Origin of the sequence: Bradyrhizobium sp. 147, from assembly GCF_023073935.1 — a bacterium.
Lineage (GTDB): Bacteria > Pseudomonadota > Alphaproteobacteria > Rhizobiales > Xanthobacteraceae > Bradyrhizobium.
Genome location: NZ_JADPKL010000006.1, coordinates 1 through 57,671 on the forward strand (window position 1 = coordinate 1; position 57,671 = coordinate 57,671).

Genomic DNA, 57,671 nt, shown 5'->3' on the forward strand with positions numbered 1-57,671 from the left:
CAAATCGCCACCCGCGCCTCCAGCGCAACGGCTCCTCATCGCCTTCGCTAGACCTTCTATCCTCTGTCGCACAGCTATCGGCCGTGTGAGAAATGCGGGTTAGACCGGCTTGAGCGAACCTTTCTTGCCGTTCGGCAGCTCGATGCTGGTGCAGGTGCCGCCCTGCACGAACTTCCAGGCGTTGCCCTGGAAATCGACGGTGGATGTGCCCTGGCAGCTCGTGCCCGGCCCCGCCGCGCAATCGTTCTGGCCCTTGAGCGCGACGCCGAAGCATTTTTCCTTTCTGGCGGCGACGGCCGCATCGGCCTCCGCCTTGGTCAGCGGACCGGCGGCGGCGAGGGTGGCGAGGGCGGTTGACACCGCGCCGGCGAGAACGATCGACGTGACGACGTGCTTGGCAGACATCGGAGTTTCTCCTGTTCGAAATGGCATCGCCTGGCAGGCGAAAGCGCATAATCTCCTTCGCTCCGCGCGCAGCCCGCGTTACTGCGCAGCTGCTCACGAATCCGTGAGACCGCTTGGATCTGGCGCACGAAGGCGCGCTTGGGTCAGAATTAGCGGGCAATCGGCTGTTCAAATCCAATGCGGTTGGCAAAATCCGCCCAGCACGGGCATGATGCGGATATGAAAGCCATGCTGCTCAAGCCCGAACACTACACCCGCTCGCCGTGGAAAAACGGCGGCGGCGTTTTCACCGACATCGCGGATGCCCATCGCGCTGACGCACCAGTGAAGGATTGGGACAGTCTGCTCTGGCGCTTTGCCAGTACGCCTATCGTTACGCCCGGTCCGTTCTCCTACATGCCCGGCATCGACCGCCTCCAGATGGTTGTCGGCGGGCGCGGGCTGGTGCTGAAGTCGCCTGCGCAGGAATTCGATGAACGAGAACCTTTCACGACTGTGCGGTTCGCCGGGGAGCTCGAGATCGTGACCGAGCTCGAGGCCGGTCCGATCGAGGTCGTGAACCTGATGGCGCGGCGTGGTGCGGTCGAGATCGAGCTCGAAGCGCTCAGGCAGGCCGGCGATCGACCGTTGTTTGCCGGCACGCATCTGGTTTACGCGGTTCGGGGCGATTGCCGCATCCGTCTTGGCGGGGAGCGTTTCGCGATTTCCGATGGCGGCACGCTGAAGGTCGAACTCACCGAGCCATCGAGCCTCGCGCTCGCATCGGGTTTGGCGGTGTTGGGGTCGATCCGGATCGTCGGCTAGATGGCGCCTCCCCAAACGGCGGCTGCGCACAAACCGGGCAACTGGCCAGGTTGACGCCGTCGCGCCGGAGCAAGATATCTGCCCGATGCAGACCGCCGCTCAAAGGGGCAGAATATGGACGCGCCAGACATTCACGCCCCCGCCACGCAAACCGACAATGTCGTCGACTGGTTGACCAACGGCACGCGCGACGAGCGCTTCGTCGATAACATCTTCGCGCAGATGTGCGTCCGCCTCCAGCAGGCCGGCATCCCGCTCAAGCGGTCGACGCTTCACATCCTGATCCATCACCCACAATGGCTGGGAGCTCGGATGATGTGGTCCGACGGGATGCGCGAGGCGGAGATTGCACTTGTCGACTACGACGTTCGCGAGCGCTCCGAATACATCGGCAGCGCCGCCAACGAGATCCTTGAAGGCGCCGCCGAGGTGCGCGAGCGGCTGGAGCAGGATCGTTCGCTCGGCCGCAAGCACGCGCTCTACGACGAGATGCGGGCGCGAGGCCTGACCGATTATGTGGCCTGGCCGCTCTACCACACGCTCGGCAAGCGCCACCTCGTCACCTTCGCCACCGACCGTCCCGGCGGGTTCGACGATGCGCATATCGCCGGCCTGAAGAAGCTGCTGCCGGTGCTGGCGCTGGTCAGCGAGATCCGCGTCAAGAACCGCCTGGCGCGCACGCTGCTCGAGACCTATGTCGGCCACCATGCCGGCGAACTGATCCTGGCCGGCGCCACCAGGCGCGGTACCGGCACGACGGTGCGCGCCGCGATCATGATCTGCGATCTCAGAGATTTCACAAAAATCTCGGACAATTGGCCGCGCGATGACGTCATCGATCTCCTCAACGACTATTTCGACGCGATGTCCGAACCCATCGCACGGTATGGCGGCGAGATCCTAAAATTCATCGGCGACGGGCTGCTCGCCATCTTCCCGCTCAGCCAGCCCGACGCTTGCGCCAACCTGCTCCATGCCGTGGCCGAAGCCCGCAAGGCCATGGCCGCGTTGAACGAGCGGAACAGTGCGACCAGCCGCGCGCCGCTCAATTACGGCATCGGCGTCCATGTCGGCGACGTGATGTACGGCAATATCGGTTCAACCAGCCGACTCGATTTCACCGTGATCGGCCCCGCCGTCAACATGGCCTCGCGCTTGGAGGCGCTCACGAAGCAACTCGGACGAACGGTGCTGCTGTCGCGCGCCTTCGCCGAACTGGTGGAGAAGGAGTTCACGCTGGAGCATGTCGGCCAACACGAGGTGCGCGGCTTCAGCGACCCGATCGAACTGTTTGCGTATTAGGGGTGAGCGGCGAACCGCGCCGGCTGAATTGGACCCAGCGGCGGCTATTTGCGGTTCGCTCCGGTAGAGCCGGAGTTCGGCATGGCCTGCTGACCGCCCTGGGTTTGCCTGGGGTCGTTGTCCCCTGGCCGGGTCGTTGATGACTTGGCCGGCGCGCTCGCGCCGCCGCTGTTGTTATCCGATGACGTATTAAGGCCCGAGGCGCCGGCCCCGGTCGTGCCGCCTGTACCGGTAGAATCGATGCTCGACCCCGTCCTGGAGGCACCCGCGCCGCCTTGCGCAAGCGCGATGGATTGAGACGCGAGCGCCGCAATGAGCCCTGCGATGACGAGTGCTTTCATGTCCGCTCCTTCGAAGCCAGGCAGCCCCGGCCCGGCGGTCCGGGGGCGGGGGTCGAGCCGAGGCCGCCATTTGCCGGAATTTGTGGAACCCCGGCGGCAGGCCAATGCGCGGGAACGCGGGGCGTTCCTATTCCCGGTTGGCTGCGAAGCAATGCCGCTAGGCCGACCAGCGATCCTGCTCTTCCTGGTGAGCGTGCTCGTTCAGGCGGTCGGCGATTTGATCCGCAATCTGCTCCGACTCGGCCGAGGCGACGGGGTCGCCCTTGTGTGTCTTCAATTTGTCCTTGTCGGCTTCGATCGGGAAGTCGTCAGGGGTCAGTCCGGCTTCCTTGCTCATGGCGCGCCTCGTTGTGTCCAGAGTCCGGAAAACACGCGTGAAGGCTGATCGTTGCTATGAAGACAAGGGCCCCATTGACAGAGCAAAATCAGGCGCCGCCAACTGCCCGGATGACGGTCCCGCTCCCGCCGCAGGTGGCGCAGGGAGCGCCGTCAATGCGCCCCTTGCCGTGACAATCCGGACAAACATCTTCGCCGGTCCCGGTTGTTCCCCGCGGGGCTTCGTCACCGGGATTGAGCGTTGGCTGCGTCCCCGTCTTTGCGCTTTGCACGTCGAAAGCCTTCGCCTTGGTCATCTGCGCCTCCTCGAAAGGACTGCAACGCGCCTCGCCGTAGGAAGTGCCAATTGGTTGAGACCGTGCGAGCCGAGACCTCGGAATATCTCTCCCACCGGGAACAGCGCGATCGCATATGACAGCTGCGAGGGCACGGAACGTGCTCGGCCAGCATGGTTCGCCACGACCCGCTGAGCCGGCTCATCGCCATGTGGGTCCAAAGATTTGGCCGCAACCGAGGCCTCATCCTGAGCGCCTGCCGCCGGGACGACGTCGATTTCGGAGCCCGCCGAACCTGTGACGGCGAGCCCCGCCAGGGCGGCAGCGTCAGTCTATTCGGACATTGATTGTCTCTACGGCCGATCGCTCACGCGGCGTGCCGGCCGGTGATTGCTATTTTTCGACAGCCCCCGACCAGTCCTTGAAGCCGCCGACGTTGTAGACCTTCTCGTACCCCATATCCTTCAACAGCTTCCCGGCCAGGGCCGATCTGCCGCCAGACGCGCAGTAGAGAATGACGGTCTTGCTCTTGTCGAACGCCTTGTCGTGATACGGCGACTCCGGATCGGCGCGAAACTCCAGCATCCCGCGCGAGACATTCACGGCGCCCGCGATCTTGCCGCTGGCGGCAACTTCCGGGGCATCGCGAACGTCCACCACAAGCGTGTCGCCGTTCTTGATCATCTCGGCCGCTTGGTCCGAGGTGATCTTGGGGACTGCCGCGTTCGCGGCTTCCAGCATTTGCTTGACGCTTGTTGACATCTTTTCTCTCTCCCTTGCTGCCCTCGCATGAGGATAGCACATGGATTTGTGCTTCGCCTGCTCCTGACGGTGGGCGTCGGCCCCATGGATTCCACCGCGCCGAACGATGGCAAAGCCCTATTGCCGATGCAGGATTGTACGAATAGGCTCCGTCCCGAAAGCGCTCAACGGTCCTCGATCGGCCGCACATCCATGCCCAAATTCCTTCGCATCGGAGTCCTTCAGTCGAACGTATCCGGATACACCTCGAAGGCCTGGTGCATTCGGCGGGTCGGCTCGGCGGTCTTCCTGAAATGGGGCGCCGTGGAGGTCAATGGCGCCGGCGATGGGCGCAAGGTCTCCTGGTCGCGATCGCCGCAGGAGAAGACGATCCGTTGCGGCACGGCGCAGCGCGCGCAGGACTATGCCAAAGCAGCGATCGCCCGGCGCCGCAGCCATCGCTATGAGCCGCTGACCGGACCGATCGCGCTGCGGCGTCGGTCCGCCAACGCTGGCGCCGAGCTCAAGCAGGCGCTCGCCACAATTCTGATCGTCGATATCGTCGGCTCCACCGCGAAGGCTGCGAAGCTCGGCGATGCGCGTTGGACCAAGGTGATGGGCCATTATTACGCGGCCGTCCGCAAGGAGTTGAAGAGCTCGCGCGGCAAGGAAGTCGTGACCACCGGCGACGGCGTGCTGGCGACGTTCAAGAAGCCCGCCGCCGGCGTCAATTGCGCGACCGCGATTCAGAAAGCCGTGCGCACGCTGGGCCTCGAGATCAGGGTCGGCTTGCACGCCGGCGAATACACCATCAGCGGCGGCGAGATGGTCGGCCTCGCCTTCCACATCGGCACCCGCGTCGCCGCCAAGGCGCGCGCCGGGGAGGTTTTGGTGTCGAGCGCGGTGAAGGAGCTGATGAAGACGCAATCTGCGATCAGCTTGAAGGATCACGGCGTGCACCGGCTGAAGGGTGTACCGGAAAGGTGGAGGCTGTGGCGGGTGGAGGGGTGAAGGGACGTCTCGGCGGGGAGGCAGTTCGGCACTGTCACTGTAATTGCCGCTCGAGCGATAGAAATCAGGTCAGACGGATACGGAAGAGCACTGACTTGGTGGGCACCGAAATGCGAAACGGGCGACCAAGCGTGCGCTTTTGGTGGAGTGGCTCGGCGAGCACCGACAAGCTCATAATTTGGGTGATAGGCGCGGCGGGACCCGCCCCGGCAACCAGACCGTTATGAGCGGCCGGACGTGGGAGCGCGCAAAGGCCGAGCGCCGCGAGCGGGCGCCCGGCTAACGACCGTCGGACATGAGGAATGATCGCTCAGACTGGAATCGTCGCGGTTGCATTCTTGGCTGCCATGGCTGCAGGTCTCGCCACCGCCGCGATGGCATCCGCATTGAGCCGTACCAATTCGCCTGCGAGACGCGGCCCGTGGTCGGATTGCCGCTTCGCGACCTGGCAATCGCTGAGGCGATTCCGCCCGCCGGCCCATCCGAACCCGCGCAGTCCTCGGCGAAACGCCTCCAGGGTGCGCCAGCCAACGGTGCCCCAGGCATCCTGAGGGGCGCGCACACTCATTGGCAGTGCAATGATCGGCAGCGACCTGGGTTTGATCTTGATCAAGTTCAGCAGCGTCGCCGCCACGATCATCGTTAGGACGCCGCCGACGCTGAGCGTGATCTGCATCGCAAGCCCCTCCGATATGTCGAGCAAAGCCAGGAGACTGACGAGCGTAAGCAGAACGCCGAGGCAGAAGATTGGCAACGAGTTCTTGCCACAAAGGATGGCGCCGCGCATCACCGCAGTCCTCAATGCTTGTCGATTGGGTGGCACGAGCCATACCGCTACAACCGCAAGCGCCAAGAAATGCAATAGACGCAGCGGATCGAGATTCGATTTGTCGACCGGATAAGCCAACTTCGTCAGCCCCTGCGGTATCAACGCTTCCAGCGGCTTGATTCTCCAGCTCAATGCGATGACGAGGCTGAAGACCAGATAGAGAATGGCAGGCGCAAGCGCCATGCGTGACGTTAGCCAGGGGCGCACTCTTTCGCCTTCGATTATCACCCAGGCGCCAAGCACCACCAGCAGCTGCCAGGCCAGTGGATTGAAAGCCCAGTGGCCGTTCGGCCACGCCGGCAAGGACCAGCCGAACATATGCACCAGCGCATAAAGCGCCAGCGAGGCGCCAAGCGTCACGTTCGGCAGTCGGAGCAGCAACCACAACAACGGCGCGAACAAGAGGTGGAGAAGCACGAAGATCGGCAACACGTCGGTATTGACCGGGCGGTATTGCAGAATCGCCGCGTGCGCGAGCGTCGCGCCCGGCTGGTCCAGCAGAATGCGCGTATTGCTCTCGTCAGCAAGGGGTTCCACGCCAGCGATGTGGACTAGGATGGCGCAGGCGAGCGTGAGCAGCAGAAATGCGATATAAATGTCCCAGCTTCGCCGCAGCGTGCGGCGGATCACGCTGGTCCATCCCTCGCAGCTCCATACCTTGCCGTAGGCCAGTGCGCAGGTGACGCCCGAGACGAACATGAACACTTCCGCGGCATCGCTAAAGCCGTAGTTCCGCAGGGTCAGCCAGCTTCCAATGTTGTGGGGGACATGATCAAGAAAGATGCACCAGAGTGCGATGCCGCGGCAGGCGTCAATGCGCAGGTCGCGGCCGTTGGCTTTCAGTTCCGGCAGCGCGGCCGCCGATGGCTTCGGGGTGGCGGTTCGGTCATGCATCGGCTTGCCTCGTCCAGCGTGCGACACGCTTCAAGAGGAACGATCGACAGGAATCGAATCTGACAAAAAAGCGGCCTGCGGCGGGTTCGTGAAAGCGCAGCAGTCCCGCGTTGCTTCACACCGACCGGGCCACGACAGCAATTGAGACAATGGCCGCGCTGAGTAAAAAGCTGGTGGAGAAGCTGACTGTCGACATCATCGTTCAAGTGGCGCAGTGTGTAAACCGGTCGGAGGTCGGTACAGAGAGGTGCCTAGGTCCTATGACCAAGGTACCGGGCCGCGGCATCATTTGACGCCGGTCGGAATCGTGATGAGCAATTCATCGCTCGCGTGGACGAAGGCACCAGCGAACTTCGCGCTTCGCGGAGTCCGCTCTCCTTCGTTAGGATGTGTGCCGATTGCAACCATAGCACACAGCAGCCCTACGGCGCCTACTTTGAGTGCTGACGGCGAACCGCTGGACCAGAGATAGCAGATGGACGGTTTCGTAGCTGGGTGTATGATTTTTCATTGATCTCCGGGCGTCAGAAGACGGAGAGCATTTTTATGAAGGTACTTATTGTTGACGATCACACATTGATTCGCGAGGCGTTGCACGCTGTCCTGAAGGAATTGAAGCGAGAAGCCGTGATATTGGAAGCATCGAGCAGTCGAGAGGCCATGCACATCGTCGAAGAGCATCCCGATATCAGCCTCATTTTGCTCGATATCAATTTGCCTGACCGCGACGGCTTCTCTGTTCTCTGCGAACTGCGCCAGCGCTATGCGACGATTGCCATCGTCATTCTCTCGTCCTCCGATGATCAGGATACGGTCAGGCGCGCTTTCAAACTTGGCGCGCTGGGTTTCATCCCGAAGACCACGGAACGTGAAGTGATGCTCAACGCAATTGAGTTGGTGTTCTCCGGCGGAGTCTACATCCCCTCGAAGATTCTGGAGGAAACAGCGGGTCCGCGGTTCGCAGATAAACCCTTGGCTCGCGACTCGCTCAAGGGGCTCGGGTTGACCGACCGTCAGATCGACGTACTGGCGCTCCTGATGAAAGGAAAAAGCAACAAGGTCATTGCCAGGACGCTCAATATGGCGGTGCCGACGGTGAAGAATCACATCACGTTCGTTCTCAAGGCACTCGGCGTGGCGACGCGCACCGAGGCCGTCATAAAAGTCGGAAAAATGGGCTGGGAATGGCCGCCGAAATCCGAATCATGAAACTGCCCCGGTGCCTCTTTCACCATCATGATTCCTAAGGAGCTCATGCATGACAGCGCGGAGCCGCATAGGGTCGACGGGCTTGTGCAACAAAATGTATCCTCTGTCCCTAGCGTCCCGCAGAGGTTCAGCTGCGGTATCGCCGCTGATGAGAATGGCGGGAATTGACGAGCCAAACGCTGCATTGATTTGTTCAATAGCCCGGATTCCGGTCTTCCCGCTTGCGAGATGATAGTCCGAGATTATGAGATCGGGGCGTTGTTCGCGCTCGGCAAGCCGGACCAGTGCAGCTTCGTCGGATCCGGCGGCAAGAACCGAATATCCCCATTTGCTAAGCAATCCGCCCGTTCCCTCCTGCACGATCGGAGTATCGGCAATCACAAGAATTGCCTTGCCGTCGGCCGCCAAGGCGCCGGGGTAGGGTAAGTCGGCGGGCGCCGCGGACCTGACGCATTGATCGACTCTCGGAACCAGGATCGCAAATCGCGAACCTCGGCCCACCGTCGAAGCCAGCTCGATTTGATGGTTGAGAAGCAGGCGAAGCTTGTCGACAATCGCGAGGCCGAGGCCGAGTCCGCCGGACCGGTTCTGTTCTGAGCTAGGAACTTGAAAGAACTCGCCGAAGATATTCTGCTGTTGATCCTCGGGAATGCCGGGACCGGTGTCGCATACTTCGATACGCAACATCTCACCGCGCCGACGACATCCGACCAGGATCCCGCCCTGCAACGTATAGCGCACCGCATTTGATACAAGATTCAGCATAATGCGTTCGAGCAGCATCGCGTCGCTTCGCACCCAGGCGTCACTTGGCCTGACGCGTAGCCGCAGACCTTTCTTTTGCGTCGCCTGGTCAAACGCCGTCTCGATTTTTTGCAACAGGCGCCCGATCGGGAACTCGGTGATTTTGGGGGTAAGCATCCCGGCATCGAGCCTGGAAATGTCCAGGAGCGAACTGAACATTTCATCCATTTCCTTGCGGGTTGCGTCGACCCGTTCGATCGTTCTTGTCCTTTCCTCCGGCTTGAGCGGCGTGCGCAGCTGGGCGACGAACAAGCCCAACGCATGTAAAGGCTGCCGCAAATCATGGCTTGCCATGGCCAGAAAGCGCGATTTCGCTGCGTTGGCGAGCTCCAGTTCCTGCGTGCGCTCTGCGACCTTCTGCTCGAGTTCGACATGCGCGCGGCGCAGGTTTCCTTCCGCTTTCTTGCGGACTTCGACATCCGCGCTCAGCAGCAAGCTTGGAACGGTAATACTGATCAAGAACATCAACACCAGCAGGAATGACGCATTGCGATCTGGCGTCGCGAAGGGGCCGCCGCCCGTATGCGTTGCCCAAATCGTAATGCCCGCAAGCACGAGGGCAACCGTTGCGGTATCGCGTGGACCGCGACGCAGGGCCGCCCATAACATGGGCAGGATCGCTAGAAAACCGAGTGGATCTCGGCCGGGCGTCTGCTCGATCAGGGGGCTGAAAGCAATGAGGCCAACAGCCGCCGCTGTCGCGAGGACCCCGGCCGTTTCCAAAAAATCGTGCCGGTTGAAGGCATGATGTTGGTTTGATGCCCACAAAACGATAACGGGGGTAATGACCAGTGCGCCGGTCACGTCTCCCAGCCACCAGGTGATCCACGCGTCCGCGAAATTCTTCGGCGCGATGTACCCGAAGAGTGCCAGGCTGCTCAGTCCAATGCTGGCGCTGATCGGTGTCGCGATCACGACGCAGATCAGGGTAAATTTTGCAACAGAATCAGGCGTTGAAAACGTCTCACACCCGCCTGACCACCGCTTGATGAGATACGCGCCGGCAACCGCCTCGAGCGAGTTGCCTGTTGCAATCGCAAATGCGGTGGCAACGGAGCCGGCCGTCGTCGCATTGGCGATCATCGCCGCCGCAAAAATTGCGGGCCAAATTCGATATCCCCACAACAGCACCGCCGCCAGCGCGACACCTGTCGGCGGCCAAATTGGCGTTGCGCTGGGATGGATAGAGGCGAGGGCAAGGCCGCCCTTCGCCGAGACGAGATAGATCGCTCCGATCACGACCAGACCGCCGACATAGCTGAGGCCGCGGTATGCATCCATGTCGAAAGCTACTGATCGTTGATCGGACATGGTCGGCGTCCGGACTAGGCAATTGGATCGTTCACATGACTGACTGTTGATCTCTTGGCCGAAAATCAAAGATCGCCCGCTCGATACGGCAGATGCGCTCAGATCGAAATGATCACCGCACTCTGCTGGCGACCCAAGAGACGGCGCGTGCGATGGAGGAGCATCCGGCCGACTTGCGGTCAATCCGTGCGGATCGCCTCACTACTAATGGGAGACGAACAGCCGCCGTTGCGCCCGGAGAAGTTCGCGCCGTCTTTTGTTCGCCCGAGCTTTCGGGGGACGCATCGTACGACGAAGACAGGCTCTCCGAAAGGCCTGGATTTGGACCCGGACAAAGTCGCTGTGTGCGACCAGGGCCTATCTCTCGTTGGAGTCTCGGGGCCAAACCACTTGCACGATAGGTGCTGTGGCGGACGGGAAGCGCACGGAATAGAAGCATCACCATGACCGATGAGATGCTGAGTCCGTTTGCGTCGGCGATGGCGTTTGCGATGAGCGGCGCAATTCTCCGTGATCGAACGATCGCCAACTCGAACTCGTCTTTGAGGCGATCGTGTCCGCACCGTTGTAGTTCCTGGCGACCGGGGACTACACCATACGGCGGCGCTTACAGCGGTACGGAAGGGACAACGTTGTCGGCCGTTCGACGCAACAGACTTTCAACGTTGTTGCCCCGGTTCGTGCGATAGAGCCGCAGGTCTACACTCAAGAAGGAGAGCCCGCGCCGGATCCGGATCTGGAGCGGTAGTGGTCGCCGTTGTTCAAGCGGGGTGGGCGACTTCTATCGGCACCACGGGACCTGCTCGCAGACCTTCCGCAAGTATTACAATCGCTATCTGCAGAGCGGAGATGAAGCGGACCTGCTGCCGCGGCGGCTGCATCGGTGAAGCGAAATGGCGATCGCTCCAATGGAGCCAGCGGCGACGGCGTTGCGGGCGAGACCGATAGCATTGCTTGCCGCCGACGCTCCCGCAGCGAGCGATCGTCGAGGAGGCAGAGAGCGACCAAGAGCGAAGATCCAAATGTCGCGAGGAGGGCAAACTCTGGCGAAAGCTTTTGGACGGTGAGCGACAGTGTTGCGGAGAGTGCGGCGAGGCTGCACGCGCCTTGGAGGACAGTGCAGATGGTGATGCTAAGAACCGAGAGACCATGCCGTCGATGAATCGTGAAGGCAAGGATACTAAGTGCCATCGGAAAGGCTATGACAGTCCGGACCAGCTCGGACCGAGCCAACCTGATCGAGCAGCAATAGAGGCAACGAGCAGTCCTGCAAGCGCTGCTCGGAGCAGAACCGATTTGAGGCTCTCTTCACTTCGACCGCCAGAGGTTTCGATTTGGAATTCCCTAGCGATCCTGCGCCCGATGGCGTCCGCGTGGTTGGATAGCAGTTCGTCGATTGCAATTCGACAAACGGGGAGAATAGCTAATCGTTGTCATGGTGTTTAGGTCGCGGTAGTCGCTTTCGTGCCGCTGGAGCAGTCCGGCGGGTACGAGCACAAATGTTCTTTCCAACATCAGGCCGTGACGCGCGACCTGTCTCCGGACAGGCGTCCGCGCCGGCCGCGGTCCCGCTTTCGGCGTCAGAGAATGCTAGTCCTGGTTCAGGAGACCGCGACAAAAAGAGACTGGCCGTCGCGCTTGACGTGCAGGAGCACCGGCCTGTTCTCCCGCCGCGCGTTCGTCCACGCCTCGGCCATATCGGAGGGTTGATGGACCTCGCGGTTGTTGACCGTGGTGACCACGTCCCCCGGCTGGATCCCGCTCTCGGCAGCCGGGCTACCAGGCTCCACCTCTTCGACCATCAAGCCAGCCCCCAGCCGCTGCCGTGCCGCTTCTGGGATCGGCGCCAGATTCAATCCGAGTCGTTTGCCTGTCTTATCCGATTGCTGCAAATCGCTCGTTCCGCTCCGTCGCTCGCCTTGAGGCTGACCGACTGCGACCGTGAGTTCCTGCGTGTTGCCGTTTCGGACAACGGTAGCGCCATCCGTGACCCCGGGGGGCTGGTCGGGAGCGAGATGCTGTTCGCGCCTTTGGATCGAGGAGGCCGATCCAGCGTTTTTGGACAGCGATGATCCGTTCGACCCCGAACTGCTGGTGGCAAGTGGGTGCGCGATTGGTTCGATGTGACCCAACCTGCGCCAGCGATACCAGTCGAGCCTTTAGAATTCAGGCGTAAAGGCGTGCGCGAAGCTAGGCCGCTTGCTTATGTCGTGTTGTATGTTGCGCTATACGCAGCATTCGGCGCGGCATCACCGTTCTGGCCAAAGTTCTTCGAAACAAAGACCGTGAGTGCCCAGCAGATTGGCGAACTGCTGGCTGCCGCGATGCTGGTGCGCCTCGTCTCCGGTCCAGTCGTTGCAGCCTTGGCCGACCTTCTCGGATCGTTGCGCCTTGTGCTCGCAGGCTGTGCGATCGTGGCCGGCGCAGCCTCCGCTGCCTTGCTCCGGGCGGATACTTTCGTGCTGTTGCTCCTTGCCGCGCTGGTTCAGGCGGCGGCTCTTGCTCCTACTACCGCAATTGCTGATGCGTTGTCGGTTAACGCCGCGCCGCAGCAGAGAGCGGGGAGGGCTTTTGAATACGGCTGGATACGAGGCGCTGGCTCGGCGTCGTTTGTGCTGGGCACATTGGCAGTTGGCCAGCTCATAACTTCTACGGATCTTGCGCCAGTCCTCTGGGTGAATGCGATCCTCCTGATCGCGGCCGCCGGCGCGACGGTATGGGTTCCCCCTCCGGCCACTCAAGCCGCATCGATGGGCGGGATCCGCTCTGCTGCGGACAAAGTGTTCGCGGTTCTCAAGATTGCGGGGTTTCGATCGGTGATCGCGGTTTCAGCCTTGGTCTACGGCAGCCACGCAATGCACGACGCCTTCGCGGTCATACGGTGGAGCGATTCTGGCTTGCCCGCGTCGACAATCAGCTTCCTATGGTCCGAAGCGGTCCTGGCAGAGGTATTCGTTTTTTTGTTCATTGGTCCGGTAATGCTTGACCGGCTTGGCGCGCGTGGCGCCGCTATCGTGGCGGCAGCTGCGGGCGTCGTGCGTTGGTCCGTTGCGGGCCTGACGACATCAGTTTTGCTGCTCTCACTGATACAGCCGTTGCACGGACTAACTTTTGCGCTGCTTCATCTCGCTTGTATGCGCCTCGTGCGGGCGGTAATCCCCATAAGCATCGCCGCGACAGCTCAGGCTCTGTATGCGTTCGGCTCCGGACTGGTGACCGCGCTGCTAACGCTCGTGTCGGGCGCCATATATGCGAGATACGCCGGAGCAGCCTTTCTTCCAATGGCAGGTCTTTGTGTCGTTGCCTTCCCATTCGCCTGGTTCGGGTTTGCGCGCCGGACGGTCCGGTCTGGAACCTTCGGCTGAGAACAGACCGAGCGCCCGATCGGCACTCCGAAGTCAGACCCTGCCGTGGAGAACGCTCGCGTTGCCGCTAAGCACGTGTCGTCCTCGTTCCAGGAGGAAAGAATCGTTGTTGTCTGGGTAACCAATGAGGCGTCGCGACCGAACGCCCGATGCCACCGACACGCCATTCGTCACAGGCACACGGGTCGCAGCCGGGTTCCGCCGCTGTGCCCGCCTCCAGTCATTGCTGCCGCCAGCAGCACACGCCATTACTTCGAAAATTCCGCAGACAAAGCGGTCGCCTCTCTTGAACTCGAAAACAGTACTTCTAATTGGTTGCTTGCCACCGATGTGGTGCCGGACGCGTTCTACGGTTCGGCAGATACCGCCGGAACATCCCGGCGTCGCTTTTATCCATGTTGCACGATCACTGCAGAGCAATCCAAGCTTACGGTGGAGGGCCGCAAGGCCGACAAAGGTGATCACAACTTCCTGTTCCAGGGCATCTCCATGCGGCCGTTCCGCCGCGTGTTCAACCTGGCCGACTACGTCCAGGTGAAGAATGCGAGCTTCGAGAACGGCATGCTGAAGATCGATCTGGTCCGGGAGGTGCCGGAATCGATGAAGCCGATCGCCGGCACGCTGGTGGCGCTGATAGCTGCTGTTCGGATCTGGTACGCGCATGGTGGCCATCCGCAGGCGACAGCGTGAGGCCCGGTCGAACTGGTGGAGGGGGGCCGGCGTACTTCTGGCCTCCCGCCATCCAACTGACCCATTAGCTGCGGCCAGCCTTACTTTTCATTCAGCGCAAGGAATGCATTCCAGGCGGCGGTTGCCAAAATCTGCGACGGACGGCGGCGGCAAGCCTTCTCGAGTTCAGCCGCCATCAAGCCAGTATCAACAATCGACTGCTTCTGGCCGCTTGCCGCGGCCACGTAATTTAGACCGCTCCAGAACCCTTCAACCCATTTCATCACGTCGTCCTTACTGACGCGTCCGGTGTGCATGACATCGCACCCTTCGGTCCCCAGGCCCGCGATGTTGACGCGGACGCGAGCACTTTCTGAGTGGCAGGGCAGGGCAAACAGAACAATCAGCGCGAGCATCGCGGCCGAGACGCGCCGCCAACAAAACCTAACCGAACAACCAAAGCCTGTCATCGATGATCTCTGGCAGGACAGCGCTCTACCGCGTCGCGCCCGGGTTGCAATCTTTCCAATGAACTCAGGTGGAGCTGAATCGATCCAAACGCGTCTCCGCCGCTACACGTCTTTGGAGGATCGTCGTCCGGCAGCAGTTGCGCCTGGTCGGCTCAGAGCCGCCGCTCCGAGCATGTAGGTTGCGGAAAACGCCACGAATGCACCGATCGTCGTGTCGATCGCTCTGCGCCCGTGGCGAACTCGCCAACGGTAACAGCACAAGATCTGGAGCTTCGATGGGTTGCTCCGCGCGACGTCGCTTCACAGGCCGAACGGATAGGTGTCGGGGACGCCGGCACGCCGATGTTCAGGTCCCAGCGACCGGACGGCATGAGTCTCATCGAACCACAAGAACGCATCAAACTGCTGAGGCAGGGAGGCCGCGTAATGGCTTTGCAGTTCGGTGTCCGGACGATAGATAACCCCGATAAACCGTTCGAGGCGCGGGTCGAGCAAGCGACGGCGAAGGCTCTCATCGCGGCGGAACTCGAGCAGTCCGCGCGCCCGACCGGCCTCGTGAAACTGGCACTCGTAGCTATCACCTCGAGAGGCTCGCACCTGCATCACTTCCATCTCGCCGTCCCAGTGCGATGCGGCAGCCACGGTACCGGTGTGGGTGCCAAGTCCGATCAGGCACGCTGCGGTCGCAAACTTCATTCGGCTAAGCTGACCGATGTTGAGCTCCTCGCGGACCGCGCCCATCTCAGTGAAGCGGGCATCGCCGATATGAGAGTTGTGCGCCCAGACCACGGCCTTTGATTGAGGACCCTGTGCGTCGAGGATATGCTCCAGGGTTTCAAACATGTGCGTATCGCGCAGGTTCCATGATTCCGCGCCTCCGTAATACATGATCCGGTAGTAGCGCTCGGCGGAGGCGACAAGACGCGCGTTCTGCGCGGCATCCAGGAAGCTGTCGGGGTCGGTCGCAGCGTAGTCGAGTTGCTTTCCGAGGATGTCCTGGCACTGTCGGACCACCTCCGCCTCGCATTTTTGATAGCCTTCGGTCAGGACGGCACGACCATAGGTCGATGGTTCGCGCTGCCAAGGGGTCAGGCATCCATAACGCTCGCGAGCAACCGCTGCTGCTGCAGGATCTACCCTGTCGAGATAGGCGAGGACGGCCGCGATGGAGCTGCGCATGTTGTAGATGTCGAGACCGAAGAATGCGGCCCGGTCGCCTGCAGGCTTGCTTTCGTTGTGTTCGCGCATCCATTCGACGAAAGCGGCCACATCGGTGTTGCGCCACATCCAGGTCGGGAAGCGCTCGAACGGACTTTCGCTCGAGCTGCGGGACGCCCGCAGACGAACGTATCGGTCGATCGCGGCGGCGTCAGGCCAATCTGCTTCGACTGCAACGGCCGTAAAGCCGTGCTTCTCGATCAGGCGGCGCGTGATCGCGGCTCGCGCCTGGTAGAATTCAGACGTGCCGTGGCTGGCTTCGCCCAGCAACACGATTCGAGAGGACGCAAAGCGGTCGAACGACGCGCCGAAAGCGGGATCGTCGAAAGCCGGCAAGGGTTCGACGGCGGCACGGATCATCTCCGGGAGCGAGCGGAATTGGGTATGTCCGGGGACGTGATTGCTGGCAGAGCGCGTGCCGTCCTCGGCCCATCCGTGTTCCCCAATCAGAGGCACGAAACGGACTGCTCCGAAAGTTTCTTCCTCGAATTCGACGTCGCTCCGGCGAGTGAGCCGCAGCAATGATTGTTCATGTTCGAAGTCGCCGATGGGGATGACGAGGCGCCCGCCGATCGCCAATTGCCGCTTGAGCGGCTCCGGTACCGTCGGTCCGCCGGCAGCGACCAGGATAGCGTCGAATGGCGCCTCCTCGGGCAGACCTCGTGTGCCGTCGGCCGTATGAACGCAGCAGTTGGTATATCCCAGGGCCGAAAGACGGTCGGCGGCGACTCTGGCCAGATCGGCATGCCGCTCGATGGTGTGAACAGTTCTGGCGAGGCGTGAGGCCACGGCCGCGGCATACCCTGAGCCGGTTCCAACTTCGAGCACCCTGTCGGTGGACTTCAGTTCGGCCGCCTCAGTCATTAGCGCGACAATGTAGGGCTGCGAGATAGTCTGGGCGTGCGCGATCGGCAGCGCGCCATCCTCATAGGCGAATTCCTCAAGTCCGGGTTCCACGAACCGCTCTCGCGGGACCTGCATCATCGCGTCCAGAACCCGCAGGTCGCGGATTCCACGACCCGCAAGCTGCACCCTGATCATGCGGTCGCGAAATTGTGTGAAATCCGCCATCGCAGCACCGTCTGTCGGACCAATGGTGATCTTGATAAATCCAATTAGGACCGAATGGCGCGGTTCCTCCAGAGAGCCGATCAAACCAAACCCGCCGACGAATTCGCCGTGCCTAGCCCGCCTCGGAGGGGCACTTCGGACAGGTGTCGCCAATCGAATCCAGAACATCGCGGACCTGATCGGAGAGACGCCGCGTATCTTGGCGGGCGATGTCGAAGGCTCGTGAGCGTGCGGGTCGGCGCGGTCCTGCATCCAGCCATGCTCCTCGCACTCTCGGATGGCGCCGGCCTCCTGCAGCACGGAGATCGCCCAGCCGCGCAGCATCCTGACGGCGGGCCGCCTTGACAGGAACGCATCCTTGCCGACCGTGCCCGTTCCGGCTGCTAACAAGGATTCCAAATTGCGCGCATCCGGCTTTTCCACCTGGTCCGACCGCCTGTGCACAACGGCTTCTAGGCGGCCGAGGCCGGATTTTCCTTCTCCCCAGTCGCGAGGCAGTAGACGTGCATGCGTCTTCAGCACGGGAACGAAGGCTGCGAGCACGCGTTCAGCGAGCAAACTCTGGACTTGCCATGGTACTGAAATAGCGTCCCAAGCTGGCGGGCCGTCACTGCTCGATCCTCGTCACCGATCAAAACGGTGAAGAGGTCGGAGGGGGGCGACTGGATGTTCCTCATTGAAGCCCGACCTCGCATGAAGATTGGGGTGATCTCGGACACACATGGGCTTTTAAGGCCCGAGGTGGAGCGCTGCTTGGCAGGCGTGTCTCACATCATCCATGCCGGCGATATCGGCACTCCGGATGTTGTGGAGCGCCTTCGCCAGATCGCGCCCGTCACTGCGATCAGAGGAAATGTCGATCGGGGCGACTGGGCCAAATGCTTTTCTGAAACCGAAACACTGCAGCTCGGCGGCCGACGCTTCTATGTCCTGCACGACCTCAAGGAGCTGAAGGTAAAGCCGGCCGAGCTTGGAATCGACGTTGTAGTTTCTGGTCATTCCCATAAGGTTCGGATCGAAACCGCCGATGGCGTGCTCTATTTGAATCCGGGAAGCGCCGGCAAGCGACGCTTCAAGCTTCCCATCACGCTGGCAACGCTCGATCTCGATCGCAGTCGTTCCCTCCGGCCGGTAATCCACGACCTCGACAGACTCTGACAGGACGCAGGCGCCTCCGAGCGCGTTGATGCAACCCAATACGTGTTTAGTTTCTGCCCATCGACCAGGTCGATCGGAGGCCGCTTCGGGTCGATTTGATCTTTCTCGGGATTGCCCTGCAGGGATCGTTCGTCTGCCGGTGCGTCCGGCCGAGGAGGGCACCAGCCGTGGCGCCTTCACATTCTGCAGCGCGAGATCGTGCCTAAGGCCTTCGAAGACCGCTTCGCGCGGCAGGCCTCAGCGCGCCATACTCTACCTCGGCGTCCACGGTCGGGCGACCCACGTGGCCTTCGGCTACTTGATCCGGATATCGACGGTTATGTTCGCCGGATTAGCGGATCCAGCCGTTCCCGTAACTCGCCCGCGACCAAGTCGCGCACTCCGGGTGAAGCGCAGCTCGCCAAGCGTGATCTTGACTGGCCGTCCGGCAGGCTCACCTTTGTGGCTTGCGGTGCATCTCAAATGAGTTACGATGCAACCTCTTTTAGAAATTTGTATTTGGACCTACCCATTGGCAACAAGCATTGAATCGATCGTTTCGGCTTATGTGCGTCTGAAGAACCGGCAGGCCTTGGAGAATATGAGAGACCTTCGGCACCAATTGCTCGAACAGCTGCAAGCCACATCAGGCGTTGACTCTGCTGACTCTCGAGATGCTCTACTTGAGGACCTCCGAGTCATCGAGGATGGACTGGAGCAGCTTCAGCTGGATCCGTAGAGCGGGCCCCTCAGAAAGCAAACCAACGCCGTAAATGTAGATAACTTTCAATCTCAACCGACGTCTCGTTGCCGTCTCCGTTCGCTGGCTCCAAGCTGTGGCGCTACGTGAGTCGGGGCATTCATGGAACGGGAGCGGTTGCGGCGCATGTCTGTGGAGGAGCTGTGGCAACTCCATACAGTGGTCAATGACATTCTCGCGTTGAAGCTCTTAGCGAAAAAGGCAGAGCTGGAACGACGGCTTGGGCTGCTTAACCGAGGCGAAAATACCCCATTAACTGGGTATGACCCGGAGGAGTGAGGTCGCCCAGAAGTGTTGCCGCCTACGTGCATGCCCACGCTGACCCATACAGCTCTTGCGTTCGACCACGCTCGAAGACAAACGCCTGTGACGGGCGCAAGCCAATAGCCGGGGCGCTACTATTGGCGTCACGAATCTCACGCTTCAGCCCGAGCTGTCCGGCGGATGCACGCCCAAAAATTGAGCGGGACGCGGGCAACCCGCGCAATTGCTCCCAAGCGTTGTGCAGCAATTCCTGCAGCTATTGCTCGCAAAATTGCTGCACCGGCGCCTTTTCCTAGGACCTCCGATGTGTCGCATTCACGGCGATCGCAGCCGCTGCGGTTCGGTTCTCGACACCCAGCTTGGAATAGATTTGCTCGAGGTGCTTGTCGACGGTGCGCGGGCTGAGACCCAGAATCTGCGCGATATCGCGGTTAGTCTTACCCTTGGACAGCCACGATAGCACCTCGCCCTCGCGCATCGTCAGCCCGAACTCACTGGAAAATGCGGCCGGCGCGTCAGCGCGGGAATGCTTCTCCAGCCGCAGCAGGAATTCGTTCGGCCCGAGTTTGCCCATAAATTGCAGTCGCAGGTGCTCGTTGCCGGGAAGTGTCGCCACGGCCGCGGCCTTCAAACCGGCGTTGTTTTTTTGCGACTGCTCCAGCCATTGCGGCAGAGGATCGGGCAGCACGACATCGTTGTCGTCGCCAGTCGCAAGCGTGTCCGACAGCAGCTTTTGAGCTTGCGGCGTCGCCCACATCAATTTGCCGATATTGTTCACCGCCAGCAGATAGCGGCCGGAGACGTCGAGGGCGGTGCGGGCGCTCTGGGTCAGGCGCGCATTGGCAAGGTGGACGCGAATTCGCGCAAGCATCTCCTTGACCGCGATCGGCTTTGTCACGTAATCGACGCCGCCAGCCTCCAGGCCGCGGACGATGTGTTCGGTTTCCGCAAGGCCCGTCATGAAGATGATCGGCACGTTGGCAAGGCCGGCGTCGCGCTTCAGGCGTTTGCAGGTCTCGAAACCGTCCATTCCTGGCATGACGGCGTCGAGCAGCACGATGTCCGGCGTGATCTGGTCGACGATCCGGATTGCCGAAGCACCGTCGAGCGCGACCATGACGGTCATGTCGGCACCGTCGAGCGCGTCGGTGAGCAGCCGCAGCGTCTCCGGGGAATCGTCGACGACGAGGGCGACATCGCGCTTTTTGGATTCAATGATCATAGCCGTGCAGGGTCTTTAACGTCGCCATGTATTGATCGAGATCGAAGCGGTCGATCAGCGAGCGCATCTGCGTGACGAAATCGGCGTGCTCGGGATGATCGTTGCCGATTTCATCAAGCTTGACCTGGATGGCGCGGATGTAGCCCAATTGCCCAAGACCGATCAGTTCCTCGACATGCCTGACCGACGGGCGCGAGCCGGTGTCCGGCCGCCAGTTCGGAACGGTGACCTGATCGACCTCGTATTCCCAATCGATCTTGAGCAGCTGGCGAATGGTCTCCAATAGCTTGGGAATGTCGATCGGCTTCATCAGATAGCCATCGTGGAACGGTTGCGCCAGCGGCGCGCCGTGGGCTTCCAGCGCGCTCGCCGACACCATCAGGATGCGAGCCTGGTGATGGCCGGTCTTGCGCAACGTCTCCGCCACCGTCCATCCGTCCATGCCGGCCATCGAGATATCGAGGAGAAACAGATCGGGCCGGCAATGCTGCGCCAGCGCCAGGCAGGCTGGGCCGTCGGGCGCGCTGAGCAGGATGAAGCCGAGCGGCGTCAGCACTTCGCGCAGGAGATCGCGATGGACGGGCTCGTCGTCGGTGATAAGGATAGTCTTGCGCGCGCCGTGATAGCCGGAGACCGGCGCCTCCACTGGCGCGGTGCGCTGCGGATTGGTGACTTCCGACAGCAGCATCTTGACCTTGAACGTACTGCCGGTGCCCACCGTGCTCGTGACCTTGATGTCGCCGCCCATGACGCCGGCGAGCAGCCGGCTGATGGTCAGGCCGAGCCCCGTCCCGGTTTGCGGCTGTGAGACACCGAGTGCGCCGCGTTCGAAAGGCGCGAAGATCCTTTCGAGATCGCCGGCCTGGATGCCGGGACCGGTGTCGATCACCTCGAATTCGGCGACAGGGCTGCGGTAGTGAACCACGAACTGCACACTGCCGGCCTGCGTGAACTTGATCGCGTTGGACAGCAGATTGATCAGCACCTGCCGCAGCCGCTTCTCGTCGGCATAGACCACGATCGGCACATGCGCTGGCCGCCTGAACACGAAGTCGATGCCCTTGGCGGCCGCCTGCAGGCGGAACATGCCGACGAGCTGGTCCAGAAACTCGCTGAGCCGCACCTCGTCGCGCGAGAGATACAGCCGTCCCGCTTCGATCTTGGAGATATCCAGAATGCCGTCAATCAGGCCGGAGAGGTGGTCGGCGCTGCGGCGGACGACGCGGACCTGGTCGCGCGGCTTGGTGTTCAGCGTCGCATCCTGCTCCAGGAGCTGCGCATAGCCGCTGATCGCGTTCAGCGGCGAGCGCAGTTCGTGGCTGAGGCCGACGACATAGCGGCTCTTGGCGAGGTTGGCGGATTCCGCGACCTCCTTGGCGCGCTGGAGCTCGGCGTCGGTGCGCTTGTGCGCGTCGATCTCCTGGATCAGCAGCGTCGTCTGCCGCCGCGTCTCGGCCTCGGCCGCGCGACGACTTTGCTGCGCCAGCACGAACAGCCAGGCCACCACACCGATGATGATGCTGAGCGAGAAGAACACCTTCCAGAGCACGTTGGACACGAGCATGTTCTCGCCCTGCACGCTTGCCGAGGTCTGGAGATAGATCAGCCCCAACACCAGTGCGACGAGACCAGCGGAGACCACGAACACACCGATATAGTGGCCGAACTGCGAGTTGATCCGCTGATAGATCGGCTGCGGAAGGATCTTGCTCAGCGCCTCGGAGAACTGCACCTGCGCGCGCCCGTGCGGCTTGCAGAGATCATGGCAGCGAGCATCCAGGGAGCAGCACAGCGAGCAGATCGGGCCGGCATAAGCGGGACAGGAGGTCGTGTCCTCCGGCTCGAAGCTGTGCTCGCAGATGCAGCACTGGATCGCCTCGACATTGGCCCAACTCTTCTCCGGGTTGCGTGCGATGTAGAATTTTCCGCCGGTGAGCCAGGCGATAACGGGCGCGGTCACGAATGCAACCGTCAGCGCGACGAAGGCCGCCAGCGCCTTCATGGTCGAACCGAACAGGCCGTAGAATGCCGCGATCGAGACGATGATCGCCAGCGTCATCGCGCCGACGCCGACCGGATTGATGTCGTAGAGATGCGCGCGCTTGAACTCCATTTGCGGTGGACGCAGGCCGAGTGGCTTGTTGACCACGAGGTCGGATACCAACGCGCCTACCCAGGCAATCGCGACGTTGGAGTAGAGCGCGAGTGTCTGCTCCAGTGCCTTGTAGACACCGATTTCCATTAGCAGCAGCGCGACCATCACGTTGAACACCAGCCACACGACGCGCCCGGGATGGCTGTGCGTCAGACGCGAGAAGAAGTTCGACCAGGCGATCGAACCGGCATAGGCGTTGGTGACGTTAATCTTGAGCTGCGACAGGATCACGAAGATTCCGGTCAGCGCCAGCGCAAGGTCCGGCTCTGATAACACGTATCGAAATGCGACGAGATACATATGCGCGGGCTCAGCGGCCTCTTCGGGCGGCACACCGTGGCTCAGCGCAAAGAAGGCGAGGAACGAGCCGGCGAGAAGTTTCAGTGCGCCGAGCACGATCCAGCCCGGCCCTGCGCTCATCAGTGCAATCCACCACGACCTCCTGGAGGTCCGTCGATCGCGCGGCAGAAAGCGCAGGAAGTCGACCTGTTCGCCGATCTGCGCCACCAGCGAGAACACCACCGACGATGCCACGCCGAACAGCAACAGATCGAAATGTCCGTTGAGGTCGCCGTGCTCGCCCGAGAACTTGCGCCACTCCGTGAACGAATGGGGGTTGGCCCATGCGATCGCGGCAAAGGGCAGGATGTGCAGGATGACCCAGAGCGGCTGGGTCCAGAGCTGGAAGCGGCTGATCAGCGTGATGCCGTAGGTCACGAGCGGGATAATCGCTATCGCGCTGATGAGGTAGCCGATCGGGCGCGGAATCCCCAAGCACATCTCCAGCGCGGTTGCCAGGATCACCGCCTCGACGGCGAAGAAGATGAAGGTGAAGGAGGCGTAGATCAGTGAGGTAACGGTCGAGCCGATATAGCCGAAGCCGGCACCGCGGGTCAGAAGGTCAATGTCGATGCCGCATTTGGCTGCATAATAGGCAATCGGCACGCCGCAGGAGAAGATGATGGTGGAGACGACGAGGATCGCCGCGGCGGCGTTGGTGACACCGTAATTGAGGGTGATGGTGCCGCCGATTGCTTCGAGCACCAGAAAGGAGATTGCGCCGATCGCGGTGTTGGCGACGCGGGCGGCGGACCAGCGGCGCGCACTCTTGGCGGTGAAGCGCAGCGCGTAGTCTTCCAGCGTCTGGTTGGCGACCCATTGGTTGTACTGGCGCCTGACGCGGTCTATTCGCTGCCGCCCTGCCACTCGAACCCCACTTCTGAACCCGCCGGATCCCCTCGCAAATCCCGTACCAAAAGCCTACGTCGGTATTTTGCGGTGCAGTATACGCGATCTTGCGTATGCTTGCGATGCACAAATTCGAGCCATCCTCACCGGACAAATCGCGCGTTCTCGAACAAAAGTGGGGTGCTCATGTCAGACGAAGCAAACAAGGGCCTGTTGTCGCCGCTCCGGCGCAAACTATTAATGGGAATGGCGGCCGTGCCGGCCATCGCGATGCTGCCACGGGCGTCGTTTGCGCAGGCTCCCTCCACTTCGGCGGTCAACACCACGGGGCTCGCGGTCACCGATACCGAGGTAACGGTCGGCATCCTGCACTCGGCGACCGGCACGATGGCGATCTCCGAGACCGGCTCGATCGAAGCCGAAAAGCTCGCCATCGAGCAGATCAACGCCATGGGCGGCGTGCTCGGGCGCAAGATCAAGTTCATCCAGGAAGACGGCGCCAGCGACTGGCCGACCTTCGCCGAAAAGGCCAAGAAGCTGCTGGTCAACGACAAGGTCGCGGCCATCATGGGCTGCTGGACCTCCGCCTCGCGCAAGGCCGTGCTGCCGGTCATGGAGCAGTATAACGGCATGCTCTACTACCCGACCTTCTACGAAGGCCTCGAGCAATCCAAGAACGTCATCTACACCGGCCAGGAGGCGACCCAGCAGATTTTGGCCGGCCTGAACTGGATCGCGAAGGAGAAGGGCGCGAAGTCGTTCTTCTTCATCGGCTCCGACTACATCTGGCCGCGCACCTCGAACAAGATCGCGCGCAAGCACGTCGAGAACGTGCTGAAGGGCAAGGTCGTTGGCGAGGAATATTATCCGCTCGGCAACACCCAGTTCAACTCGGTCATCAACAAGATCAAACTGACCAAGCCCGATGTGATCTTCACCGACGTCGTCGGCGGCTCCAATGTCGCCTTCTACAAGCAGCTCAAGGCGGCCGGTATCGACCTCTCCAAGCAGGCGTTGCTGACGATCTCGGTGACCGAAGACGAAATAGACGGCATCGGCGGCGAGAACATTGCGGGCGCCTATGCTTGCATGAAGTACTTCCAGTCGCTCGACAATCCGAACAACAAGGCTTTCGTGCCCGCGTTTCAGAAGGTATGGGGCGAGAAGACCGTGATCGGAGACGTCACCCAGGCTGCCTATCTCGGCCCGTGGCTGTGGAAGTTGACGGTGGAGAAGGCGGGCTCCTTCGACGTCGACAAGATCGCCGCGGCTTCGCCGGGCGTCGAGTTCAAGGGTGCCCCCGAAGGCTACGTACGCATCCACGAGAACCATCATCTCTGGTCGAAGACCCGGGTGGGACGCGCCAAGCTCGATGGTCAGTTCGAGCTGATCTACGAAACCGCCGATCTCGTCGAGCCGGATCCGTTCCCCAAGGGTTACCAGTAAACCGCAGCGCCAGTCGCGATTTTCCCAACCAAGCCGCTCCCTGGCGTGGATTGCAAGTCCACGCTCAAGACCCCCGCGTCGCGAACCTGCTCGCGACGCGGGACCCTTTCCCCGACGGAGGACATCGATGTTCGGCGACTACTCGCTTGGTGAGCTAGGCTCCATCTTCGTCATGCAGGGTTTTGCAGGACTGATCCTGTTCTCGGTCTACGTCCTGATGGCGCTCGGGCTTGCGATCATCTTCGGCCAGATGGGCGTCATCAACATGGCCCATGGCGAGTTCATGATCCTCGGGGCCTACGTCACCTGGATGACCTCGAATCTCTTCCAGGCCTATTTGCCAAGCCTATTCAGCGGCTACTTCTTCCTCGCGATGATCCTGGCCTTTGTCGCATCCGGCGCGCTGGGCATGCTGGTGGAATTGGTGCTGATACGGCATCTGTACAAGCGGCCGCTCGACACGCTGCTCGCCACTTGGGGCCTCAGCCTGATGCTGCAGCAGGCCTATCGCTCCGTGTTCGGCGCGCGTGAGGTCGGCGTCGAGTTGCCGCAATGGATGCTGGGCTCGTTGCACGTCACCGACAGCATCGAAGTGCCGATCAACGGCGTCTTCGTGATGTGCCTCACCGTGCTGATCACGCTTGGCGCCGCCTATGTCATGTACAAATCGCGCTGGGGCCGCCAGGTCCGCGCCGTCGTGCAGAACCGCATCATGGCCGGCGCGGTCGGAATCAACACCGAGAAGGTCGACCGCTACACCTTTGGGCTCGGCTGCGGCATTGCCGGAATTGCCGGCAGCGCTTTCACCATGATCGGCTCGACCGGGCCGACCTCCGGGCAGCTCTACATCGTCGATACGTTCTTGGTGGTCGTGTTCGGCGGCGCCGCCAGCCTGCTCGGCACCATCGCCTCCGCGTTCTCCATCTCGCAGACGCAATCGACGCTCGAATTTTTCATGTCGGGTTCGATGGCCAAGGTGCTTACGCTGCTCGCCGTCGTCGGCATCCTGATGCTGCGGCCGCAGGGTCTGTTCGCCCTCAAAGTCCGCAAATAACGGAAGCAGGCAAGTCATGATCATCAGCTCACGCTTCTTCAATCGATCCGAGCTCATCGGCTTCATCGCGCTGGCGGCCGTTCTGTTCGTGATCCTGCCGCTGACTTTGGACGTCTTTCGCCTCAACCTGGTCGCGAAATATCTGACCTACGCCTTTGTCGCGATCGGCCTGGTGCTGTGCTGGGGTTATGGCGGCATCCTGAGCCTGGGCCAGGGTGTTTTTTTCGGCCTCGGCGGCTACTGCATGGCAATGTTCCTCAAGCTCGAGGCGTCCAGCGTCGAGAACACGAAAATCCAGTCGACGCCCGGCATTCCGGATTTCATGGACTGGAATCAGATCACCTCGTTGCCGTTGTTCTGGCAGCCATTTCACAGTCTTACGCTCACCATGCTCGCCATCATTCTGGTCCCCGGTCTCTTTGCCCTGATCATCGGCACGGCGATGTTCAAGCGCCGCGTCGGCGGGACCTATTTCGCGATCATCACCCAGGCCGTCGCGGCCATCCTGACCATCCTGATCGTCGGGCAGCAGGGCTACACCGGCGGCATCAACGGCATGACCGACCTGCGAACCCTCAAGGGATGGGACATCCGGCCGGACCATTCCAAGGTCATCCTCTACTTCGTCGAGGTGGTGTTGCTGTTCGTCTGCATCGGCATCGCGCAGTTCATCCGCCTGACCAAGCTCGGCCGCATTCTGGTGGCGATGCGTGAGCAAGAAGACCGCGTCCGCTTCTCCGGCTACAGCGTTGCCAATTTCAAGATCTTCGCCTTCTGCATGGCCGCGATCTTCGCCGCGATCGGCGGTGCCATGTTCGCGCTCAATGTCGGTTTCATGTCGCCGTCCTTTGTCGGCATCGTGCCGTCGATCGAGATGGTGATCTACACCGCGGTCGGCGGGCGGATGTCGATCTTCGGTGCGGTGTGGGGCGCAATTCTGGTGAATTTCGCCAAGACCAGCCTGTCGGAATCCTTCCCGCAACTCTGGCTGTTCGGTCTCGGCGCGCTGTTCATCGCGGTCGTGCTCGCTTTCCCGAACGGCCTGTCCGGACTCTGGGCTGATTACGTGCAGCCGCGCATCGATCGGCTGTTTGCCTCGCGTAAGTCGAAGGCGGGCTGGAACGACAATTCGGTCGCCGACGGCGCGCCGGCAGAGTGAGGAGACCATCATGCTCGTTGGACGTCAGCCCAAGGATTTTCTGCTCGCAGTCTCAGGACTGACCGTCTCGTTCGACGGGTTCAAGGCAGTCAAAGACCTCTCCTTCTACGTCGAGGAAAACGAGATCCGTGTCATCATTGGTCCCAACGGCGCCGGCAAGACCACGGTGCTCGATCTGATCTGCGGCAAGACCAAGGCCACCGAAGGCTCGATCCAGTTTCGTGGCACAGAGCTGACCAAGCTGAAGGAGAACGAGATCGTCAAGGCAGGCGTCGGGCGCAAATTCCAGACGCCGTCGGTGTTCGAGGATCTCACCGTCTTCGAGAACCTCGAGATCTCGTTTCCGCGCGGCCGCACTGTGTTCGGCTCGCTGACCTTCCAGCGCGACCAGCCGGTGAAGGAGCGGGTCGAGCAAGTGGCGGAGATGATCTTCCTCAACGAGAAGCTCAACACTTATGCCTCCGAGCTCAGCCATGGCCAGAAGCAGTGGCTCGAGATCGGCATGCTGCTGATCCAGGAGCCGGATCTTTTGATGCTCGACGAGCCCGTGGCCGGCATGAGCGTCTCCGAGCGTGCCAAGACCGCCGAGCTGCTCAACCGCATCATCAAGAACCGCTCGGTGCTGGTGATCGAGCACGACATGAAGTTCGTCGAGGACATCGCGCACAAGGTCACCGTGCTGCACCAGGGCCAGATCCTCTCCGAGGGCACCATGGAGCGGGTAAAGAACGATCCCAAAGTCATCGAAGTGTACCTCGGCCACTAAGGAGCGCGTTGATGCTGGCAATTTCCGATCTTCACGTCGCCTACGGCCAGAGCGAGGTGTTGCATGGGCTCAACGTCAAGGTCGCGCCCAACGAGATCGTGGCGATCATGGGTCGCAACGGCATGGGCAAGACCACGCTGATGAAGTCGCTGATGGGCATCCTGCCGGCCAGAAGTGGCTCGGTGACGATGGACGGCGCCGAGCTCGGCAGCCTGCCGAGCTACGAGCGGGTCGCCAAGGGCCTCGCCTATGTGCCTCAAGGTCGCATGATTTTCTCGGCAATGACGGTGAAGGAGAACATCGAGACCGGACTCGCCGTCTCCGGCGGAACCGAGGTGCCGGGCGACATCTACGAATTATTCCCTGTGCTCCTGGAGATGAAGGGCCGCCGCGGGGGCAATCTCTCCGGCGGCCAGCAACAGCAGCTCGCGATCGCGCGTGCGCTCGCGACCAAGCCGAAGGTGTTGCTGCTGGACGAGCCGACCGAGGGCATCCAGCCATCCATCATCAAGGACATGGCGCGCACGCTGAAGCGGATCCGCGATGAGCGAGGCTTGTCGATCGTCGTGTCCGAGCAGGTTCTGAGCTTCGCGCTCGATATCGCCGACCGCGTGCTGGTGATCGAGAACGGCGAGATCGTCAGGGACGATCCGCGCGACTCCGTCGATGCCGCGCAAGTGTCGAAATATCTGTCCGTCTAACCAACCGTGTAAAAGGGGAGCATCCCGATGCCAGAGACACTGATCAAGGTCGATCTCACCAAGTCGGCTTACGAAAACGACATGGTGCACAACCGCTGGCACCCCGACATCCCGATCGTGGCCTGGGTCAATCCTGGCGACGATTTCATCATCGAGACCTATGACTGGACCGGCGGCTTCATCAAGAACAACGATTCCGCTGATGATGTGCGTGACATCGATTTGTCGATCGTGCACTTTCTGTCGGGGCCGATCGGCGTCAAGGGCGCCGAGCCCGGCGACCTCCTCGTCGTCGACCTACTCGATGTCGGTCCGCTCAAGGAAAGCCTGTGGGGCTTCAACGGCTTCTTCTCCAAGCAAAACGGCGGCGGCTTCCTCACGGATCATTTTCCGATAGCACAGAAGTCGATCTGGGACATCAAGGGTCTCTACACCTCGTCGCGTCACGTGCCCGGCGTCAATTTCGCGGGCCTGATCCATCCCGGCCTGATCGGCTGTCTGCCCGATCCGAAGATGCTGGACACCTGGAACAAGCGCGAGGCCGAGCTGATCTCGACCAATCCGACCCGCGTGCCTGGTTTGGCCAATCCGCCGTTTGCGCCGACCGCCCATGGCGGTCGCGCCAAGGGCGAGGTCAAAGACAAGATCGGCGCAGAGGGTGCGCGCACGGTGCCGCCGCGTGAGCATGGCGGCAATTGCGACATCAAGGATCTCTCCCGCGGCTCGAAGATCTATTTCCCGGTCTATATGCCCGGCGCCGGTCTCTCGATGGGCGATCTGCACTTCAGCCAGGGTGACGGCGAGATCACCTTCTGCGGCGCGATTGAGATGGCCGGCTGGCTGCACCTGAAGGTCGAGGTGATCAAGGACGGCATGGCGAAATACGGCATCAAGAACCCGATCTTCAAGCCATCGCCGATCACGCCGAACTACAAGGACTATCTGATCTTCGAAGGTATCTCGGTCGATGAGGCCGGCAAGCAGCACTATCTCGACGTCCATATCGCCTATCGCCAGGCCTGCCTCAACGCCATCGAGTACCTGAAGAAGTTCGGCTATTCCGGTGCTCAGGCCTATTCGATCCTCGGCACTGCGCCGTGCCAGGGCCACATCTCCGGCGTGGTCGACGTCCCCAATGCCTGCGCCACGCTGTGGCTGCCGACGGAAATCTTCGACTTCGACGTCATGCCGTCGTCGGCGGGACCGATCAAGCACATCAAGGGCGATATTCAGATGCCGATATCGCCGGACAAGTAGCCTCTCTCCCTCTCCCCGTTCTTACGGCGAGAGGCTCAGGGTGAGGGGCCGTCTCCGCACATACGATCACCAAATGCGTCGAGGTCAAAGATGCCGATGTACGAATATCTCTGTGACGGCTGCGGACCCTTCAAGGATCTCCGACCGATGGCGGAATGCGACCATCCGCAGCCCTGTCCGCAATGTGAAGACATGGCGCAGCGCGTGATCCTCACCGCGCCGAACTTCTTCTGCATGCCGGCGGAGAAGCGAAAGGCCCATGCGGTCAACGAACGCAGCACGTATGCGCCGCAGACGGTGGCGCAATACAAGGCCTCGCACGGGCCCGGCTGCGGCTGTTGCTCGACGGGCAAGACGAAACCGGTGCGCCTGATGACCAGGAGCAAGAGCGGCGCGAAGGGTTTTCCTACCGCGCGTCCCTGGATGATCAGCCACTGACATCAACGCCGCCGCTTCAGCGGCGTCTCATTTTCAACCAGAGCAGAAGGCAATACCAATGCTTCACGGTGACATCTCCAGCAGCAACGACACGGTCGGCGTCGCAGTCGTCAATTACAAGATGCCGCGCCTGCACACCAAGGCGGAGGTGCTCGACAACGCGCGCAAGATTGCCGACATGGTGGTGGGCATGAAGGTGGGCCTGCCGGGCATGGATCTGGTGATCTTCCCGGAATACTCCACCCACGGCATCATGTATGACTCCAAGGAGATGTACGAGACCGCGTCGATCGTGCCGGGCGAGGAAACCGCGATCTTTGCCGAAGCCTGTCGCAAGGCGAAAGTGTGGGGCGTGTTCTCGCTCACCGGCGAGCGTCACGAGCAGCATCCTCGCAAGGCGCCCTACAACTCCTTGATTTTGATGAATGATAGGGGTGAGATTATGCAGAAATACCGCAAGATCATGCCGTGGGTGCCGATCGAAGGCTGGTATCCCGGCAATTGCACCTATGTCTCCGACGGCCCGAAAGGTCTCAAGGTCAGCCTGATCATCTGCGACGATGGCAACTATCCGGAAATCTGGCGTGACTGCGCCATGAAGGGCGCCGAACTGATCGTGCGCTGCCAGGGCTACATGTACCCGGCCAAGGAACAGCAGGTGCTGATCTCCAAGGCGATGGCCTGGGCCAACAATGTCTATGTTGCGGTCGCCAATGCCGCGGGCTTTGACGGCGTTTATTCCTATTTCGGCCACTCTGCGATCATCGGCTTCGATGGCCGCACGCTCGGCGAAACCGGCGAGGAGGAATATGGCATCCAATACGCGGCGCTGTCGAAGCATCTGATTCGTGATGCCCGCCGCAACAACCAATCGCAGAACCACCTCTACAAGCTCGTACATCGCGGCTATACCGGCATGATCAACTCCGGCGAAAGCGCAAAGGGTCTCGCGGCCTGTCCTTACGACTTCTATTCGAAATGGACCGCCGATCCCGAAGGCACGCGTGACATGGTCGAGGCGATGACCCGTGGGACCGCGGGCACCGCCGAATGCCCAATCAATGGGATCCCGAATGAGAGGTCGGCAACCAACTACTAGCGCACTAGGCGACAGCACTGGGGCAGAGCGTGGGCGAGCTGCAAGCGCGCGCACCTTCTTATTGCGCCAGGCTGCGTGGGTATTCGGACTCGCCGCACGAAAGGGTTATTGTAACCCCAAATTGGATCTGGTGCTCTTTGCGCTGGCTGGACCTAGCTCAAACTTGCCGATGATCGAGCGAGAGCTCAAGTGTTTCAGTGGTTAGGAGGCGGCGTGTGCACCGCGTGTGCACCGAGAGATCAAGAAAAATCTATGCTCAGGAAGCTTGAAACGGTCGCACTGGTCCAGTCACTTCTCTGCGGATCCAGCGCGTCGCATGATTTCAGCAGCAGCCTGTTCCTGCTGTGTTCAACCTCAGTCATCTTGAGCGCGTTGTCCAAGCACTACGTAGCAGCGGCTGCAGTCGATCCGCCCACGCCGCGGGGGCTACGGAACTGCGTGCCGCACGTCAAAAAAGTATCAGTTCAGCATTGAAATGGTGGTGGCGTGCCTAGGTACGGGTCGCTACTCTCCGCGCGAGAGGAAGCGCTGAACAAGATTCAGCGATAAGGAACAGGGGCGGAAAACTGTAAACCGCACCGGCCTGAAGGGAGCGGATATGGAACCGGACCTGGAAGTCGTCCAGATACGGCGCGGCGAGTCGTTCAAGGCGTGGTCGCACGGCTATCCATTCCACACGGTCCGCTGGCATTTCCATCCCGAATACGAGCTCCATCAGGTTGTGACCACCAGCGGTCGCTATTTCGTTGGCGACTTTATCGGCGAGTTCGAGCCGGGCAATCTCGTGCTCACCGGCCCCAACCTGCCGCACAATTGGGTAAGCGATCTGCCGGCGGGGAGCACCATTCCTCTTCGCGGACGCATCCTTCAGTTCAGCGAACAATTCATCGGTGACATGATGAAGGTCATGCCCGAGCTGTCGGGCCTCGCCACGCTGCTGGAATTCGCCCGCCGTGGCGCGCTCTTCAGCCGCAGCATCAGCGACAAGATCGCCCCGCTCATGGAGGAGATCGTGGCGGCGAACGGCGTGCGCCGGATCGAGCTGTTCCTGATGATCTTGGGCACGCTCAGCCGCGCCCGAAATGCGCGTCCGCTTTCCAGCCCGAAATATCTGCCCGACCCGTCTGGATACATGTCCGCGGGCATGAACAAGGCACTCGCCTTCATCCGGCAGAACCTGACGCAGCCTTTCGGTGAATCTGAGCTCGCGGCTATCGCTGGCCAGTCGCAGAGCGCGTTTTCGCGCTCCTTCCGCCGGCACACCGGCATGTCACTGGTGCAATACGTCAAGCGTCTTCGCATCAATCTTGCCTGTCAGATACTGATGAGCGACGAGCACGCGTCCATCACCGACATCTGCTTCGAAGTCGGCTTCAACAATCTCTCCAATTTCAACCGACAGTTCTTGGCCGAGAAAGGAATGCCGCCTTCGCGCTTCAGGCGATTGTTGGCGCAGAACATCAACGCGGCACGTGCTGCATAGCCGGTAAAGGAGAAAAAGGGGAGGAGGTTCACTACGGCAAGAGCGACGCGGACACGCCGATGGCGGTCTGCGATTGGAGACGGTTGTCCAAATTTTTGGTGGCTTCAGTGCATCGGCACCCATCGCCGCCGGTCATGGAGCAGCGAAGGCGTGTCTTCGATGGATCAACGAGAGCAGTCTAACATTCAGTTCCGGAAAGGAAAGTACGAATGAAAAAGTTGTCGCCGAAATATTGCACGATCGCATTGGCCGTGTCGCTGCTGGGCACGACAGCCACGTTCTCGCAGGCCGCGGAGGTGAAGGACGCGACGGTGGCCTTCCTGATGCCCGACCAGGCCTCCACCCGCTACGAACAGCACGACTATCCGGGCTTCGCGGCCGAGATGAAGAAACTCTGCGCCAGTTGCAAGGTGATCTACCAGAACGCCAGTGCAGATGCCGCGCGGCAGCAGCAGCAGTTCAACTCGGCAATCTCGCAGGGCGCCAAGGTGATCGTGCTCGACCCCGTCGATTCGACGGCCGCAGCCTCCCTGGTCAAGATGGCACAATCGCAGGGCATCAAGGTCATCGCCTATGACCGGCCGGTCCCCGATGCCAAGGTCGATTTTTACGTGTCCTTCGACAATGAAGCCATCGGCAAGGCCATCTCCGAATCGCTGGTCAAGCATCTGAAAGCCGCCAACGTCACGGCGAAGGAGGGTGAAGGCGTGCTCGAAATCAACGGGTCGCCGACCGATGCCGCCGCGGGACTCATCAAGAAGGGCATCCATGAGGGTCTTGATAAGAGCGGCTATCCCATTCTCGCCGAATACGACACGCCGGACTGGGCGCCGCCCAAGGCGCAGCAATGGGCGAGCGGCCAGATCACCCGCTTTGGCAAGAAGATCCTCGGCGTGGTGGCCGCCAATGACGGCACGGGTGGTGGCGCAATTGCCGCTTTCAAGGCCGCCGGTGTCGATCCGGTGCCGCCGGTGACGGGCAACGACGCGACCATCGCCGCGCTTCAGCTCATCATCGCCGGCGATCAGTACAACACGATTTCCAAACCCAGCGAGATTGTGGCCGCTGCGGCTGCCCAATCGGCGGTGAAATTCCTGTCCGGCGAGACGCCCAAGGCGGAAACCACGCTGTTCAATGCGCCATCGAAGCTGTTCGTGCCGGCGGTCGTCACTCAAGAAAACCTGAAGGCGGAGATCATCGATAAGAAAATCCAGACGGCCGATCAGCTCTGCACGGGCCGATATGCCGCCGGCTGCAAGAAGCTCGGCATAACACCGTAGCTGCGTTTGTCCCGGCCGCTTCCGGCGGCCGGGACGAACGACGAGAGAAGAGACTTGGAAATGACCACGATCTCGAATGTCGACCACCCGCAGGGCGGACCGCGCAGGCCGGTTCTGAGTCTTCGCGGAATTTCCAAGCATTTCGGTGCCGTTTCCGCTCTCACTGATGTCGATCTCGACGTGCATGCCGGCGAGGTCGTCGCGCTCGTGGGCGATAACGGCGCTGGAAAGTCCACGCTGGTGAAGATCCTCGCCGGCGTGCATCAGCCCACCGCCGGAACGATCGCCTTCGACGGCGAACATGTCGTCCTGGCCGATCCCGCCGCGGCGCTCCGCCTCGGCATAGCCACCGTTTTCCAGGACTTGGCGCTCTGCGAGAATCTCGACGTGGTCGCCAACATCTTCCTCGGCCGTGAGCTCAATCCAATGCGGCTCGATGAGGTCTCCATGGAGCTTCGCGCCTGGACCTTGCTCAACGAGCTGTCGGCGCGGATCCCGAGCGTGCGCGAGCCCGTTGCTTCGCTCTCCGGCGGACAGCGCCAAACTGTGGCGATCGCACGCTCGCTGCTGACGGAGCCGAAGCTCATCCTGCTTGATGAGCCGACCGCAGCACTTGGCGTCGCCCAGACCGCCGAGGTGCTCGACCTTGTCGAGCGCGTCCGCGCCCGCGGCCTCGGTGTCATCATGATCAGCCATAACATGGAGGACGTACGCGCCGTGGCCGACCGGATCCTGGTATTGCGTCTCGGCCGCAACAACGGTGAATTCGGACCGGACGCTTCCAATCAGGATCTCGTCACTGCGATTACCGGTGCGGATGAGAACTCCGTCTCGCGGCGCGCCGGCCGGCGTCGCGCCCATCAGCCGGCGGAGCAGCAGCGATGACCAGCGACACGCAACAGGTCTCGACGGCGCGCCCGCTCGACCGGAGCGACGAGCGACTCAAGCACGCGGATACGCTCGGGAGCATCGTCAGCGCTTTCGTGGACCGCGTGCGATCGGGCGACCTGGGTTCGCTGCCGGTGGTCGTCGGACTCATCGTCATCTGCACGGTCTTCGAGAGCCTCAACCCCGTTTTTCTGGAGCCGAACAATCTGGTCAATTTGCTGTTCGATTGCTCGACGGTGGGCGTCATCTCGCTGGGCATCGTCTGCATCCTGATGGTCGGCGAAATTGACCTTTCGGTTGGCTCGGTGAGCGGGTTCGCTTCGGCGCTTATTGGCGTGCTTTGGGTCGGTCAGGATTGGCCGGTCGCCGTGGCGATCGTCACGGCGTTGGTAATGGGCGCTGGCATCGGCGCGCTCTACGCATTTCTGTTCAATCGCCTCGGGATGCCGAGTTTCGTGTCGACGCTGGCAGGCCTGCTGGCCTGGCTCGGGCTCCAGCTGTATCTGCTCGGTTCTTCGGGCTCGATCAATCTTCCTTACGGATCGCCGCTGGTCGATTTCGGGCAGATGCTTGTCATGCCGCCGATCGTGTCCTACGCGCTGGCGGCGGTCGCGAGTCTCGTCATGTTCGTGACCGGTTATCGCACGGCAGTCCGCCGTCGGCAGGCAGGACTGTCGGCGAGTTCGCCTGGCCGCATGGTGCTGAAGGCGCTGCTGGTTACTGTCGTGCTCGAATTCATCGTCTACTATCTCAATCTCGGGCGCGGCGTGCCGTGGATGTTCGGTCTGTTCGTCGGCTTGTGCGTGGTCATGAACTACGCGTTGACGCGGACCAAATGGGGTCGCTCGATGTCTGCGGTCGGCGGCAATCGCGAGGCAGCCCGCCGGGCCGGCATCAACGTTCGCCGGGTCTATTTGACTGCCTTCATGCTGTGCTCCACGCTGGCAGCCGCTGGCGGCATTCTTGCCGCGGCGCGCCTGGCGTCGTCCAGCCAACAGGCCGGCACCGGAGACGTCAACCTCAATGCAATCGCAGCCGCTGTCATCGGCGGCACGAGCCTTTTTGGCGGCCGTGGCAGCGCCTATTCTGCGCTCCTCGGCATCATCGTCATCCAGTCCATCGCGAGCGGGCTCACACTGCTCGATCTCTCCTCGTCGCTCCGGTACATGATCACGGGCGGGGTACTTGCCGTAGCAGTCGTCGTCGATTCGCTGGCACGGCGCTCGCGCCTGTCCCATGGCCGGGCTTGAATAACTCTCACAAGAAGGACAAGCCGTGGCCCAGGAACTAGCAGGAAAGGTTGCCGCGATCACCGGCGCCGCATCGGGCATCGGTCTCGAATGCGCCAGAACATTGATCGGGGCTGGCGCGCGGGTGGTGCTGATCGATCGGGCGGAGGAGGCGCTGAGCAGCGCCTGCGCCGAGTTGGGCGACCAGGCGATCCCGTTGCGTATCGATCTGACCGATCCTCAGAGCATGAAGGCCATGATGCCGCAGGTGTTGGAGAAAGCGGACCGGCTGGACATCTTCCATGCCAACGCAGGCGCCTATGTTGGCGGCGAGGTGCTTGGCGGCGATCCCGACGCCTGGGACCGCATGCTCAATTTGAACATCAATGCGCTGTTCCGGTCGGTCCATGCGGTGCTGCCGCACATGGTCGAGCGCAGGAGCGGCGACATCATCGTCACCAGTTCGATCGCCGGTCTCGTCCCCGTCGTTTGGGAGCCGATCTACACGGCGTCCAAGCACGCGGTGCAGGCTTTCGTGCATACGCTGCGCCGCCAGGTCGCCAAACACGGCTTGCGCGTCGGCGCCGTTGCGCCCGGTCCAGTCGTGACCGCGCTGATCAAGGACTGGCCCAAGGCGAAGATCGAGGAGGAAATGGCGGCCGGGGGCTTGATGCAGCCGGTGGAAGTCGCGCAGGCGGTGCTTTTTATGCTGACCCGTCCGAGAAACGTCACCATCCGCGACCTCGTCATTCTGCCGCAGAGCAACGATCTGTAGCATTCTCCGACCGGCGATCCATGGCCAAGCAATCCGATAACCGCCATTTTCTCGGCATCGATGTCGGCACCGGCAGCGCAAGGGCCGGCGTGTTCGACCGCTTCGGTGCGCTCCTTGCGAGTGACAGCGCATCCATCGCACTTTGGCGGGAGGCCGGCGACATCGTCGAGCAGTCGAGCGAGGATATCTGGCGTGCCGTGTGCCGCAGCGTGCGTGGCGTGGTGGTACAGGCCGGCATCGCTCCGGACAGCATCGCGGGAATCGGCTTCGACGCGACCTGCTCCTTGGTGGTGCTGGGCGAGGGAGGCGCGCCGCTGCCCGTCGGCCCGTCCGGCGATCCTGAGCGCAACATCATTGTATGGATGGATCACCGCGCCGCCGATCAGGCGCGCCGGATCAATCAGACGGGCGAAAAAGTTCTCGACTATGTCGGCGGAACGATCTCACCGGAGATGGAGACGCCAAAACTGTTGTGGCTCGCGGAAAACATGCCTGACACATTCTCCCGTGCGTGGCAGTTCATGGACTTGACGGACTTTCTCACCTGGCGTGCGACAGGGAGCCTGTCTCGCTCCATCTGTACCGTGACCTGCAAGTGGACCTATCTGGGTCACGAAGCCCGCTGGGACGATCAATTCTTCCGCAAGGTCGGCCTCGGCGTGCTGGCGGACGAGCAGTTTCGCAGGATCGGCACCGAGATCGTGCCCGGCGGAACAAAACTGGCGGCGGGTCTGACGGCGGAGGCCGCGGCCCATCTCGGCCTCACCGCGGGTACGGCGGTCGCCGCTGGCCTCATCGATGCTCATGCCGGCGGTGTTGGTACGGTGGGCGCGCGCGGTACGGCGGGCACGGTGCTCACGCGCATGGCCTATGTGTTCGGAACGTCCGCCTGTACCATGACGACCACGCCGGATCCGTCTTTCGTGCCCGGCGTGTGGGGACCCTATTTCTCCGCCATGGTGCCCGGACTTTGGCTCAATGAAGGCGGGCAGTCGGCCGCCGGCGCTGCCATCGAGCATCTGTTGCAGATGCATCCGCATTCCTCGCAAGCGGCACAGGCTGCACGCCAGAAGCGGCAGACGCTTGCGGATTGGCTTGCCTCGGAAACCGAATCTCGCGGCGGTGCCGGAATGATTCCGCAGTTGGTCGGCGAGATTCATGTCGTCCCCGAATTCCTCGGCAATCGCGCGCCGTTCGCAGATCCTGATGCGCGTGCGCTGATTGCCGGGCTCGATATGCGCTCGGATCTGGAGAGCCTGCTGGCGCTTTATCTCGCCGGGCTGTGCGGTCTCGGCTGCGGGGCGAAGCAGATTGTTCGCGCTCAGCAAGAGAAGGGCATTGCGGTCGATACGATGGTGGTCAGCGGTGGTGCCGCAAAGAGTCCCCTCGTGCGGCAAGTCCTCGCCGATATGACGGGGCTGACGGTCGCCGCGTCGGCATCCCCGGAAGCCGTCCTGCTCGGCTCCGCGATGCTTGGATCGGTCGCCTCGGGCGACCATGCCGATCTCGGCGAGGCGATGCAGGCGATGTCGGTTCTGGGAGACATTTCTCGACCTCAGGCTGCTCTGGCGGACTGGGTCGATCGGCGCTTTTCCGCCTTCGAGGCCCTGCAGAAGGTCGGCCGGGCAATTCGAAGCGCTTCGTAGCCCCATTGCCAGCTGGACCGGACCTACCCAGGCGCGGTTTGCATCCGAGGTGGCTGCCTACGCAGGAGAGGGCGTTCGAGCCCTTTCATCATATCGACACATATGTCATGATAGAAATACAAATGTATAGGACCGCATTTTGGCGGGCTAGGGAGGGCTGCCCATGGGTAGGAAAGTCGCATTCATTGCGGCCTTGTTCGGCGCGTTGGCATTGGTTGGTCCGGCGCAGGCGCGGGTCGAGGTCCAGTGGTGGCATGCCATGAGTGGCGTCCTCGGCGACCGGCTCAATGAGCTGGTCGAGAAGTTCAACACCTCGCAGGACAAGTACACGGTCGTCGCGGTCGCCAAAGGGAACTATGACGAGGTGACCAACGGGGTGATCGCCGCCTATCGCGCCAAGCGGCCGCCGGAAATGGTGCAGATCGCCGAGCGCGGTTACATGACGATGCTGCTGTCAGGAGCCATTGTCCCCGTGCAGGATTTGGTGGAGCAGAAGGGTTACAAGATCGACTTCTCGGACTTCATCAAACCCGTGGCAAGCTTCTGGAGCTACAAGGGCCGGATGTCGGCGATGCCCTTCAACTCGTCGACGCCGATCTTCTGGTACAACAAGGATCACTTCCAGAAGGCCGGCTTCGACAAGCCAGCCGAGACCTGGCAGGAGTTGGAGAAGCAGCTCTACGCCATCAAGTCCAAGGGGATCAGCGAGTGCGGCACAGTGCTGCCCGGCGATTTCTACTGGAGCCTGCTCGAGAACTACAGCGCCATCAACAATCAGCCCTACGGTACGCTCGCGAACGGTTTCGACGGGCTCGGTACCGAGTTCGTCTACAACAAGACGAAGGTAGTCTCGCAAGTCGCGCGGCTCAAGAAATGGCTCGATGACGGTGTGATGCAGATCGCGGGCCAGGGCTTCAGTCCCGAACAATTGTTCACGTCGGGCCGGTGCTCGACCTTCGTCAATTCGACCGCATCACACGGCAACATCGAGCGCAACGCGACCATCAACTGGAGCGCCACCTTCCTACCGCACGAGAGCGACATCAATCCGCCTCTCAACAGCACCATCGGGGGCGGGGCCATCTGGGTCATGAAGGGCCACACACCGGAGCGATACGAGGCCGTCGCGGCCTTCCTGGATTTCGTCGCGCAGCCGGAAACCCAGGTCTGGTGGCACGGCGCAACTGGCTATGTTCCCGCCACCAACCGCGCCTATGCGCTCGCGCGCGAACGTGGCTATTACAAGGATCATCCGACCCGGGAGATCGCGGTGCTGCAGCTCTCGCGCGGCACACCGAACGAGAATTCGCGCGGCTTCCGCTTCGGCAACTTCGTGCAGACGATGCTGGCCCAGCGCCAGGAGGTCGAGGCGGTGTTCGCCGGTCAGAAGCAGCCGCAGCAGGCCATGGATGACGCCGTCAAGCGGGGTAACGAGATCCTGCGGCAATTCGAGAAACTCAACGCCGGGAAGACTCCGGAAACTGAGCGTCCATGACGTTGCGCCTGTCGATCCCGTGGCGCGAGGCACGCGCACCCGTGCTGCAGGGAAGGCACGGGGGCCGCGGGTCCAAGGCCGTGCCGGCGGCACTCGCCGGCACCCCACGACGGTCGAGCAGAACGCGGCAGCGTGAGGAGGCCGGACTGAAGCGCGCCAATTTCGGCGACGGTCCCGGCCTGCCGATGCTGCTGTTGCTGCCGCAATTGCTGATCCTGCTGTTCTTCTTCTTCATTCCGTCCCTGCGAGCGCTGATGCAATCCGTCCTGCTCAGCGATCCCTTCGGGACCAACGTCCAGTTCGTCTGGTTCGACAACTTCAAGACGCTGCTTGCGAGCAGCGATTACCGCCAGTCGATCACGGTGACGTTCTGGTTCACGGTGGCGCAGAACGTGCTCACCTTGACCAGCGCGCTGGTGCTGGCGTTTGCGACCGACAGGATCGTACGCGGCCGTTCGGCCTATCGCACGATCATCCTGCTACCCTATGCTATCGCGCCGGCGATCGCCGGCATCCTTTGGGCCTTCCTGTTCAATCCGGCGGTTGGCCCGCTCGCGCAGGTGCTGCACGGTTTCGGCATTGCATGGGACCCCAATCTCAATCCCACCGATGCGCTGATTCTGGTGACGCTCGCAGCATCCTGGAAGCACATCTGCTACGACTACATCTTTCTGGTCGTAGGATTGCTCGCGGTGCCGGTGTCGCTGATGGAGGCTGCCGCCGTGGACGGCGCGGGTCCGATCCGCCGCTTCGTCGCGATCGCGCTGCCGATGCTCGGGCCCACCATCTTCTTCCTCACGGTGATGAACTTCATCTATGGCTTCTTCGAAACCTTTGCCATCATCGATGCAGTGACCAAAGGCGGCCCGGCCGGTGCGACCAACATTCTGGTCTACAAGGTCTTTGTCGACGGCTTCGTCAATCTCGATCTCGGCTCTTCGGCCGCACAATCGGTTCTCTTGATGAGCTTTGCGCTGATCTGCACGCTGCTGCAATTCCGCTATTTCGACCGCAAGGTCAATTACGGGGTCTAGCCGGATGGTCGAACGCTCGCCGGTCCTCAACGTGATCTGCCACGCGATCCTGATCGCCGGCGCGCTGATGGTTTGCGTGCCGCTGTATTTCGCGTTCGTGGCCGGCTCGCTCACCGTGGCCGAGGTGCAGAAGGTGCCCTTGCCGTGGCTGCCGGGAGGTCAATTTTTCGACAATCTGCAACTGGCCTGGAGCAAGGGCAATTTCAGCCGCACTTTCGCCAATTCGGTTATCGTGGCGCTCGGCATCACGGCCGGCAAGATCGCGGTCTCACTGCTCTCGGCCTTCGCGATCACCTACTTCCGGTTCCGCTACCGAATGCTCGCATTCTGGCTCATCTTCACGTCCCTGATGCTGCCGATCGAGGTTCGCATCGTGCCGACCTTCGAAGCCGTGGCAAATGCGGCGCTGCCGCTGCAATGGCTTCTGGATGCGCTGCATGTCGCGGATCTCTGGGCCTGGATCAGCGGGCACGAGGTCGCGATCGCGCTCGAATGGAATATGGTCAACACCTATCCCGGACTGGTCCTCCCGCTGATCGCCTCAGCCACTGCCACATTCCTCTTTCGCCAATTCTTCCTGACGATCCCGGAGGAGCTATGCGAGGCTGCCAGGCTGGACGGCGCCTCGCCGCTACACTTCTTCTGGAGCATCCTGCTGCCGCTCTCCGTGCCGAACATGGTCGCGCTCGCCATCATCCTGTTCCTGTTCGGTTGGAATCAGTATCTCTGGCCGTTGCTGTTCACGACCGACAAGGACATGGCAACGGCGGTCATTGCGTTGAAGGGCCTGATCCCTCGCTCCGACAGCGAGCCGGCCTGGAACATCGCGATGAGTGGTGCGCTCCTCACGATGTTGCCGCCGGTGTTGGTCGTCCTGCTGCTGCAGCGCTGGTTCATCAAGGGTCTTGTCGACAGCAGCAAGTAGGAACTGATCATGGTTATCATTGCCGGTCATCGCGGGGCACGTGACCTTTGGCCCGAGAACAGCATTCTCGGATTCCGTAACCTCTATGGCCTTGGCGCCGACGCGGTAGAGTTCGACGTCCACCAGAGCTCAGACGGTGGCATCGTCGTGATCCACGACCCCTTACTCGACCGTACCGCGCATGGCACTGGCCCAGTCGGCGAGCGCAGCCTGAAGCACCTGACCTCGATCCAGCTCCGCGATGCTGGCGGCGAGTGCATTCCGACCCTCGGCGAGGTGCTCGACGTCTTCAGCGATACGGCGCTCGAGCTGCAAATTGAGATCAAGACTGATGCCCTGGGCAACGTCTACCAGGGACTCGAGGCGAAGCTGATCGAGGAGATCAGGCGACGCGGGCTGCAGCGGCGGGCGATCTTGACCTGCTTCGTCCCCGAGGTGATCGAAACCGTCCGCAAGCAGGCACCGGACGCGCAGGTGCTGGCTTCGCTCGATCGCCGCTCGGCCGAGATGATGGGCGGGATCAAGCCGGCGCTCGAGCGGTTCGCCAGAATTCGCGACTGCATCGTGGCCATCGAGAAGACACTGCTGATGCCAGCGATGCCGCTGGCGCTCGGCATCCTCGGTCCGGCGCGAATCGGTGCGTGGGTGACCAACACGCCCGAGGATATCAGCTACTGGCTGGGCCAACCGGTGCGGCAGATCACGACCGACCGGCCGGATCTCGCCGTTAGCATCCGTCGCAAGCTCGAAACGGCGCCGGCCCGCGCATGATTCCCCGCCGTCGCTTTCTCGTGGGGTCGCTGGCGAGCGCCGCGTTGGCTGCGCCCGCCGGGTTCGTGCGGGGAGCGCCGGTTTCGTTTGACGCGGATCCTTTCACGCTCGGTGTTGCCTCCGGATGCCCGCGGGAGGATCGCGTCACCCTGTGGACCCGTCTTGCGCCGCAGCCGCTCGAGGGCGGCGGCATGGGGCCCACGCCTGTGGACGTTGAATGGCAGGTTGCCGACGAGAAGGCCTTCTCGCGCATCGCCTCGCGCGGCATCGTGCGGACGACCGCAGAGCTGGCGCATTCCGTGCACGTCGAGGCGACGGGGCTGCGGCCGGACTGGGTTTACTGGTACCGCTTCCGCGTCGGGCCGGCGCTCAGCCCGGTCGGCCGCACCCGAACCGCGCCCGCGGGGTCGGAGCGGTCGTTCCGTTTTGCCTTCGCATCCTGCCAGCAATACGAGCAAGGCTATTTTGCCGCCTACCGCGACATGGCCGCACGCGATCTCGACCTCGTCGTGCATCTCGGCGATTACATCTATGAGAAATCCTGGGGATCGCGCCACGTCCGCCAGCACGGCGTCGGAATTCCGACCACGCTCGAGGAATTTCGCAACCGCTACGCGCTCTACAAGAGCGATCCCGACCTGCAAGCGGCGCACGCCGCCTTTCCCTGGCTCTCGGTCTGGGACGATCACGAGGTGATGGACGATTATGCCAATGATCGCTCCTACACGGTGCGCGATGCTGTTCAGTTTCTGAAGATCCGCGCGGCCGCCTATCAGGCCTATTACGAGCACATGCCGCTGCCGCCCTCGGCGCGTCCACGCGGCGCGGACGCCACGATCTACGAGCACTATCGCTTCGGCGACATGCTCGACGTGCTGTTGCTCGACGATCGGCAATATCGTTCGGCATCGGCGTGTGTCGGAAGCGGGCGGCCGACCTGGGTGACGGACTGTGCAGGCCGGACGGACGAAGCGCGGACGATGCTGGGGCGCGAACAGGAGCAATGGCTCGATGCGGGCCTGCGCGACTGCCGCGGCCGCTGGACTATCGTCGCGCAGCAGACCTTGATGGCGCCGGACAAGAGGGAAGGGGACGATGGCGCGCATTTCTGGATGGACGGCTGGGACGGTTATCCCAATGCACGCCGCCGTCTCCTTGATTCGCTCGTGACGCATCGCCGGCGCAATCCGGTCGTAATCGGCGGCGACCGTCATGCCTTCTTTGCCGCCGATCTGAAGCACGATTTCGCCCGCCCGGATGGCCCGACCATCGCGACCGAGTTCGTCGGCACGTCGATCACCTCTGACGGACCGAGCGAAGCCAGTGTGCGCAAGGCATTGGCGGAGAATCCGCATCTGGTCTATGCGCGCGGCGACAAGCGCGGCTATGCGACCGTCGAGCTCGACGCCCGGCATTGCACTGTGGGATTCGAGGCACTCGACGACGTCAAGAACGCCGCAAGCGCCGTGCGCCGGATGACGAGCTTTGTGGTCGAGGATGGCGTACCGGGCGCGAAGCCCGCATGACGGAATCCACATGCCGCAGATTTGACGACCACCGAAAGATCGCCTCAAATGCCGCCGACGTCTGACTGTGCCTTGGGGCCGCTGCGGGGGCTGCGCCGTGACTGATCAAACCATCCTGCGGGTCGCTTGGCTTTACTATATGGAGAACCTGACCCAGGCCGAGATCGGCGAGCGGCTGGGGCTGACCCGCGCCCGCGTCAACCGCATGCTGTCGGATGCCCGGCAGACCGGTATCGTCAACATCCGCCTCAACTCCGCCTTCGCGAGCTGCACGGAGCTAGAGCATCGCTTGCGCCGGGAATGCGGCCTCGAGGACGCCGTCGTCATCCCGAGCCCGGAGAATCCCGAGCAGGTCGGCAGCCTGATCGGGATGGCGGCGGGAGCGTATCTCTCGAAATTCCTCGAACAGAAGCGGCCGCGCATCATCGGTATCGGATGGGGCGCAACGTTGCGCGAGACGATCCGTTACGTCACGCCGGCGGACTATCCCGAACTCTCCATCGTCTCCATGATGGGCGGCCTGTCACGCGGACTTGAGCTCAACACGTTCGAGATTGCGGGCGAGCTCGCGCACCGGCTGCACGCCCAGTGCAGCTATCTGGCCGCTCCGATCTTCGTCAGCAGCCGGCGCTCGCGCGACACCTTCCTGGCTCAAGAGGTCTATCAGGAGGTGCTGAACAGCGTTGAACGGATCGATCTTGCGCTCCTGAGCATGGGAGACATGACGCCGCGCTCGCTGTTGATGCGGCATGGGCTGCCGCCGGACGTCCGCGCTGAGCATCTGCGCGCGGCAGGCGCCGTCGGCGACGTCCTGGCGCAATTTCTCGACAAGACCGGCAGGCCTATCGATCACGGCATCAACAGCCGCGCCATTGCGATGCCGCTCGAGAAGCTGGCGCGTGTGCCTACGTCGATGTTGATCGCCGGGGGGCCCAACAAGGCGCCGATCATCGCGTCGGTGCTGCGGGGCCGGATCGGCAAGGTGCTAGTGACCGACGAGAACACCGCCGTTGCCGCGCTGAAACTGATCGACAAGCAGAAATAGCCGTAAGTTCCCTCGCCGCTATTAATTCCGCGCCGTGCGCACCCCTGTCCACGCGCAGCGGACGTGCGCCGAAAGGCGCGCAAAAGCATTTGTCTCCCCGCTGTTACATATGTAACATGGGCGAGACAATTGCTCAGAAGGATGGCGTCGACATGCGCGCTGCGGTGCTCCAGGACATTCGTGATATCCGCGTCCTCGATATCCCCGAGCCGAGGCCGCTCGCGGAGGACGAGCTCATCGTCCGCGTCAAGGCAGTCGGGGTTTGCGGCAGCGACCTGCATTCCTATCTCGAGGGCGGAACAACCGGTCCGACCAGCGTAACGCCGTTCGTTCTGGGGCACGAATTCTCAGGCGTGCTCACGCCGGACTCGGCGCGCAAGGCGGGGTTCTCGGCCGACGCGCTGGTGGCGGTCGATCCCTCCATTCCCTGCGGCCATTGCGAGTGGTGCCACCGCGGCCACACCAATCTCTGCCCCAATGTGAAGTTCCTGGGCTACGCGCCCTACAACGGCGCCATGGCCGAATTCGTCTGCGTGCCAAAATCCGCCGTGCATTTGGTGCCTGACAGCATCGATCCGGCCGGCGCGGCGATCCTGGAGACGCTCGGTGTCGCGATCCATGCCATGGATCTGGCGCGTCCGCGGCTTCTGGAAACCTTGGCGGTGCTCGGCTGCGGGCCGGTGGGATTACTGCTCGTGCAGCTGGCGCGGCTCGCAGGCAGCGGGAAGATCATCGCGATTGACCCCGTCGAGCAGCGTACCGCGCTGGCCTGCGACCTCGGGGCGGACGTGGCTTGCGGCAGCTACGCCGAGGTCGCGGACGCCACGGAAGGCCGCGGCGTCGATCTGGTGATCGAGGCAACCGACTCATCGCACGGCTTCGAGCATGCCGCGCGCTCCGCACGTATCGGTGGCCGGGTCGTTCTCGTCGGCATCCCCGACAATAATCAGTACATCCTGAGCGGCGCCGAGTCGCGTCGGAAGGGCCTGTCGATCAAGTTTTCGCGCCGCATGCCGGAGGTCTATCCGCGGGCCATCGCGCTCGCGCAAGGCGGGCAGGTCAAGCTGGCGCCGCTGGCTACGCATCGCTTCTCGCTCGACCAGACGCCCGCCGCCTTCGAGCAGCAGGTCGCGCGGCGCGATGGGATTATCAAGGCGATCATTTGCCCGTAATTGAGCGGCATCTCGCCAAAATCCTGGGGCAACGGAGGCAGGCATAGAAGCCGGGCCGGTCGTGATGGCGAAATCGTCGAAGCTGGTCGTCACCCGAAAGGGGCGCGTGCTGATGGTGCGGCGCAGGAAGATGTCCGTTAAGGTTCAGCACCTCTCGCAATCGTATTCTGTTGCAAGACGGATAAGGGCTTCGCTCGTGCAATAATCCTCGCTGGCAAATGTCGCTCTGCTTCACCAATAAAAAATGCGCTCGGCTAACCAGTAAGTACCGACCGCAACGACTGCCAGCGACGCGATCCGGGGCGTAAGGGAAGCTCCGCGCCCGTGTCTCATTAGCGTCAGCAAGGGCATGATCATTGCGACGAAGAGCAACTGCCCAATCTCAATGCCGAGATTGAATCCCAGCAGTGCGCGTACAATGGCCCGTCCCTTAAGATCCAGTTCCCCCAGAGCCGACGCAAAGCCGAAGCCGTGGAGAAGGCCGAAACCGAAGACCCAGATCCATCGCCGTCGGGCTGGCTCGATGAAAAGAAGATTCTCCAAGGCCACCCAGACGATGGTCGCGGCGATCAGCGGCTCGACAATGCGGTCCGGGACGGTAACGATGCCGAAGGTCGCGAGCGACAGCGTGACGCTGTGGGCAACGGTGAATGCCGTCACGATGCGCACCACGGACCCTAGGCCCTTTGCGGTCGCAAGCAGCGCGACAAGAAACAGGAGATGATCATAGCCGGTGACGATATGCTCAACGCCGAGCTTGATGAAGTCGAACCAGCCGGTAGCGAGCGGGCGATCGAGATCAAGCGACACCTTCCGGGAGCCCTCCTGGAAAGCGACCTGCCGCTCACCGCTCGATGTCATGACATTGCCGAGGGTCTGATAATGCTCGCCGAGAAGCGCGCTCCAGTCCTCGGTGATGTCGAGACGGCCTTGCGAAGCGTTACAGGTGAAGTCGATCTCGATGGTGCCGCGGGCGTCGGTCGCGCCGGCGCCGCCGATGCGCACGACACCCATCCGGCAACGCGCGCCCGCAAGTTCGATGAAAAGGGTTTCGCGCGCGTAGCCAGCAATCCGCTCCGCGGCGACGCGATCGCCATTGGCGGCCGCCTTCAGGCCCTCGGCGGATCCGATCGGTATTTCCGGCAGCACGATCGACAGCGCGTAGCGCAGGCGATTATCGACGAGTTCAACACGCAGCAGCGCTGTCGTGATGGCGTGCGCAAGCACGACGCCCGGCCAGAGCAGGACGAGAGCTAGTCCGATCCACTTTGGGAGTCTCCCGGTCACTGCGCGCCTCCCACCTGTTCCCAGGCTTCCGCCACGAAGCCGGGGAGCAGCGCGACCTCACGCCGGCCATCGATCCTGGCATAATGCGAAAGTCCGAGCAGGCTGGTTGCGCCAAAGGAGATCGCGAAGGTTTTGCCTTCCGCTCCCCTGACCACCACGCGCAGTTTTGGCGGATCGAGCCCAAATTGCGCGGCGTCGACGCTGGCAACCTCGTCCTCGCTCAGCATCCGCTCCGGCCCGGAGTTGCGCAGAAGCGTCAACGCCGCCTCGAGCCGCGCGTTGAATCCCGGCGGCGCATTTCCTTGCGCAACGCGCCAGCCCTCGCCCTCCCGTGCAAAGCGCCATTGTCCGGCAGGGGCCGCGACATCGACCTCTCGCACTTCTGCAGTCGACATAACGAGGAGGCCGCTCGGCGTGAAAGGCGCAAGGCCCGGTCCGCCGCGGCCCCCGGTGAGGGCAAGAGCCGCGAGGAAGGCAATGGCGGCGAGCGCCGCGGCAGGCCAGGCGAAACGGCTCATCGCCGCCGCCACCACATGATGCCGCCAGCGAAAGCGATCAACCCCGGCATCAACAGCACCGTGACGATGAAGATGCCGCGGGTCTGCTCGCCCGTCAGCGTCACCGTTGGCAGGACCTCCACTGGCGGCTTCATGGTCGGCGCCTTCTCCTCGCGGCTCAGCCAACCGATGCTGGCAAGCACCACGTCGGAATTCCCGAGATAAGGGAAGAAGGAATTGGATGCGACGTCGGCATCCCCCACGACGATCAGGCGAAACGGCTTCGCTGCCTCGCTGAGACGCCCCTCCGACGCAAGCGCAATGATCCGCGCCGCCGGCGGATCTGCCTCCGGGGCCGGTCGATTGGCAAGGCGATCGCTGATGACATAGCTTTCCGCACTGCTGACCGCGAGCGGCACCACCCTCACATCTGGCGCCGACACCTGCTCGAGCGGCCGGGCGCCGGGATAGAAAGACAGCGAAAGACCACGCGTGACCGGATGGGCAGCGTAATGCGACACGGCGATCATCTGCTCGTCGGTGAAGTAGTGGTCTTTGGGATCGACGATCACGCCATTGCCTATCCTGATGCCTGCCCGCGCCAGCAACGTGGCGATGCTTTCATCCAGTACATAATCAGGCTCGACCAGCAGCATCGCCGAGCCCCCACGCTCCAGATAGCGGCGCAGCATCTCACTCTCGCCGGGGCTGTAGCGCGTGCGCGGATTGGCTTCGACGACGACGGCGCAATCGTCCGGGATTGGCTGGCCGGTGGCAAAGGAGACTTTACGCGCGGAGAGCCCAAGTTTTTCCAGCGCACGCCGGAGACGGCCGATGCCGTGCTGCTCCATCTGCACAACTGCAAGTCCCGAAGCGTCGTGACTATGGCTCTGCGCGCCCTCGAAATGGGTGTGGAATTCAAAATTGTCGATGTCGTACTCGCCATGCCCCACGGCGAAGCAGACGACGAGCTCGCGCCGGCGCATCAATCGTAGCAGGCCGATCGCGACCTCGCGGTCGTCGGTGGTCACCACCTCGACACGTCGGCCGCCGGCGCGCAGGACCGCGGAGTTATAGGTGCGCACGCCAAAGCTGCTGGCCAGTGCCGGATTCTGGTCGGCATCAATCAGCTGCACGCGGAAATTGGCATTCTGCCGTTCGAGTTGGGCGAGCATGGTGGCGAGCGCGCGGGCACCCGGATTTTGCTTCTGATAGAAATACGCGACGTCCACCGGCTCCTTGAGCGCGCTCACCATGTCGCGCGCTTCAGTCGAAGGTGTGAAAGCCTTCTCTCGCGTCAGGTCCAGATAGGCGTCATGGCGGAACAGCGCGACATTGGCGAAAATGACGACGGTCAATGCCACGACGACGACCAAGGCAGTGCTGATGGCGCGGTTGGCCGAGCCGATCTGCACCGGCAGCTTCAGCCCCGCCGCAGACAGCAGCGCCAGCGCAGCAATCACGCCGACGAACCAGCCGATGTTGAGGAGATCAGCGCTCATCGCTGCGCGAGCCCCCAAGCGGTGAGGAAAAGCGCAAGCATGCTCGCGCTGATATAGTAGCCGATGTCGGACAAGAACACGGAGCCCGAGACCATCGGCTTGAAATGGCCGATCAGCGACAGGTTGATGGCAACGCTGTCAAACGGCGGGACGAGCAGGTAGGACACGGAATCGGCGAACCAGAGCATCAAGAACGTCCCGATCGACAGCGCGGCCGCAACCACCTGGTTCTCCGTCAGGCTGGACATCAGAAGGCCGACCGCAACCAGCAGCGAAGCATGCAGCGCCAGCGCCAGATATCCCGCATAGATCGGGCCCCAGTCCGGCTCACCATAACGATCCAGGATCGCGGCATAGATGAGCGAGGCGGCAAACATGCTGAGCACCAGCGTCAGCGTCGCTGCATACTTGGCGAGCACGATCCACACTTCCCGCACCGGCGCGGTCAGCAAGAGTTCGAGGGTTTCGGAGCGCCGCTCCTCGGCGAAGGAGCGCATGGTCAGCACTGGGACCAAGAGGATGGAGAGCACGTACATCTGGTGGAAGATGTATTGCAGGTTGGCGACCTTGGTCGCAAACAAAGTAAGGCTGAACGTATAACCCAACACGAGGAGAAACACCGCGGCAACGGTATAGCCGATCGGAGACGTCAGCACCGCGTTGAGCTCCTTGGCAAACAGGACGCGCAGCGTTCTCATGTGAGCGACAGAAACCATTGTTCAAGATCGGGCGTATCGGCGACCGCGCGCACGCCAAGCAGGCGACCGCTCAGCAGCACCGCGACACGGTCAGCGGTTTTTTCCACTTCGCTGAGGATATGCGAGCTCATCAGCACAGTGTGACGGCCGGCCAATGAGCGGATCAGTTCCCGCATCTCGATGATCTGCCTGGGATCGAGGCCGTTGGTCGGTTCGTCAAGGACAAGGATATCCGGCTCATGGATCAGCGCCTGCGCCAGTGCCGTGCGCTGGCGGTAGCCGCGGGACAGGGCGTGTGTGAGCTTGTGCATCACCTCAGACAGCGCGAGCCGCTCGACCACGCGGTCGATGGCAACACCAATCTCGGCCTCCGGCAGGCCGCGCAGCCGTGCCATGAAGGCAAGAAATTCGCCGACGCGCATATGGGGATAGAGCGGCGCCGCTTCCGGCACGTAGCCGATGCGCCGCCTCACCGCGAGGGACTCCCTTACGACGTCAAGGCCCCCCACGGTAAGTTGGCCGGCGGACGGCAGAAGATAGCCGGCAAGCAGCCGTATGAAGGTGGTCTTGCCGGAGCCATTGGGCCCCAACAGCCCGAATACCTCTCCGGCGCGGACGTCGAGCGTTAGTCGATCGAGAGCTGCGACCGGTCCGTAGCGCTTGCTAACTTCAATGGCCGAAATGGCAGGCGTACCGGCCGACACGCCCGGAAGCGACACGCTGCTAGGCGAGATGGTCATGCAACGTTCCCGACGATGCACCCTGCCGGTCGCGTCCTTGGAGATGTCCCCACCCGCTTCAAATCTCAGTCGTAGAACTCGGGCGCCTTCTTGGTGGCTTTAAAGATCTCGGGATCGTGACCGTAGAAGATTTGCGCGTTGTTGGCGTCGCGGATCTGGCGAACGCGCTGATAGCTGCGGTACGCATCGTTCGGAGACTGCGTGCCCGGGATCGGCGGAATCAGGTTCTTGTCTAGATTTTCCTTGAGATAAACAACATCGCTGGTCAGGATGACTGTGCCGGTCTTCGGAAGCTTGACCACAACGAACTGGCTTCCAGGCGTATGGCCGGGCGCGCGCATCACACGCACCGAACCATCGTCGAACAGGTCGAGGTCGCCGCTGAGGCGAATGATGTTCATCTTCTTGGTATCGGCAAAATCGCCGGGGATATAATAAACGGAGAAGCCGACGTCGGGCCACCAGGCGGCCTTTAGTTCGTCTTCCTGTGCCACGAGGGTGGCATTGGGAAACTGGCCGACATTGCCGCCGTGATCGAGATGGAGGTGGCCGACCACCACGTACTTGATGTCATCGGTCTTCAGGTCAATCTTGGCGAGCTGGGCGGGGATTGCGTCATCCTTGGTCATCTTGAGGCCGAAGCCCTTGGCCAGCGGACCCCACCAGCCCTCGGGATCGGTGATCGTCTTGTCGTTGTTGCCGGTGTCGATGATAACGTTGCCCTTAGGATGCTTCAGCACGTAGAAGCTCACCGGGGCCCAATCGATGTTGCCTTGGCCGCCCATCTGCAGCGCCGCTTTGGGGAACCCACCGAGTGACCCCGAGGTGAAGACATAGAGTTTGGGACCATCCTGCGCAACGACAGGCGCGGTAGTTGCCCCGATGCCAAGGGTGAGAGCGAGACCCAACGCAAGCTGCTTCAATGCCATAGCGTGTCCTCCTCATGTCTTCATTGTTTACGGGCCGTCTGCGCGGCCGCAGGGCTCGGCCAGCTTCGCGGCCGAATGCGCCAGAATAGGATCGAGACTTTCGTGATGGCAAGACGAAATGACGCTTTGGGCGACAAAATCGCTGACGCCCTGAAACGGAGCGCTCGGTTCTGGGAGGCTCGGTCGGCGGAGAGCGAGGCGCAAAACGTTGCGTCCTGCAGCCGACAGAGTCCGCTTCGCTTTCTTCTTACCCGAAGTGAGGAGAGCTGCCTGTTCAGGGGCCGTCATGAACGCCAAATATGCCCGTCGTGCTTTACCGCATGCAGCTCGACGATTTCCTCGGCGAAGAAGGCAAGTGCGACGAGTTCGAGGCCATCGCCGTCAACGAAGTCCTTGCGTGGCAGATCGAGCAGGCGCAGCCAGATCGGGCGTCCTGCTCGACCCGACGAACGGTATATCACGCTGGCCATGCTTCAGCGCGCCGCGGGCATGGTCGGGCCGTCCCTCCGGCTGGAATTGGCTTGAGAACGACGCGGCCTGGTATCGAACGCGCAACTTGCGTGCTGCGCCTCCGCGCGCTTCGCCGCATCTCTCTAAATTGTGTCATGAAGTGGCTGCTGCCTGTGGTAGATATGCCGGTGCGCAACAACCCAGGCAGGGGTAGAGCATGCAAGTGGCTGATCGTTTCATCGGGCGTTCATCACGAAACAGGGCGATGCTCGGCATGCTTGTCCTGCTCATCTGCGTCCATTCCGGCGCCACGAGCGGACAGAGTAATGAGGCGGTGTGGCCGACAACACAATGGCAAACCTCGACGCCGGAAGAGCAGGGCATGGATTCGGCCGCACTCGCCAGGGTTGTTGCGTTCGGTACCACGCGCAGCTTCGACAGCCTGCTGGTGACCCGCCACGGCCGCGTCGTGCTCGATGCGTACTACGCGCCGTTCACTGCCGACATGCCGCACACGATTAATTCCGCCACCAAGGCGGTGGTCGCGACGCTGACGGCGATGGCTTACAAGGATGGCCTGCTAGATCGCCTCGACCACCCGATGCTGGATTTCTTTGCCGATCGGAAAGTCGCCGATGCCGACGAGCGCAAGAAGGCGGTCACGGTTCAGCATCTGCTCAACATGACGTCCGGCCTCGAGTGGGACGAAGGGTTTGAAGGCGGCCGCGAACAATCGATGCGGGACATGGGCGCGAGTCCCGATTGGGTAAACTTCATCCTCGACCGTCCGATGGCGCATGCGCCGGGCGAGAGCTTCTATTACAACAGCGGCGGCTCGCATCTGCTGTCCGCAATCATCAGCAAGCTCACCGGAAAGAACACCGCCGATTATGCCAACGAGCGGCTGTTCGGCCCGCTCGGCATCGCGCCGCCATTCTGGCGCCGGGATCCGCAACGGCTTCCGATTGGCGGCTTTGGCCTCGCGATGCGGCCTCGCGACATGGCGAAGCTCGGCTATCTCTATCTGCGTAACGGCGAATGGGATGGCAAGCGGCTGCTGCCAGCGGACTTTCTCGAGGCCGTCGGCCATGCCACCATTAACATGAACGCGCGGTCCGATCCCGCGCTGCGCTACGCCAACCAGTTCTGGGCGATTCCCGGCAAGCACGTCTATATGGCGGTCGGATATCACTGCCAGGTAATCATGGTGCTGCCCGAAAAAGACATCGTCGCCGTGATGACGGCGCGGGATTTTTGTCCTTTGGGCAGACTGGCCGACGATATCTCCGGCGCGGTCAAAGCCGATTCTGCGCTGCCGGCCAACCCGGCGGCAGCCGACCGACTGGCCGAGGTGATCGCGGAGGTCTCGACCGAGAAGGCGACCAAGGTCGGCGCTGCGCCGGCGATCGCTGCCGCGATCTCGGGGAAGACTTACAGATTCTCCGACAATGCGCTCGGCATCAAATCGCTGGTGCTCTTCCTGGCCGACGAGAACCCACGCTACATCGTGCAGATGGCGGCGGGCGATCCGGCGCGGCGCCAGCTCGACGGGCCGATCGGGCTCGACGGCCTGTACCGCAAGAGCGCGCCGAGCTTCCTCGGCATTCGCGCCGCCAAGGGCTCGTGGCAGAACGAACAGACCTTCATCTTCGATTTCCAGTATGTCGGACTCGGCGAAACCTCGATCTGGACGCTGACCTTCGACGTCGACAAGGCAATCCTGCGCGGCAAAGCGCGGTACGGGCGCGAGGCGACGGCGGAAGGGACGTCGGGCGGTTGAGTGATGCGCTCCGCGAGCACTCTTTAGCTGCGCGCTGTCCACGCCTCCTTCATCACAATGAAGGTGCGGGCCTGAGTTACGGTGCACTAACCAACATTGCCACGATGATGGACTCGTGCTCCTGGTTTGCCCCAAGTGTCAATTGTCTTCGCCTTGTCGGGCAAAGCATACTCGCCGCCGGCTGCCATGCTCTTTCGTGTTTTCGATATTTTTGTCGGACGCGCGCTGGCACCGGTCTCGCGGGCCGGCGAGCGAAGAGGGCGCGGCTCGCCATAGCTCGCGGGCCCGAACAGCCCGCCTCCGCCCTGCCGGCTTCGGCGTGGTTGCCTTCGGCACGATGTGGCTTGCCTAGCCGAAGCTGGCGTAGACAGCGAAGGCTGGTGGGCCCGGCAGGACTCGAACCTGCAACCAGATCGTTATGAGCGGCAGAATTTCGACTAGGGGCGTTGACCTTCCTGCGCTTTTGTTCGAGTCCGATGGCCTTCGTTCCGTTTCGTTCACGCCGTTTCTGGTGCGAAACTGGTGCGGTGCTTCGAAACTGGCCTGAGGGCCACACAAGCCGGCGATCGGCAGAAGGGTCCAGGAGCGGGCCAAATCGGCCATGATTGCTTTCACGATTGGCTCTTTGCGGTAGTTCGTCACGGATCTGATCCGCTCATCCAGGCACGTGCCGGACAACCGCGCGCGCTTAATGAGCGTTTAACGCTTTTGCGCAACAGATAGATCACCAGCGCGCAATTAGTCCTTAGTTACGAGTGCGAACCGACCTCCCGTGGAGGGGAATCGGATGGGACTGCTTTTTGTTGGAGTGCTGGCGGGAATCCTGATCGGCTTTGGCTGGTTCGCGCCTTCCCGAGGGTATTTCCTTGATTGCGCGTCACGCCCCTGTTTCAACGGGGGCGCAGTCGCCCGACCCGCGCTGCCAATGCAGATGGCTTTGGCGCCAGATCCTGCGGCCGTCAAATCGAATTCTGCTACTCCGGCAAGGTCCGGCAAGAGATCTTCCCCGAAGAAGCGTGGAGCGGCCGACCTTGCCAAGGTGGCGTCGCCTCGGACGAGGATCGGCGTCTCGGCATCCGAACACTCCGCGGAAACTTCAGATCCTGTCCTGGACAAGGCGAAGGTCACGATCTCGGCGAAGATGGAGGATCCAGAATCGGCCGAATTCACCGATATGAAGCGCACGATGCGAAAGAACACGCTCGGACGCCCTGTGGATACGATTTGCGGGCGTGTGAAAGGAAGAAGCGCGTCAGGCGGCGAGACCGCGGAGAGGCCGTTTCTTTACCTCGTGAAGGAGGATGAAGCATATGTCGTCGACGGCAAGTCAGGGTCGGCGGCGTCAACGGCGTATCGAAATATCTGCAATTAGGGGAGGCGTCGACTGCGCGACCGTGCGGTACGCACCCAAGTGATTTGAGCGGAAAGAATTTCCACCTAGCCGCAAAGTGATCCCGCAGTGGATACGGCACTAACGGCGGCACTGCGCCTCGTGATGATGCATTCAGAATGAATGCAGCAGCAGCAGGGGAAGACGCAATACGGAATGGGAATATCGCGGAAGTTCTTTTCATCTTGAGGAAATCATGCACGACATAACGAACACCTCAAAACGGCTCAATGAATCGCTTCACTTGCCGGTTCTGGTAATCATCGAGCCGCTCCTATTGCCTCGCACATGCATGCTGAACGTCCTCAGGCGGGAGCTGGACCACCTTGAGATCCTTGACATGGCAACGGTCCAAAGCCTGGACTCTACGTCAGCCCGCGATGTTCGTCTGGTGGTGCTGAGTATCGCGGATAGGCCCATCGGCGATCCTTCGGTTGAGGACGATCTCGCCTTCGTTGCGGAGTGTTGTCCCAACGCCGCCGTTGCAGTCCTGTCAAACCATGATGACGAGCCGACCGTGCAGGCTGCGATGCAGCGGGGCGTGCGCGGCTTTCTTTCCACCTCGCTATCGATCGAGATCGCCATGGCTGGCCTGCGGCTTGTACTTGTTGGTGGCGTCTACCGGCCGTTGCCCGTCGCCGGGACGAACAGGATAGCGGATCTGGAGCCGTCGGATACGCGCGGGCTTGCGCCCGCATATCTGATGAACGAGGGAGTCGGAGTGGCTATCGACAGGAGCGTGACCGATCTCACGCCTCGTGAGCAACAGGTTCTGGCGGAATTGGAGCTCGGCCTGCCCAACAAGCTGATCGCCGCCAAACTGAACCTCGCGGAAAGCACAGTCAAAATGCACATCCAGCATATCATGAGGAAATGTGCTGCGCACAATCGCACGGAAGCTGTCCTCCGCTGGCGCGGCCGGTTGCCCGCGCAGAGTCGCGATCACGATCCAGGCGCAGCTCCAATGCTGGAAAATTAGTCCTCTCTGAATGCACCACGGAAGCTGTCGAGCAGGGGCCTGAGCGCGTAGAGAGCCACAGTACCGCGCCCTGTCGTGATGAACACTTGAACCGGCATACCGGGGACGATCTGGATGTCGTTTGCCGCGATCTGCGCGTCGTCGATCCGGATTTTGGTCGCGTAGTATGGCTGGTCGGTACGCTTGTCGAGGAGCCGGTCCGCGGATACGTGCACGACGGTTCCCTTCAGGCGAGGCACGCGACGCTGATTGTACGGTACGAGGTGAACCTCGGCATTGAGGCCGGGATGAACCACGTCGATGTCCTCGGGCCTCAGGCGCGCGGTCACGATGAGGCGATCTTGCCGGGGTACCAGGTCCATGAGCGGAGCACCAGCTCCGATGACGCCGCCTGCCGTATGAATCCGCAGATCGGTTATCACGCCGTCCTCGGGCGCCTTGATCTCCGT

The 57,671-nt window shown here is 62.0% G+C and carries 49 protein-coding genes and 2 pseudogenes (1 of these 51 running past the window's edge); 31 read left to right on the top strand and 20 right to left on the bottom strand.

Features of this window, described 5'->3' with window-relative positions:
- Positions 1–99: 99 nt before the first annotated feature.
- Positions 100–405 carry a DUF2282 domain-containing protein gene (locus IVA87_RS01245; protein ID WP_247305056.1) on the bottom strand — a complete coding sequence of 102 codons (306 nt, stop codon included), beginning with the start codon at positions 403–405 and terminating at the stop codon, positions 100–102.
- Positions 406–624: 219 nt separating this feature from the next.
- Between IVA87_RS01245 and IVA87_RS01250 the strand changes: the two genes are divergently transcribed.
- Both IVA87_RS01250 and IVA87_RS01255 read left to right on the top strand, forming a co-directional pair.
- Positions 625–1,209, top strand: a complete 585-nt coding sequence (locus IVA87_RS01250) for a HutD family protein (RefSeq protein ID WP_247332417.1) — start codon at positions 625–627, stop codon at positions 1,207–1,209.
- Between the two features lie 114 nt (positions 1,210–1,323).
- Positions 1,324–2,511: an adenylate/guanylate cyclase domain-containing protein gene (locus IVA87_RS01255; RefSeq protein ID WP_247305063.1), complete on the top strand. Its 1,188-nt coding sequence runs from the start codon at positions 1,324–1,326 to the stop codon at positions 2,509–2,511.
- A 44-nt stretch (positions 2,512–2,555) separates the two neighbouring features.
- Here the strand turns inward: IVA87_RS01255 and IVA87_RS01260 are convergent, their stop codons facing one another.
- From IVA87_RS01260 to IVA87_RS01275, 3 genes are all read right to left on the bottom strand, one after another.
- Entirely contained in the window at positions 2,556–2,852 is a 297-nt protein-coding gene (locus IVA87_RS01260) for a hypothetical protein (RefSeq protein WP_247305066.1), read from the bottom strand.
- Between the two features lie 157 nt (positions 2,853–3,009).
- Positions 3,010–3,189: a hypothetical protein gene (locus IVA87_RS01265; RefSeq protein ID WP_247280810.1), complete on the bottom strand. Its 180-nt coding sequence runs from the start codon at positions 3,187–3,189 to the stop codon at positions 3,010–3,012.
- 667 nt (positions 3,190–3,856) lie between these two features.
- The gene (locus tag IVA87_RS01275; RefSeq protein WP_247280808.1) at positions 3,857–4,225 is read right to left on the bottom strand and encodes a rhodanese-like domain-containing protein; all 369 of its coding nucleotides are present in this window, start codon (positions 4,223–4,225) and stop codon (positions 3,857–3,859) included.
- 192 nt (positions 4,226–4,417) lie between these two features.
- Here IVA87_RS01275 and IVA87_RS01280 point away from each other — a divergent pair, with 192 nt between their 5' ends.
- Positions 4,418–5,215, top strand: coding sequence for an adenylate/guanylate cyclase domain-containing protein (locus IVA87_RS01280; RefSeq protein WP_247305074.1), 798 nt, complete (start codon positions 4,418–4,420; stop codon positions 5,213–5,215).
- Positions 5,216–5,525: 310 nt separating this feature from the next.
- Here the strand turns inward: IVA87_RS01280 and IVA87_RS01285 are convergent, their stop codons facing one another.
- Positions 5,526–6,938, bottom strand: coding sequence for an OpgC domain-containing protein (locus tag IVA87_RS01285; protein ID WP_247332418.1), 1,413 nt, complete (start codon positions 6,936–6,938; stop codon positions 5,526–5,528).
- Between the two features lie 546 nt (positions 6,939–7,484).
- Between IVA87_RS01285 and IVA87_RS01290 the strand changes: the two genes are divergently transcribed.
- Positions 7,485–8,147: a response regulator transcription factor gene (locus IVA87_RS01290; RefSeq protein ID WP_247280805.1), complete on the top strand. Its 663-nt coding sequence runs from the start codon at positions 7,485–7,487 to the stop codon at positions 8,145–8,147.
- On the opposite strand, the gene IVA87_RS01295 is transcribed toward IVA87_RS01290, so the two are convergent.
- Positions 8,142–10,262, bottom strand: a complete 2,121-nt coding sequence (locus IVA87_RS01295) for an MASE1 domain-containing protein (RefSeq protein ID WP_247305081.1) — start codon at positions 10,260–10,262, stop codon at positions 8,142–8,144. The two genes, IVA87_RS01290 and IVA87_RS01295, sit on opposite strands and share 6 nt — an antisense overlap.
- 1,601 nt (positions 10,263–11,863) lie before the next feature.
- Positions 11,864–12,154, bottom strand: a complete 291-nt coding sequence (locus tag IVA87_RS01300; RefSeq protein ID WP_247305084.1) for a PDZ domain-containing protein — start codon at positions 12,152–12,154, stop codon at positions 11,864–11,866.
- Between the two features lie 213 nt (positions 12,155–12,367).
- Here IVA87_RS01300 and IVA87_RS01305 point away from each other — a divergent pair, with 213 nt between their 5' ends.
- Both IVA87_RS01305 and IVA87_RS01310 read left to right on the top strand, forming a co-directional pair.
- Positions 12,368–13,627 carry an MFS transporter gene (locus IVA87_RS01305; RefSeq protein WP_247332419.1) on the top strand — a complete coding sequence of 420 codons (1,260 nt, stop codon included), beginning with the start codon at positions 12,368–12,370 and terminating at the stop codon, positions 13,625–13,627.
- Positions 13,628–14,029: 402 nt separating this feature from the next.
- A pseudogene (locus IVA87_RS01310) lies at positions 14,030–14,317 on the top strand (Hsp20 family protein); the annotation flags it as partial.
- A gap of 80 nt (positions 14,318–14,397) precedes the next feature.
- Here the strand turns inward: IVA87_RS01310 and IVA87_RS01315 are convergent.
- From IVA87_RS01315 to IVA87_RS01325, 3 genes and pseudogenes are all read right to left on the bottom strand, one after another.
- Complete coding sequence (locus IVA87_RS01315; RefSeq protein WP_247305093.1) at positions 14,398–14,766, bottom strand: hypothetical protein; 369 nt, start codon at positions 14,764–14,766, stop codon at positions 14,398–14,400.
- 300 nt (positions 14,767–15,066) lie between these two features.
- The gene (locus tag IVA87_RS01320; protein ID WP_247332434.1) at positions 15,067–17,055 is read right to left on the bottom strand and encodes a protein-L-isoaspartate(D-aspartate) O-methyltransferase; all 1,989 of its coding nucleotides are present in this window, start codon (positions 17,053–17,055) and stop codon (positions 15,067–15,069) included.
- Positions 17,056–17,167: 112 nt separating this feature from the next.
- Positions 17,168–17,379: pseudogene (locus IVA87_RS01325) on the bottom strand (hypothetical protein).
- 342 nt (positions 17,380–17,721) lie between these two features.
- Here IVA87_RS01325 and IVA87_RS01330 point away from each other — a divergent pair.
- The gene (locus IVA87_RS01330; protein WP_247305095.1) at positions 17,722–18,213 is read left to right on the top strand and encodes a metallophosphoesterase family protein; all 492 of its coding nucleotides are present in this window, start codon (positions 17,722–17,724) and stop codon (positions 18,211–18,213) included.
- A gap of 1,295 nt (positions 18,214–19,508) precedes the next feature.
- On the opposite strand, the gene IVA87_RS01335 is transcribed toward IVA87_RS01330, so the two are convergent.
- Positions 19,509–20,438, bottom strand: a complete 930-nt coding sequence (locus IVA87_RS01335) for a response regulator (RefSeq protein ID WP_247305097.1) — start codon at positions 20,436–20,438, stop codon at positions 19,509–19,511.
- Positions 20,428–23,799: an ATP-binding protein gene (locus IVA87_RS01340; protein ID WP_247305100.1), complete on the bottom strand. Its 3,372-nt coding sequence runs from the start codon at positions 23,797–23,799 to the stop codon at positions 20,428–20,430. The genes IVA87_RS01335 and IVA87_RS01340 overlap by 11 nt, the downstream gene beginning before the upstream one ends.
- A 168-nt stretch (positions 23,800–23,967) precedes the next feature.
- Here IVA87_RS01340 and urtA point away from each other — a divergent pair, with 168 nt between their 5' ends.
- The 21 genes from urtA to IVA87_RS01445 all read left to right on the top strand — a co-directional run bounded on the left by urtA (position 23,968) and on the right by IVA87_RS01445 (position 46,970).
- Entirely contained in the window at positions 23,968–25,227 is a 1,260-nt protein-coding gene (urtA, locus tag IVA87_RS01345) for an urea ABC transporter substrate-binding protein (RefSeq protein WP_247305102.1), read from the top strand.
- 127 nt (positions 25,228–25,354) lie between these two features.
- On the top strand, positions 25,355–26,281 hold the full coding sequence (gene urtB / locus IVA87_RS01350; protein WP_247305107.1) for an urea ABC transporter permease subunit UrtB: 927 nt from the start codon (positions 25,355–25,357) through the stop codon (positions 26,279–26,281).
- 16 nt (positions 26,282–26,297) lie between these two features.
- Positions 26,298–27,440 carry an urea ABC transporter permease subunit UrtC gene (gene urtC / locus IVA87_RS01355; protein ID WP_247305109.1) on the top strand — a complete coding sequence of 381 codons (1,143 nt, stop codon included), beginning with the start codon at positions 26,298–26,300 and terminating at the stop codon, positions 27,438–27,440.
- 10 nt (positions 27,441–27,450) lie between these two features.
- The gene (gene urtD / locus IVA87_RS01360; RefSeq protein WP_247305112.1) at positions 27,451–28,206 is read left to right on the top strand and encodes an urea ABC transporter ATP-binding protein UrtD; all 756 of its coding nucleotides are present in this window, start codon (positions 27,451–27,453) and stop codon (positions 28,204–28,206) included.
- Positions 28,207–28,217: 11 nt separating this feature from the next.
- A complete protein-coding gene (gene urtE, locus IVA87_RS01365; RefSeq protein ID WP_247305114.1) occupies positions 28,218–28,907 on the top strand; it encodes an urea ABC transporter ATP-binding subunit UrtE in 690 nt (229 codons plus the stop codon).
- Positions 28,908–28,934: 27 nt separating this feature from the next.
- Complete coding sequence (gene fmdA / locus IVA87_RS01370; protein WP_247332420.1) at positions 28,935–30,164, top strand: formamidase; 1,230 nt, start codon at positions 28,935–28,937, stop codon at positions 30,162–30,164.
- Between the two features lie 90 nt (positions 30,165–30,254).
- The gene (locus tag IVA87_RS01375; RefSeq protein WP_247305121.1) at positions 30,255–30,602 is read left to right on the top strand and encodes an FmdB family zinc ribbon protein; all 348 of its coding nucleotides are present in this window, start codon (positions 30,255–30,257) and stop codon (positions 30,600–30,602) included.
- A gap of 58 nt (positions 30,603–30,660) precedes the next feature.
- Entirely contained in the window at positions 30,661–31,701 is a 1,041-nt protein-coding gene (locus tag IVA87_RS01380; protein WP_247332422.1) for an aliphatic amidase, read from the top strand.
- Between the two features lie 598 nt (positions 31,702–32,299).
- Complete coding sequence (locus tag IVA87_RS01385; RefSeq protein ID WP_247305128.1) at positions 32,300–33,184, top strand: AraC family transcriptional regulator; 885 nt, start codon at positions 32,300–32,302, stop codon at positions 33,182–33,184.
- 209 nt (positions 33,185–33,393) lie between these two features.
- The gene (locus IVA87_RS01390) at positions 33,394–34,464 is read left to right on the top strand and encodes a sugar ABC transporter substrate-binding protein (protein ID WP_247305131.1); all 1,071 of its coding nucleotides are present in this window, start codon (positions 33,394–33,396) and stop codon (positions 34,462–34,464) included.
- A 60-nt stretch (positions 34,465–34,524) separates the two neighbouring features.
- Entirely contained in the window at positions 34,525–35,349 is an 825-nt protein-coding gene (locus IVA87_RS01395) for an ATP-binding cassette domain-containing protein (protein WP_247332424.1), read from the top strand.
- Entirely contained in the window at positions 35,346–36,602 is a 1,257-nt protein-coding gene (locus tag IVA87_RS01400) for a sugar ABC transporter permease (RefSeq protein WP_247305138.1), read from the top strand. Before IVA87_RS01395 ends, IVA87_RS01400 begins: the two co-directional genes overlap by 4 nt.
- Before the next feature lie 25 nt (positions 36,603–36,627).
- Positions 36,628–37,356, top strand: coding sequence for an SDR family oxidoreductase (locus tag IVA87_RS01405; protein WP_247305141.1), 729 nt, complete (start codon positions 36,628–36,630; stop codon positions 37,354–37,356).
- Positions 37,357–37,376: 20 nt separating this feature from the next.
- Positions 37,377–39,002, top strand: coding sequence for an FGGY-family carbohydrate kinase (locus IVA87_RS01410; RefSeq protein WP_247305144.1), 1,626 nt, complete (start codon positions 37,377–37,379; stop codon positions 39,000–39,002).
- A 163-nt stretch (positions 39,003–39,165) separates the two neighbouring features.
- Complete coding sequence (locus tag IVA87_RS01415; protein ID WP_247305147.1) at positions 39,166–40,497, top strand: extracellular solute-binding protein; 1,332 nt, start codon at positions 39,166–39,168, stop codon at positions 40,495–40,497.
- Positions 40,498–40,682: 185 nt separating this feature from the next.
- A complete protein-coding gene (locus IVA87_RS01420) occupies positions 40,683–41,531 on the top strand; it encodes an ABC transporter permease subunit (protein ID WP_247305639.1) in 849 nt (282 codons plus the stop codon).
- Between the two features lie 4 nt (positions 41,532–41,535).
- The gene (locus tag IVA87_RS01425) at positions 41,536–42,456 is read left to right on the top strand and encodes an ABC transporter permease subunit (protein WP_247305150.1); all 921 of its coding nucleotides are present in this window, start codon (positions 41,536–41,538) and stop codon (positions 42,454–42,456) included.
- A gap of 9 nt (positions 42,457–42,465) precedes the next feature.
- Positions 42,466–43,227 carry a glycerophosphodiester phosphodiesterase family protein gene (locus IVA87_RS01430; RefSeq protein ID WP_247305153.1) on the top strand — a complete coding sequence of 254 codons (762 nt, stop codon included), beginning with the start codon at positions 42,466–42,468 and terminating at the stop codon, positions 43,225–43,227.
- A 44-nt stretch (positions 43,228–43,271) separates the two neighbouring features.
- Complete coding sequence (locus IVA87_RS01435; protein WP_247332426.1) at positions 43,272–44,753, top strand: alkaline phosphatase D family protein; 1,482 nt, start codon at positions 43,272–43,274, stop codon at positions 44,751–44,753.
- Positions 44,754–44,850: 97 nt separating this feature from the next.
- Positions 44,851–45,798, top strand: a complete 948-nt coding sequence (locus IVA87_RS01440) for a sugar-binding transcriptional regulator (protein WP_247305158.1) — start codon at positions 44,851–44,853, stop codon at positions 45,796–45,798.
- A gap of 116 nt (positions 45,799–45,914) precedes the next feature.
- A complete protein-coding gene (locus tag IVA87_RS01445) occupies positions 45,915–46,970 on the top strand; it encodes an alcohol dehydrogenase catalytic domain-containing protein (protein ID WP_247332428.1) in 1,056 nt (351 codons plus the stop codon).
- A gap of 231 nt (positions 46,971–47,201) precedes the next feature.
- On the opposite strand, the gene IVA87_RS35250 is transcribed toward IVA87_RS01445, so the two are convergent.
- The 7 genes from IVA87_RS35250 to IVA87_RS01480 form a co-directional block, all read right to left on the bottom strand.
- The gene (locus IVA87_RS35250; RefSeq protein WP_247305163.1) at positions 47,202–48,197 is read right to left on the bottom strand and encodes a HupE/UreJ family protein; all 996 of its coding nucleotides are present in this window, start codon (positions 48,195–48,197) and stop codon (positions 47,202–47,204) included.
- Between the two features lie 56 nt (positions 48,198–48,253).
- The gene (locus tag IVA87_RS01455; RefSeq protein WP_247305165.1) at positions 48,254–48,775 is read right to left on the bottom strand and encodes a DUF4340 domain-containing protein; all 522 of its coding nucleotides are present in this window, start codon (positions 48,773–48,775) and stop codon (positions 48,254–48,256) included.
- Positions 48,772–50,256 carry a Gldg family protein gene (locus IVA87_RS01460; protein ID WP_247305167.1) on the bottom strand — a complete coding sequence of 495 codons (1,485 nt, stop codon included), beginning with the start codon at positions 50,254–50,256 and terminating at the stop codon, positions 48,772–48,774. The genes IVA87_RS01455 and IVA87_RS01460 overlap by 4 nt, the downstream gene beginning before the upstream one ends.
- Positions 50,253–50,954: an ABC transporter permease subunit gene (locus tag IVA87_RS01465; protein WP_247305169.1), complete on the bottom strand. Its 702-nt coding sequence runs from the start codon at positions 50,952–50,954 to the stop codon at positions 50,253–50,255. The genes IVA87_RS01460 and IVA87_RS01465 overlap by 4 nt, the downstream gene beginning before the upstream one ends.
- Positions 50,951–51,694 carry an ABC transporter ATP-binding protein gene (locus IVA87_RS01470; protein WP_247332430.1) on the bottom strand — a complete coding sequence of 248 codons (744 nt, stop codon included), beginning with the start codon at positions 51,692–51,694 and terminating at the stop codon, positions 50,951–50,953. Before IVA87_RS01470 ends, IVA87_RS01465 begins: the two co-directional genes overlap by 4 nt.
- Before the next feature lie 65 nt (positions 51,695–51,759).
- Positions 51,760–52,623, bottom strand: coding sequence for an N-acyl homoserine lactonase family protein (locus IVA87_RS01475; protein WP_247305172.1), 864 nt, complete (start codon positions 52,621–52,623; stop codon positions 51,760–51,762).
- Between the two features lie 284 nt (positions 52,624–52,907).
- A complete protein-coding gene (locus IVA87_RS01480) occupies positions 52,908–53,093 on the bottom strand; it encodes a hypothetical protein (protein WP_247305174.1) in 186 nt (61 codons plus the stop codon).
- A gap of 254 nt (positions 53,094–53,347) precedes the next feature.
- Here IVA87_RS01480 and IVA87_RS01485 point away from each other — a divergent pair, with 254 nt between their 5' ends.
- The 3 genes from IVA87_RS01485 to IVA87_RS01495 all read left to right on the top strand — a co-directional run bounded on the left by IVA87_RS01485 (position 53,348) and on the right by IVA87_RS01495 (position 57,222).
- On the top strand, positions 53,348–54,853 hold the full coding sequence (locus IVA87_RS01485) for a serine hydrolase (protein ID WP_247305176.1): 1,506 nt from the start codon (positions 53,348–53,350) through the stop codon (positions 54,851–54,853).
- Positions 54,854–55,640: 787 nt separating this feature from the next.
- A complete protein-coding gene (locus IVA87_RS01490) occupies positions 55,641–56,225 on the top strand; it encodes a hypothetical protein (RefSeq protein ID WP_247305178.1) in 585 nt (194 codons plus the stop codon).
- Positions 56,226–56,439: 214 nt separating this feature from the next.
- Positions 56,440–57,222 (top strand): response regulator transcription factor, encoded by a 783-nt coding sequence (locus tag IVA87_RS01495; protein ID WP_247305180.1) that lies wholly within the window; start codon positions 56,440–56,442, stop codon positions 57,220–57,222.
- Here the strand turns inward: IVA87_RS01495 and IVA87_RS01500 are convergent.
- Positions 57,219–57,671 carry the end of an HlyD family type I secretion periplasmic adaptor subunit gene (locus IVA87_RS01500; protein WP_247332432.1) on the bottom strand. 966 nt of this gene lie beyond the right edge of the window, so 453 of the gene's 1,419 nt are visible here — the last part of the coding sequence; its start codon lies beyond the right edge, outside the window; it ends in the stop codon at positions 57,219–57,221. The two genes, IVA87_RS01495 and IVA87_RS01500, sit on opposite strands and share 4 nt — an antisense overlap.

Coding starts and splice junctions, on each gene's coding strand:
- IVA87_RS01245 (WP_247305056.1), bottom strand. CDS start 405: ATGTCTGCCAAGCACGTCGTCACGTCGATCGTTCTCGCCGGCGCGGTG.
- IVA87_RS01250 (WP_247332417.1), top strand. CDS start 625: ATGAAAGCCATGCTGCTCAAGCCCGAACACTACACCCGCTCGCCGTGG.
- IVA87_RS01255 (WP_247305063.1), top strand. CDS start 1,324: ATGGACGCGCCAGACATTCACGCCCCCGCCACGCAAACCGACAATGTC.
- IVA87_RS01260 (WP_247305066.1), bottom strand. CDS start 2,852: ATGAAAGCACTCGTCATCGCAGGGCTCATTGCGGCGCTCGCGTCTCAA.
- IVA87_RS01265 (WP_247280810.1), bottom strand. CDS start 3,189: ATGAGCAAGGAAGCCGGACTGACCCCTGACGACTTCCCGATCGAAGCC.
- IVA87_RS01275 (WP_247280808.1), bottom strand. CDS start 4,225: ATGTCAACAAGCGTCAAGCAAATGCTGGAAGCCGCGAACGCGGCAGTC.
- IVA87_RS01280 (WP_247305074.1), top strand. CDS start 4,418: ATGCCCAAATTCCTTCGCATCGGAGTCCTTCAGTCGAACGTATCCGGA.
- IVA87_RS01285 (WP_247332418.1), bottom strand. CDS start 6,938: ATGCATGACCGAACCGCCACCCCGAAGCCATCGGCGGCCGCGCTGCCG.
- IVA87_RS01290 (WP_247280805.1), top strand. CDS start 7,485: ATGAAGGTACTTATTGTTGACGATCACACATTGATTCGCGAGGCGTTG.
- IVA87_RS01295 (WP_247305081.1), bottom strand. CDS start 10,262: ATGTCCGATCAACGATCAGTAGCTTTCGACATGGATGCATACCGCGGC.
- IVA87_RS01315 (WP_247305093.1), bottom strand. CDS start 14,766: ATGACAGGCTTTGGTTGTTCGGTTAGGTTTTGTTGGCGGCGCGTCTCG.
- IVA87_RS01320 (WP_247332434.1), bottom strand. CDS start 17,055: ATGGCGGATTTCACACAATTTCGCGACCGCATGATCAGGGTGCAGCTT.
- IVA87_RS01330 (WP_247305095.1), top strand. CDS start 17,722: ATGTTCCTCATTGAAGCCCGACCTCGCATGAAGATTGGGGTGATCTCG.
- IVA87_RS01335 (WP_247305097.1), bottom strand. CDS start 20,438: ATGATCATTGAATCCAAAAAGCGCGATGTCGCCCTCGTCGTCGACGAT.
- urtA (WP_247305102.1), top strand. CDS start 23,968: ATGTCAGACGAAGCAAACAAGGGCCTGTTGTCGCCGCTCCGGCGCAAA.
- urtB (WP_247305107.1), top strand. CDS start 25,355: ATGTTCGGCGACTACTCGCTTGGTGAGCTAGGCTCCATCTTCGTCATG.
- urtC (WP_247305109.1), top strand. CDS start 26,298: ATGATCATCAGCTCACGCTTCTTCAATCGATCCGAGCTCATCGGCTTC.
- urtD (WP_247305112.1), top strand. CDS start 27,451: ATGCTCGTTGGACGTCAGCCCAAGGATTTTCTGCTCGCAGTCTCAGGA.
- urtE (WP_247305114.1), top strand. CDS start 28,218: ATGCTGGCAATTTCCGATCTTCACGTCGCCTACGGCCAGAGCGAGGTG.
- fmdA (WP_247332420.1), top strand. CDS start 28,935: ATGCCAGAGACACTGATCAAGGTCGATCTCACCAAGTCGGCTTACGAA.
- IVA87_RS01375 (WP_247305121.1), top strand. CDS start 30,255: ATGCCGATGTACGAATATCTCTGTGACGGCTGCGGACCCTTCAAGGAT.
- IVA87_RS01380 (WP_247332422.1), top strand. CDS start 30,661: ATGCTTCACGGTGACATCTCCAGCAGCAACGACACGGTCGGCGTCGCA.
- IVA87_RS01385 (WP_247305128.1), top strand. CDS start 32,300: ATGGAACCGGACCTGGAAGTCGTCCAGATACGGCGCGGCGAGTCGTTC.
- IVA87_RS01390 (WP_247305131.1), top strand. CDS start 33,394: ATGAAAAAGTTGTCGCCGAAATATTGCACGATCGCATTGGCCGTGTCG.
- IVA87_RS01395 (WP_247332424.1), top strand. CDS start 34,525: ATGACCACGATCTCGAATGTCGACCACCCGCAGGGCGGACCGCGCAGG.
- IVA87_RS01400 (WP_247305138.1), top strand. CDS start 35,346: ATGACCAGCGACACGCAACAGGTCTCGACGGCGCGCCCGCTCGACCGG.
- IVA87_RS01410 (WP_247305144.1), top strand. CDS start 37,377: ATGGCCAAGCAATCCGATAACCGCCATTTTCTCGGCATCGATGTCGGC.
- IVA87_RS01415 (WP_247305147.1), top strand. CDS start 39,166: ATGGGTAGGAAAGTCGCATTCATTGCGGCCTTGTTCGGCGCGTTGGCA.
- IVA87_RS01420 (WP_247305639.1), top strand. CDS start 40,683: ATGCTGCTGTTGCTGCCGCAATTGCTGATCCTGCTGTTCTTCTTCTTC.
- IVA87_RS01425 (WP_247305150.1), top strand. CDS start 41,536: ATGGTCGAACGCTCGCCGGTCCTCAACGTGATCTGCCACGCGATCCTG.
- IVA87_RS01430 (WP_247305153.1), top strand. CDS start 42,466: ATGGTTATCATTGCCGGTCATCGCGGGGCACGTGACCTTTGGCCCGAG.
- IVA87_RS01445 (WP_247332428.1), top strand. CDS start 45,915: ATGGGCGAGACAATTGCTCAGAAGGATGGCGTCGACATGCGCGCTGCG.
- IVA87_RS01455 (WP_247305165.1), bottom strand. CDS start 48,775: ATGAGCCGTTTCGCCTGGCCTGCCGCGGCGCTCGCCGCCATTGCCTTC.
- IVA87_RS01460 (WP_247305167.1), bottom strand. CDS start 50,256: ATGAGCGCTGATCTCCTCAACATCGGCTGGTTCGTCGGCGTGATTGCT.
- IVA87_RS01465 (WP_247305169.1), bottom strand. CDS start 50,954: ATGAGAACGCTGCGCGTCCTGTTTGCCAAGGAGCTCAACGCGGTGCTG.
- IVA87_RS01470 (WP_247332430.1), bottom strand. CDS start 51,694: ATGACCATCTCGCCTAGCAGCGTGTCGCTTCCGGGCGTGTCGGCCGGT.
- IVA87_RS01475 (WP_247305172.1), bottom strand. CDS start 52,623: ATGGCATTGAAGCAGCTTGCGTTGGGTCTCGCTCTCACCCTTGGCATC.
- IVA87_RS01480 (WP_247305174.1), bottom strand. CDS start 53,093: ATGGCCAGCGTGATATACCGTTCGTCGGGTCGAGCAGGACGCCCGATC.
- IVA87_RS01485 (WP_247305176.1), top strand. CDS start 53,348: ATGCTTGTCCTGCTCATCTGCGTCCATTCCGGCGCCACGAGCGGACAG.
- IVA87_RS01490 (WP_247305178.1), top strand. CDS start 55,641: ATGGGACTGCTTTTTGTTGGAGTGCTGGCGGGAATCCTGATCGGCTTT.
- IVA87_RS01495 (WP_247305180.1), top strand. CDS start 56,440: ATGCACGACATAACGAACACCTCAAAACGGCTCAATGAATCGCTTCAC.